This window comes from Roseofilum sp. Guam (assembly GCF_017746735.1).
GTDB classification, from domain to species: domain Bacteria; phylum Cyanobacteriota; class Cyanobacteriia; order Cyanobacteriales; family Desertifilaceae; genus Roseofilum; species Roseofilum reptotaenium.
Genome location: NZ_JAGHZN010000060.1, coordinates 1 through 57,411 on the forward strand (window position 1 = coordinate 1; position 57,411 = coordinate 57,411).

Consider the following 57,411-nt stretch of genomic DNA (forward strand, 5'->3'; position numbering starts at 1 on the left):
ATGCCCAATTTGGCAAATGGTTGATGCCTAAATATTCCCCATCTACCCTCAAGACTTGGGTGAGCGAGCATGAAAAATCACTTTTAGAACGGTTATAGCACTACGCAGTAGAGAATAGGGTTCAGTATTGAACTCTGTCTAATCGACGCTTTCTCTGCCATATAAGAAATATGGAGCAAGTGAGGGGTTTATGGTTCGCACTTGTAGCTTACTCACGTTGCTCCTTCTTTCATACTCAGCAACTCAGGCTCTTTGAAAAAACAACTTTATCATCTCCAGACTTGTAGAAATCCATAATTCTACCTTCCTCTGTAAACCCACACTTTTGATAGAAGTCTCTAGCTCTTTGAAATTCACTGAGGCTCGATGTTTCTACAATAAGCAACCTTTGCCCTTTCTCTTTGAGTGCGTCTATAACTGCATTCATCAAAGCTTGACCGTGACCTTGCCCATGGGAGTCTGGACTGACTAACAACATTTTTACATTCCAAGTGCCTTGGGTCATTGGCTCCGGTATACAATAAATAACTCCCTCGAATTCTGTACCCTCTGAAACTAACCATAACTGGTTGCTTTCCCCTTGGAAATGTGTAGATAGGGTCTGATCAATCAGATCCAAACCCTCAGCATCAAACATCCCCAATTCCCTGGCAAGGTAGACGACTCGTTCTCTATCATCTCTTGCAAGATCTCGTATCATTAACACTATTCCTTAGAGCATCCTGAGAAATGGTATCAGATCACAGGAAATGACCTGAAAACTCACATGGATTTTCCTCACTCTGTCACTGGCAGATCGGAGGAGATTAGCGAAGATAGAACCATAGATAAATAAAGTCTTTTGCCCTATACGATCATGTTTACTCCCACTACCACCCTCCAACCCCTTATCCAATTCTTGCAACGCGACCTAGAACTGCCAGCAACCTCAATTCGCTTGGCGTTGCGCCATCATGATAGTAGCCCCAGCTTATTGCCAATGACCCTATGGCAATATGGATTGATTACCTTAGAGCAACTCGATAAAATCTATGATTGGCTCTTTTCACAAGCCTAAGGGAGAGCGATCGCCTTACATTTGCCGTAAAATTAGCTAATCAGCCAATTCGACCACTAATATAGTCTGCTGTCTGCTTATTCTTGGGTTGAGAAAAAATTTCCTCAGTTTTGCCAAACTCCATCATTTCTCCCAAATACATGAACGCCGTATAATCTGAAAACCGTGCCGCTTGCTGCATACTGTGAGTCACAATCAAAATCGTTACTTGAGTTTTCAATTGGCTCATCAGCGCTTCTACACTATCTGTGGCGATCGGATCTAACGCCGAAGTCGGTTCATCAAACAAAATAATCTCCGGATTAGTGACCAATGCACGAGCAATACACAATCGTTGTTGTTGTCCTCCTGAAAGATTATAAGCAGAATCATGAAGACGATCTTTCACTTCATCTAAAAGAGCTGCCCCTTGCAGAGCCTCTTCAACCTTTTCATCCAAAGTACTCCGCTTGCGAATACCGCGTACTCGCAGCCCATACGCCACATTCTCATAAACAGATTTCGGGAATGGATTCGGTTTTTGAAATACCATACCCACCCGCATTCTGACTTCAATGGGATCGATATTGCGTCCTAAAATATTCACGCTATCTAGCTTAATCACTCCCTCATAACGATTGCCTGGATACAAATCGTGCATTCGATTGAAACAACGTAACAAGGTTGTTTTCCCACATCCAGAGGGGCCGATAATTGCAGTGACTTTCTTTTCAGGAATGTGTAAACTAATCCCTTTAAGAGCATGGACAGAGCCATAATAAAAATTGAGGTTTTCTACTTCTGCTTTGAAGCTCACTTGATTCGCTTCTGGCTCTCCAGAAGCAGAGGAGTTGGATTTACGAAACTTTTCTGGTGTGTAATCTACCATTTGATTCCTCTACGAAAACGATACCGCAAATAAATTGCCAGACTATTCATGGCTAAAGTCATAAATGTTAGAACGGTTCCTGCGGCGGCTGCATTCACTTGAAATTCAGGATTAGGACGCGATACCCAGTTAAACATTTGAATAGGCATCACGGTAAACGGTGCTTGTAACCAAGCCAATGAAATAAATGGGAATTCACTTTTAACAGGAGAATCGGGTAAAAACGCAATAAACGTTAAAGCACCAATGGTAATCAATGGAGCAGTTTGTCCAATCGCTCGCGATAGCCCGATAATAATTCCGGTGAGAATACTACCAAAGGAATAGGGTAAAATGTGATCCCAAATAACTTGCCATTTGCTTGCCCCGAGTCCATAGGCTGCTTCTCTTAAACTATTGGGGATAGCGCGGATGGATTCGCGAGTGGTGACAATAACTACTGGTAAAATTAACAAAGAAAGGGTTAATCCACCCGTGAGAACCGTTTGTCCCAATTGCAGTTGATAAACAAATAATCCTAGCGCTAATAATCCATAGATAATAGAAGGAACTCCAGCTAGGTTGGTAACATTAATTTCAATAATGTCGGAAATCCAGTTTTTGGCGGCATATTCTTCTAGATAAATTCCGGAAGCGACTCCTAGAGGAACAGCCGCACAGGCAGTTACCAACATCACTAAGCTCGTTCCGACCCAAGCGGATAAAATCCCAGCTTGTTCGGGTTTCCGACTGGGAAATGAGATAAAGAAGTCTGGGGTGATGCGGGCAGCGCCATCCATGGCCATGGCAATGGTCAAGGATAAGAGAACGATTACGGCAATAAAAATTACCAGTAATCCGAGAACACCGAAGAGGCTATTAATCAGTTGACGCTGCTGAATATTAGCCCTAATACTTTGTAAATTTTCGCTTTGTAGAGTGTCCTGAGCCATACGATTGTACTAAGTTACTAAGCTTAATAGATTTCTCGATAATATTTGGACAAAAAGTGTCCAATAATATTCAAGGTTAAAGTCATGAGAACAAGGGTTAATCCAGCAGCAAAGATGGTTTGATATTCTAGGGTTCCGTGGGGTAGATCTCCCATGCTGACACTAGCAATATAGGCGGTGATGGTTGCACCTTCTTCTAAGGGATTTAGAGTTAAGGTGGGTTGAATTCCGGCGGCGATCGCCACAATCATGGTTTCGCCGACTGCCCGCGATACTCCAAGGATATAGGAGGAGCTAATGCCAGAAATTGCTGCCGGAAAGACGACTCTCAGAGCAGTTTGCAGGCGGGTGGTTCCCATGGCATAAGACCCTTCTCGTAAACCGATGGGAACGGCACGCATGGCATCTTCACTAATGGAGCTAATAAAGGGGGTAATCATGATTCCCATGACTAAGCCCGCACTGAGCATATTAAAGATGGGAAGGGTGGGGATGATTTTTTGCAGTAGTGGGGTAACAAACAGGAGCGCAAAATATCCATAGACCACAGTGGGAATGGCGGCTAAAAGCTCTAAGCACGGTTTAACGATTTCTCTCAGACGAGGGTGGGCAAATTCACTGAGGTAAATCGCAGCAACGGTTCCTAATGGAACAGCAACCATCATGGCAATCCCTGCGGTGACTAAGGTTCCTGATAGGAGCGATAAAATACCATAACGGGCCTGTTCTCCAAACAGAGGAGTCCATTCTGGTGCAGTGAGGAATTCAACTAGGGAAACTTCTTCAAAAAAAGATAAGGATTCTTTGGTCAGGAGAAAGAGAATTGAGATAGTGGTCGCAACCGTCGAGCAAGCTGCCAGAAATAAGATAAACTCAATGGCTTTCTCTCGCAAGAGACGAGTTTTTCGGGTAGAGTATTGGATGCTGTTAGATAGGGGAATGGGGCGATCGCTCATTATGTGATAGTGCTTCGCGCTGGTAATGGGTAATAGCTAATGGGCCGTTGCGAAAAAACACACAACGGTAGGAGTAATGATAAAATCACTCCTACCCATCATGAATCGAACAGAATTATAATCCAGCTCTTAAGGGAACTCGACCCGTTTGACGATTAGTAAAACGACGTTGTGCGCTGCTGTAATCATTATTTGGAAGGGCAACATAGCCGACTTCAGCAGAAAACTTAGAGGCAGTTTGTAGATAATATTCTACAAAAGCTTTGACTTCAGGTTTATCAGCAGCAGCCTTATTCACATAGATGTAAATGGGTCGAGAGAGTGGACTATAACTCCCGTTATTAACCGTAGTTGTGGTAGGAGCTACTCCATTAATTTTCAGGGACTTGAGTTTGTCGGTGTTTTCTTTATAGTAGGCTAAACCAAAATAGCCGATCGCATTGGGATTATTTTGAATCCCACGGACTAAAACATTATCATCTTCACTACCCGAGAAGTCCGAACGAATGTCCTTGTCATCTAAAATCGCTTCTTTGAAATAGTCATATGTCCCGGAATCTAACCCAGGGCCGTAGAGCTTGAATTCGCTGTTAGGCCAGCTCGAACGAATTTGATTCCACTTCTTGATTCCCTGTCGTTGGGATTGGGACAGCCACATTTTTTGCAGTTCATCAACTTTAATATCACTGACAGCGGTGTTCTGTTTCGACACAACTATAGTAATGGCATCGTAAGCAACGGGTAATTCGATATACTCAACTCCGGCTTGTTTACAGGCTTGTTGTTCCGATGGCTTAATTGGACGAGACGCATTAGAAATATGAGTCTGTACTGAGGGGTTCGTGGAGCAAAACTTTTTGAAACCGCCACCCGTTCCAGAAACACCGACAGTAACTCTAGCATTATTGGGATTACTGGAATTATTTGACTTTTGGAAGTCTTCTGCCACAGCTTCAGTGATCGGGAATACCGTACTGGAGCCATCAATTTTGATGGTTGGCCGGCTTTGAGATTGCACGACTGATCCACTTAGGCTGATTGTGACTGCTATAAGTGAAAAAATACTGAACAATGAAATGGGACTGCGTAGTAATTTCATAGAACTCCGAGACTCAATAGAGTGAGTGGTTATCGCTTTTTGCAATCTACTGGAATTTTGAAACTTTCATGTAAATTAATCAATAACATTAATTTAAGAAAAAGTTAATCTTATCGAAGTTATAGGTAGAGATATGGATAACCGAGTGGGTGGGAAAGCCTAAAATATAAGGGAATAATTTGTCATTCGTGAAGTTATACAAATGTTAATCTTGCTTAAAATCTTAAGGTTTGTATAAGGTTTGTTGTTCTCGCTAGAGTAACAGAAGAGAGATTATGTACCACAAGACTATTCACTACTCCCTAGCGTGAAAGACTGTGTTAACGCCAGTTTTAGATGAGCTGAAACCCTTATTCTCTCATTGACTGTAATCCCGACTCCTTCGTCAAATCAGTCGCAAAACGCCCTTAACCAAAACTGACGTTGTATTAGCGTTGTATTAGCGTTGACGCAATTGATTCGGAGAATGAGAAGCTACATTACTACAATTTAAATACTCTGCACTGCAAGGATCGATCGGCTGCCCATACACCCCAGGGGGATAGACTTCAAAATGCAGATGGGGGCCGGTCGATTGTCCAGTATTTCCCACTAAACCGATGGTGTCGCCCTGACGCACTTGCATTCCTTCACGAACTAAAATTTTTGATAGATGGGCGTAAAGAGTGCGTGTACCATCGGCATGTAATAGGGTAATGGTTAACCCTCCGTTTCCAGCCGATTCTTTGGCAAACGTTACTTCACCATCTGCGGTAGCCCTGACTGGAGTACCGATGGGAGCCACAAAATCAACACCTACATGGAGTTCTCTGCCCCATCTACCAGTGGTACGCCATCCATAACCGGAAGAAATTCGAGCATTTTCTAGGGGATAAAGCCAGGTTGTTTGGCTAGGAGCCTGATTTTGGGGTTCTTCCAGGGAGGAGGGAGGAGAAACCCAAGCCCGATCGCCATTTTCTGTTGGATTTTCGGTTCGATTTTCCCATGGATTCCGGGGTTCTAGAGAGGGTTGTGGAAATCGACGCTCTGGTACTCGAGCGGTCGATAAGCCTCCTGTGGTGGGGATTACACCATCAGCACCAATGGCAAAATGGGAAAAGACTTGATACCCTCGATCTCTTAAGGGAAGAACAATAGAAGCCATACTTTGCCCATCGGTCAGGGCTTGTAGACCCTCGACTGGTTCTTGTTGGCTTCCTGATTGTTGAAATAAATGACACGCTTGCATCCGATGCTTGGGAATTCCTGTGAGGCGGCTAATTTCAGGAATATCTCGATCTTGGGTATTTTGAATAAAGATAAATCGGTTCTTTAAGGTACAGGTGTCGGTGGCAGATGACGACAAACCCCAGCTTTGGGCCATGGATTTTTGTTGAGGAATGAATACACGGGTTAAGGGTAAGAGGGCGACCGCTAACCCCAATATAGCCAAGTGCATACTTATTTTCATTATTATTCCTCCCAAGACCCAAAGATCCAAACGATTGCGTTAATCTTAGATTGAAGACTTATCTTATCGGCTCTTTCTATACTAAGGGTGAGTATTCCGGATAGTTTAAATCATTAACCATTAATAATTGTTAATGGTTAATGATTAATGGTTAAAGGTTAACTATCAACAACCACAGTACCTTTATGAGTGGTTTTGACCCATTTTAAGGTTTTGGGACGTACCGCAATCCGGGCAGATGTACTAGCCACAATTAAGAGCCAATGGAGCATATAGATAGTTCCTCTCAAGGTTTGCCAGAGCAGCGTGGGCAAACTCGATACCGCGCCCTTGACTCGATTAACCCGGCGAATCCCTTGAATCATAGCAATTACAGACATGCCGACCATCAGAGTTGTCATGGGACTATAAACGGGCAGGCGATTTTTAGCGATCGCCATCAAACAATCGGGAATTGCTGCATTGGGGATAAAGTATTGTATAATCCAAAACATAAACATATCCCAGATTTTTATCCAGGGCATCCGCTTACTAAAAATCAACCGCCAATAATCCATATATCGTTGATATCCGCCCTCTGCCCAACGATTGCGCTGATGCCATAGGGCTAAAGCGCTGGTGACCCCTTCTTCCTGGACGGGAGGATCGAGGATAAAGTCTACATCCCACTGTTCCAAATGCAGGCGTAGGGTTAAATCCAAATCATCGGTAATCGTCTCTTCATTCCATCCCCCACATTGTTCGAGTGCCGTGCGTCGGACAAATTGACCATTTCCTCGTAACTCTCCAATCCCTCCTAGGGCAATTCGTTGTTGCTGGAAATAGGAATCGAGGGCCATTTCCGAGGCTTGACTGTGAGTCCAAACATTCACTGGAGCATTGGCGATCGCTTTTTGCAGTTGGATTGCGCCAACCTGCTGGCGATCGAACCCGGGTAAAACTCGTCGTAATAAATCTGGCGCAACTTGGGCATCTGCATCAAAAACTGCTAGTACCTCACCTCGAGTTAAGGGTAATACTTGATTGAGCGCTCCAGATTTACCCCCAGTTGCTTCGGCCGAGCGTCGCATCACCCGCAGATGGGGATACTCTTGGCAAAGACTTTCCAACACTTGGGGGGTGCGATCGCTGCTATTGTCATCAATCACCCAGACTTCATAGTGGTCTAAGGGATAGTCCTGAGTACAGAGCATCTTGACCAAAGGCGCAATCACCCGTTCCTCATTTTTGGCCGCTACTAACAAAGAGACTAAAGGCACATCAGAAGGAGAGTCCAGAGCCAACGGTTCTAAAGGTTTGCTGGGTTTAGCGGTTAAAACTCGAATGGCATGAATTCCCATAAGGGCAACCATTCCCCAAATCAGCCACAAACCCCAAGAGAGCAAATGTAGGGCGATCGTCCCACTCCAAATCACAATTAATAACACCGCTGCTTTCCGCCTGCGGCCTTCATAGACAATCCGATCAAAACAGGACGGGCTTATGTCCTGCTGCACGAAATCTCTGGAGGTGGGTTGAACGACTTGAGGATCGCTATCAGGGCTGTTCTGGCGATCGCCGATAGAATTGGACTTCTCCGACATAAGGTTATGGAGGCTCTTATCCTGACTGAATATTTGTATTGATCCCCTCTGAGACCAGAGAGGATGTGCTTTATTTTGACATACTCTCCAGCCTCCGCTTCGCTAAAGGCTGGAGATTCTCATTTATTCCAGGTTTCTGACGAGATCACTTACTTGATTGGGTTTCCTTGCAACAAGCATTGGTGAGACAGGAACCCTGGCGTTCCTTCTGAATTAGAAGCGGTTTCTGCTTGCCCAACAGTACCGTATTGAGTCCAATTTTCACCCAATTTCTTCATGCCTTTGTGCAAAATGTTCATCGCCGCCACTGTATCTTGGCATACTTCCAATTTGCAAGTTGGGAACGAATGAGTTCTCGTGCTTAACGATGTCTTTGGATTTTCAAATGAAGCTTACCTAGTCGTTTCCTGGCATCAAAGCCGTCCTTCCAGGACGGAGCTTTAAACCCAAATTCTTTGGTAGGATAAACTGTAGAACCCTTATTGTTAAGACCGGGCGTGTAAGTACAACTTTTATGACTACTGATCTCAGTGCCATTGAACCTGCCCAAGGCGGAGTTATCGGCGTTTATCAGCCTTACTACCAAGGTGGTAAGCGTGCTGCCTTACCCTATGCCATAGGTTTGTATGAAAAAACTTCGTTGGAAGGGGAACGCCGGATTGAAAGAGGAGAGAGTATCCCTTTTCTAGCTACTTGGTTTATTGTCTCGAAACTCCCCGCAGATGAGACGGTCTGTCGGATGCAGTTTGATGGTCAGTCAGAGCTGACGTATGAGGTGAAACTGCCCAATCATGAATTTATTGAGTTTTTGATTGAGTTGTATGTGACTTGGCGAAGAACGAAAACGGTTGATTTTTCGCAAACGTTCTACCGAAAACTATTACGATTAGATGACTAAGGATTAATGATGATTAAACAGTTGGGAGTGCGTGCGTGACCGGTATTAGTCAATATCTGCTGATAGGTTCCCTAGAATCTTACAGTGGTAAGTCAGCAAGTTTATTAGGCATTGGGGCACAACTGAAAAAGCGAGGTTGGGATATCGCCTATGGTAAGCCCTTATCTACTGGACATAGAAAGCTGATGGGTAAAGGGATGGATGAAGATGGCTCTTTTATTGCTCAGATTCTAGAGTTACCGAGCGATCGCCTCTATCCAACGTTAGTCTCAATGGATTGCCAGACCATTGAAGAGCGATTAACTCAGACTAATTCAGATAATCCTCAGGGCAGTTTTGCACAACATTATCCGACTGCACCCGATCAGTTGGTGCTGTTGGAAGGACCGGGAACTCTTGATGAGGGGAGATTATTTGGTTTGTCTTTAGCGCAGATGGCCGATCAACTCTCAGCCGGAATTCTGTTAGTGATTTCCTTTGAGGCACAACAGATTATCGATCAGGCCCTTTCAGCGAAAGAGCGTTTGGGCGATCGCCTCCTCGGTATTATTGTCAACGATATTACGGAAGACTTTATCGAGCGGTTTCCCCAAGACTATGTGCCCTATTTGGAATCTCAGGGTATTCCCGTTCTTGGCCAACTGCCTCGGAGTAATTTATTGCGAAGTATTAGCGTGCGAGAATTGGTGGATCGTCTAAACGCAACCGTACTCTGTCGAAGCGATCGCCTAGATTTGATGGTCGAAAGTCTACGCATTGGAGCGATGAATGTCAATTCAGCCCTGAAATATTTCCGTAAAGGACAAAATATGGCAGTGGTCACGGGGGGCGATCGCACGGATATTCAATTGGCCGCCCTAGAAACCTCAACCCAATGTTTAATCCTCACGGGTCATCTCTCTCCCTCAGAATTAATTATTAGTCGAGCTGACGAGTTGGAAATTCCCATTCTTACGGTAGACCTCGACACGTTGACCACTGTGGAAATCATTGATAATGCCTTCGGCACAGTTCCCCTTCACGAGCCAGTCAAAGTCAAGTGTATTTCTGAGTTAATCGCTGCCCACTTTGACCTAGACCGACTTTTAGGTTGCCTCGCCTAGGTAGGAGATGGGGAAGAGGGGGAGCATGGGGAGGATGGGGGGACAGGGAGATATGGAGACACTCCAGACACGGAGATAAGGTCCGATGGCTAAAGTGCATATTGCCCCCAAATTCACCTCAAATTCAAATTATCTGCTAGAATAACTCCGTTGTAGCGCCTAGTTGTTATTGGCATTGAGTCAATCCTTAGAAATTCCTAAACTTGATACCCTAGAGCAAGAACTGGCAACAATCCAGCAAACCGGATCGAAGCGGCTGGCCATCCTCGGTTCTCGCCATGTTCCCATAACTCATCAACATCTGATTGAAACGATGAGTTACTCCTTGGTTCTATCGGGAAACCATATCATTACCTCCGGAGCAACAGGGACCAATTTTGCTTCAGTCCGAGGAGCAATGCGAGCCGATCCCAACTTGCTGACGGTGATTCTACCTCAAAGCTTAGACCGTCAACCCAGAGAATCTCGGCAACTCCTGGAACAAGTCATTCACTTGGTAGAAAAACCAGAAAACAATGAATTATCTCTGGCTGAAGCCAGTTCCCTGTGTAATGCAGAAATTATTACCCGATGTCAGCAACTGATTTGTTTTGCCTTCCATGATAGTACGACCTTACTGCAAACTTGCCGTGATGCGGAAGAGCAACGTAAAGTGGTAACCTTGTTTTATTTTGATTGATGCTCGTGAGGTGATGGATTTGTCCGTTTCTGTCTCTGCTCTGTTACTCTATGCGATCGCTGGAGCAGCTTTTTTAATCTATTTTCCCTTTTTTTGGGTCGCCTATGCTCGGTTTCAAGGGGGGATGCAGTATTTAGAAACTCCCAGAGCGCTGAGCGATCAATTGCCCGATTATGCCAAACGTGCCAATTGGGCCCACCAGAATTCCATTGAAGCGTTTATGATTTTTGCCGCTGCTGCGGGTATGGCCTATGCGACTGGGGTAGACTCCATGGTGGCAGCTTATGCGGCTGGAGTATTCTTGATCGTTCGTGGATTGTATAGTATCTTTTATATTCTCAATATTCCCTTGGGGCGATCGCTTATGTTTGGCATTGGGTCGTTATGTAGTCTGACTCTGTTTGCCTTAAGCTTGCTTCAAGTGAGTCTCTAAATTTTGGCTTTCCCCGGAATGGGGGATAGGCTAATTGTGTCCGCTAGTGTTTGATTATTCCTATGGCTTCTTCCTATTCTTTTGATGTAGTTAGTGACTTTGATGAACAAGAGTTAGTTAATGCTCTAGACCAAACGCAAAGGGAAATTAAATCGCGTTATGACTTAAAAGACTCAAAGACGATCGTAGAATTGGTGGACAAAACTACAATTACCATCAATACGGATAGTAATTTAACATTAGAGTCAGTCTCTACCATTTTGCGGACTAAAGCCGCCAAGCGTAACCTATCCTTGAAAATTTTCCAATTTGGGGATATCGAGGCTGCTGGAGGCAACCGAGTCCGTCAGGAAATTAAGCTTCAGCGTGGTATCGATCAGGATTTGGGGAAAAAGATCAATAAGCGCATTCGCGATCAATTTAAGAAGGTGCAAGCATCGATTCAAGGGGATTCTTTGCGAGTTTCATCAAAATCTAAGGATGAATTGCAACAGGTGATGCAAATGTTGAAACAGGAAGATTTACCCGTAGCTTTGCAGTTTACCAATTATCGTTAGTTTGGGTAATGGGTAATATTCGTGTCTCCCTATCCCTCATTCCCCCTATTCAATGATAATTTCCACGCGACGATTGCGTTGTCGTGTAGAGTCAGAGTCATTGGGGACTAAAAACTGAGTTTCTCCATAACCAACTCGGAGAAAATGGTAGCCATCTCCTAATCCAATATAGAGATATTCATAGACGGATTCTGCTTGTTGTAAGGAGAGTTCTAGGTTCTCTTGGGCATCTCCTAAATTATCGGTATAGGCGTTAATTTGAATGGTAGAGTCGGGGAAATTGCGTAATTCAGCGATAATGCTATTGAGTAAGTCTGATTGTTTAGGATTTAGGGTAGTGCGATCGCCTTCAAAGAGCAAGTCACTCGGTAGCGTCACCATGAAACTCTTGCGGGAAGCGTAACCCGATTGACCGGATAATTGCTGCTCTAGTAAGCTCAGACGAGTCTGAATCGGTTTTTGGGCTAAGGGTTGATTGAGTTGAAGTTCCAACTCGGTGAGACGCTCCTCCAAGGTGGTTAAGTCTTCTTGCAGTTGGTTTAAATCTTCTAGAGCTTGCTGACGCTGCTCTGGACTAACCGAAAGTAAGGTGGCTGAGGAACGAAATTGCCACCATTGAGCATTGAGGGGATTAAACGGTTGCTCAAACACCCGTTCAATCAAGGGCATTTGTGGATAGGGATCGGGGTAAAAGAAAGCAATGATAATACCCACTAGAAAGGCAATAGAGCTGCTCACCCCTAGCAACAACAGACGAAATATCGTCACTAAGAGAAACGTAACAACCGTTCTCTGGGGAGTAGGAGTAGGATTGGGAGAATCAGATGCTTCAGTCACAGATAGGTTATCCACAATCAACTGAATGTGTTATTAGGGACTCAGATCGAAAGACCACAAAAATCGTACCGTAAGGAAGGCGATCGCGGCCAGAACACAAAGAAATTTTAAATCTCTTGAAGATCCCTTCCTTTTAAAGCCTAATTCCTTGTACTCTAGTAGAGACAGGAAGGACTTATACTCCTCACTGGGGCTTTGCTTCTCACACATCCCCCATTCGCGAGCTTGAAGTTCAATGCCTAAATTCCCATGGAGCCTAAAATCGCTCTTACCTAAACCCTCCGTGCTGCTGTTAGCACTTTTACTGCTGCTGCTGCCTAAATCTGCAATGGCTGGGACCATTTCAGATTCGGCCTCTGGTAATTCTACCCCTGAAGCTGCTGCAAACCCCATGAATCCAAGTTCAGAATATAGCGATCCCCTCGATAGTCCCTATCCCATCCCCTGGAGTTGGGTCATGAATACCCACGCAGAAGTTTCTTCAACCCAAGGTTCAGGACTTCGCTATTATCGCACTCCTTCCTTGGTCTCTCCAGATGGTCAATATGCAGCCTATAGTCGGATTCAGTTTCAGATCCGATCGCAACTGCATTCGAGTCGAGTCACGAGTGTGATGTTTTTGGAGAATTTGCAAACCGGTAATCTAGAGGTGGTGACGGCTAGTTCTCCTTTGGCCAATAATCCGTTTGATGGGAACCCAGAAGTTCAATTGCCCGGGGTGATTACCATGTTAGTACCCGTGTCTTGGTCGGAATTGGGCGATCGCCTCTTGGCGCGGCAGTTTGAAGGAGTGTTTAGTTCTTCTACGGTATCGGATTATGCAGTTATTTGGAACCGTCATCTCAATCAAACGAAAACAGTAGCCCCAGCCCAAGTGAATTATAGCCATGCTGTATTGCTCGGTTGGTCAGCCAATAATGCCAATCATGTGCTATTTAGAGCCGGTATTCTCGGAGATGAAAATTGGCCGATGTGGGCAGTGAATCCAGAGGGTAAAACGCTACTGGCAACCGATGATCGGCCTCAGACCTTTGGTCGTTCGGTCGCTGAAGCTTGGGCCGGCCCACAAGCCCACTATCATCGTTAGCTTACTACGAGAATTTCCTAATAATTTAATAGTTGTTAAAGAGTAATTATGATTCCTCTTCTGTCATTTTCCGAGATTCTGAGGAATTTGCCTCATTATAACCAGCGATTGCTGACGAAAGAATCGAGGGTTGACTCTCCTTTTTCGGAGACGGATAGAAGAAGGATCGTATCATTTTCCTTTTGAAGCAACTATATTTTTGGTTGATAAATAGGTTCTTATATCAAATCCTTAAATGTTTGCTACGCTGTAGGGGCGAGCGGCCGCTCGCTAGGGTTCTCGATTGATATGTAGAATTCTCTTTTGGATTTGATATTACAGCGCTTTGCTGGCGTTATGAGAGAGAGTATTGAATCCTCAAAGCTATGTACCAAAAGTCTATTCCCTATTCCCTAGCGCAAAGCACAAAGCACTATAACTCTCAACCAACCAATAGGTCTTCATTTCTCCTTTCCCCTTTACCGAAATGATGCCCCGTTCTTCAAACTGAAAACGGTCTTTTAACACCTCATAAACCTGATGGCTGACATGAATTCTACCGGCAGTTCCTGAAGATTCCATGCGCGAGGCTGTATTCACGGTATCGCCCCATAAATCATAACTAAACTTGCGGACTCCAATGACTCCAGCCACCACCGGTCCGGTGTGGATACCAATGCGAATTTGTAGAGCTTCCCCATTTTCTAGGGTAAAGTCTTGCATCACTTTCTGCATGTCTAATGCCATGGCTGCCATAGCTGCGGTATGATCGGGTTGAGGGATAGGCAGTCCGCCAACCATCATATAGGCATCCCCAATGGTTTTGATCTTTTCTAATCCATGTTTTTCGGCTAAATGGTCAAAACTGGAAAACATTTCATTCAGGCAATTAACCAAATCAATGGGAGCTAGGCGAGCGGATAAGGTGGTAAAGCCGACGATATCGGAAAATAGGATAGTGACCGATTCAAAGTATTCGGCGATCGCCTGAGTTTCTTGCTTTAGTTTCTCTGCGATCGCCTCTGGTAAAATGTTCAGTAATAATTCTTCTGATTTCTCTCGCTCTCGACGCAAATCTGCGGTTCTCTTTTCTACCCGTAACTCTAATTCTTGATTACTTCTTTCCAGGGCAGCAAAAGACTCTTGAAGTTGGGAAGCCATTTGATTAAAAGAGTGGGCTAAGATTTTTACCTCTTGCACCCCTCTGACTTGCACATTCTGGGCTAAGGTATCATTATTACAACGACTTAATGCCGCTTTCGCTAACTTCTGAGAGCCGTCGATAAGCTGCATAATGGGTTCGCTAATCCAATGGGCACTCATCCATCCAAACCCAGTCGCAATGAGCAGAGCCAGGGAACACAGTTGAATCGTGCGCCAGGTATTGGCATAAATTTGACCCATAAAATCAGACTCTGGAACCACCACCACAATCAACCAATCTAAGCCCAAATTATCTTGATAGGGCGAAACTTGCACAAAGGAGCGATCGCTAGACTGGCCAAAATTCAATTGTTTTACCTCTTCGATGCTCTCTAACTGTCTCTCCTGCATCAAAAACTCAGCCGTTTCTCGAATTAAGCGATCGGAACTTTCACGAGCCATTAATCGTTGTGGATTTTTGCCCCCTGCACCTAAGAGAAAAGGCGGAACAGTGCTTGAACTCGCGACTAAAAGACCGGATCGCTCGATAATAAAAATTTTGCCAGAGGGACTGACTTCAATAGTGGATAAAAACTCACTCATGCCACTGAGAACCAAATCCACCGCCATCACGCCACCCATACTGCCATCAGCATTCAAAAATAACTCAGAGGCGGTAATGCCGAGAGCGCCATAACGAAACAAATAAATATCACTCCACGTCCCGGTTCTGGATTCGAGTGCGGCTTGATACCAGGGTCTTTGGCGAGGATCGTAGGGAGCCGTTTCGCGAATGAGATTCTGGCGATCGCCGTTTTCTGAGAGTGCATAGAAGCGCCCGATCTGATCGTCTTCTCCCAGTACTTCCTTAACAATTAAGCTTTGATCCGCCTCTCGACTAATGGCAAAATAACCGCCATTGGGTTTGCCAATATAGAGTTCTCGCAACCTCGGGAAAAGCTGAATTTGTTGCCAAAAATGGTTTTGTAGTTGCTGAACATTATCCTCATCCAGTTTGCCCGCTTCTACTGCCTGACGATTGACCTGATTAATCTGAGGCGGTTCTTGTAGATAATCGGTGAGATGTTGTTGCGTTCGTTTGGTCACTTCATCCCGTAACTGACCGGCGAGCTGATTCACTGCTTGTTGTCCATTACGCCAAGATAGATACCCAGTAATTCCCACAGCGGCGGAAATTTGCACAATAAAAGGCACAATCAAAACGGCACGCAGGGAAAGCTGATTAGATAAAGAAGATCTGGGTATCATAGTTGAGGGAATAGGCAATAGGCAATGGGCAATTGGGAATAGGTAACAGGCAACAGGCAATGGAGAATAGAGAATCGGCAATAGGTAATAAGCAATGGGGACTCTGGATGTCTCCCCATTTTTCAGAGGAGAATCAAACCACTTCTAGACCCCTTGTTGTTCGGTTTCAGTCTCTGGATCGAGAGAGGTAGCTTTTTGACTAAAGAATTGAAAATATAAGGAATTGCACCATTCTTTAATCGGAAACGCTAAAAACGTGATCGGGTTAATTGTCACAATAATATTGCGACTATCGGCTTTCGCTTGATGAATAATTTGCTCGGCGACCCAATCAGCAGATAACACTCCAATGGGATTCAGATTACTCTTAAACGGCCCTAAAATCAGTTTACGAACAATACAAGGGGCATCCAAACGACGCAGGGTAACCAGATCGCCGATGGTGCGTTTAGAGAGTTCATACAAGGGACTGAAAGCGGGTGAAACTTCGGCTTCAGACGTATTGACCCAAACTTCTTTACAAGCCATATCTCGGTTAGTGTGAATGGTTTTTAGGAATTGCTCCATCAACCGCCATGTGGAAAAAGCATTCACCTGATAGGACTGTTCGATCGCCTCTGGAGTGCGATCGCCATGCACATTAATGCCATGGTTGAGAATCAGAATATCAATCTTTTGCAGGTGAGCCTCTAGTTCCGCCTCTTTCCCCACTTGCCAAGAAATGGTCGGAATAGCTACAGCTTCAGAGTCAATGGTAATCTCAATATCACCCTCTCCAGAAGTGAGAGCGATGGGTTTTGCACCCTGTAAGTGTAGATGATAAAGCAGCGATCGCCCTAACGATCCAGAAGCACCCGTTACCGCTACCGTTTTGCCCTTTAAAGATAAAGCCGTTCCCATAATCCGATCCACCAATGTAAACGTGCCACAAAAATAAGCATTCTGATTATCAAAATGATGTCGCCAATGATAACTACGATTGACCATTCCCTGGCTAGGAATAGCATCAAATGCCCCTGGACGGTGAGTTGAGTCTGTCCACTCCTCCATTCCCGGAACTCCCGATCCTCGACCGATGGCCGTTAATAAAAACGTAGCAGAATAAAGAATGGCCGCCCCGATGCCCCACAGTTGATCGTTGAAATACACAGCTATAGCCAACCCTAAACTGGCAGAGAGTACCATCACCAGACTTTCCGGCACATCATTGTACCAATGGGCTTTTTGATAAATCTCTGTGCTAACGGGAGTCAAATCGGGGCGAAACACCCGATGATGCCAAACATGCAAGCGATAGAGGGGCTTCCAAACATGGGCTAAAGCATGATAACCATCACGTACACACTCCACAGCGGCGATCGCCAGTAAGCCCCAACCTAAACTCAGCCAGCTCAACCGATCCAGAGTATTCATCCACTCTGCCCATAATAGACCATCTAACGCAAACAAGAGTAGAACGAACCAACTGAACATACAGACTCCTACAGACCACCATCTTTATATCGCCCTATTTCTAGCGCCCAGCACTATAAGGGTTTCATCTCAGTTTACAATTGCTTTTCACGAATCACCATTCAGCTTACAGAATATGCGGTAAACTGTCGCTTAAATGCGGAAAGGTTCAAACAATCCTAAAATGGGATGTTGACTGTTACTCAAAACTCCAGGTGAGGTTGTGAAACTTTTTGTTTACCATACGCCCGAATTAACCCCGACTGACCATTTACCCGAATGTGCGATCGCTGTAGATGTTCTTAGGGCTACGACGACTATTGCCACAGCCCTTGACTCTGGCGCAGAAGCGGTACAAGTGTTTAGTGATATACAGAAACTGATGGATGTCAGTACGGAATGGCCAGAAGATCAACGTCTACGCTTTGGAGAGAGAGGAGGAGCAAAAGTTGAAGGATGCGATCTTGGCAATTCTCCCTTAAGTTGTACGCCAGAGGTGGTCAAAGGCAAGCGTATTTTTATGAGTACAACCAATGGAACTCGCGCTCTACAGCGGGTAGAAGCAGCAAAAAGCGTCATTACTGGAGCCTTAATTAATCGTCAATCAGTCGTCAATTATATTACCAGCCACGAACCAGAGAGTATCTGGATTGTTGGATCGGGATGGGAAGGGCAATTCTCCTTAGAGGATACCGTTTGTGCGGGGGCGATCGCCCATAGTCTGTTAACGGAATTTCCCCTGTCTTCTGCGGTTTCGGAAGTGAACGATGAAGTCATTGCTGCCATTGCCCTCTATCGCCAATGGCAAGAAGAATTAGTCGAATTGCTCCAACAGGCCAGTCATGGTAAGCGACTACTGGGTTTAAATGGTATAGAAGATATTGAGTATTGCGCCCAACTCGATAGTGTACATGTTTTACCGATTCAGAAAGAACCTGGAGTTTTAGTCTCCCATCATTAACCATTTGGAGGTTGATCAACGTAACTTATGAAAGCGATTGTAATGAGCGCTCCTGGGAGGCCAGATGTACTACAACTCCAGGATGTCCCGGAACCTAAACTCGAAAGGGAGCGCCAACTGCTGGTGCGCCTGAAAGCGGCTGGAGTTAACCCCATTGACACCAAACTGCGAAAACGAGGAACCTTTTACCCCGATCGAATGCCTGCCATTCTCGGTTGCGATGGGGCAGGAGTCGTAGAGGCGATCGGGTCAGGGGTGCAAAACTTTAAGGTCGGTGATGCAGTCTATTTTTGCAATGCTGGACTCGGCAGCCATCCGGGAAACTACGCCCAATTTGCCACTGTGGATGAACGGTTTGTAGCCCACAAACCCACCTCCCTCAGCTTTGCAGAAGCCGCCGCCGCGCCCTTAGTGCTAATTACTGCCTGGGAAGCTCTCTATGATCGCACTCACCTGCAACCGGGCCAAACCACCCTCATCCATGCTGGTGCGGGTGGAGTCGGTCATGTGGCCGTGCAGCTCGCTAAATTGCAAGGTGCATCGGTTTGCACCACTATCGGCTCCGTAGAAAAAGCTGACTTTGTGCAAAGCCTAGGTGCAGACCGAGCGATCTTTTATAAAGAAACCGACTTTGTTCAAGAAACTCTCAACTGGACATCGGGAGAAGGAGTTGACGTAGCCTTCGATACCGTGGGTGGGGCAACCTTTGCCCAAAGTTTTCCCGCAGTTCGCGTCTATGGCGATCTCGTCACTATTCTGTCTCCCGCCGCTGATACTAACTGGAAAATTGCCAGAGACCGGAATCTGAGCATTAGTTTAGAATTAATGCTCACGCCCATGGTGCAAGGTCTGGTGTCTGCTCAACAAGATCAAGCCAAAATTCTCCAGCAGTGCGCTCGTTTAATTGATCGGGGAGACCTGAAAATCCATTTGGGAACTACTTTTGCCCTCAAAGATGCCGCAGCCGCCCATGAACTCCTAGAGAACGGCTCAATGATGGGCAAAATTGCCCTGTTGATTGAAGAATAGGGAATAGGAAAAACCTAATTTTTCCCTATTCCCTTCCAACGACATGAGGAGATAAAAGCCATGGTCATGACTGTAGGGCAAGTATATACCCAAGACCTCATCGGGGAACATCGGGTCACCTTACCGGGTTTGAACTGGCAAAGCTATCAACAAATCCTTCAGGCGCTACCTGAACGTCGAGGGGCACGTTTAACCTATGATTGTGGAGTTTTAGAAATTACACTGCCCTCCGAATACCATGAATTCTGCCTACGACTGATTGAACGCTTTATTCTGATTTTGATCTACGAAATGGGGATGAAAATTAAAACTATGGGATCGACGACCATAAACCGCGAATCCCTAGACCGTAGCTCTGAACCTGATTGTGCTTACTATATTCAACATCAGTCTCAAGTGGCTGGTCGTCCGGTCAATTTTGAGGTCGATCCTCCCCCCGATTTGGTGGTCGAAGTAGACATTACCCACACGGATATTGATAAAAATCAGTTCTATGCCAGCTTAGGAGTGTTGGAGTTGTGGCGCTATAACGGGAAAGAGTGGCGGATTTATCAACTGCAAGGGGAAGTTTATGAAGAGTGCGATCGCAGCCCCCTATTTCCTTGGGTAAAAAAAGCATATCTCTATAATTTCTTAGCCGAAGCCCAAAAGGACGAGATGGAAGCAGAGAAAACCCTTCGCGACTTTGTGTGCCAGAATATTAAAAGGGATAATGGTTAAAGCCGAACAGAGGAGAACCATAAAATGACTGTTTCTGATACCGATAAAGGTCAAAATTTAACAAAAAAACCCTTGCCTCCACCTAGCCACCCAGCCCAAATCTCAAAACCCTTTCAACCCGGAAATTTAATTAAAAAAATTGTTAAACACGCCCACGCCAATAAAGCCTCAGATGTTCATATTCGGGTTGGGCAGGTGACTCGATTTCGAGTGCGGGGCAAAATGATAAAGTTAAAAGAGCAAAATGCGGTTACGCCAGAACTCTTTGAACAGTATTTGGCTGATATTCTTACCCCAGAGCAACGGCAACAATTCGCCCAAGATAAGGAATTAGATACCGCCATATTTTATGAAGGATTGGTGCGCTGTCGAGTCAATTGTTTTGATTCCCTAACTGGGGGAGCGATGGTGTTACGGTTGATTAGTCTGGAGATTCCCACCATCGAGCAATTGGGTTTACCGGAAGTGCTACAAAATATCATTTGTAGTCAACAAGGTCTAATTTTAGTCACTGGGCCAACGGGGTCAGGAAAATCAACTACATTGGCAGCAATGATTGATTTTCTTAATAAGAGCGAACATAAGCATATTGTCACCATTGAAGATCCCATTGAGTATGTGCATCCATCCCATAAGTGTTTACTCAGTCAACGGGAAGTGGGTTTGCATACCCATGATTTTCACCAAGCCTTGCGATCGGTTTTGCGGGAAGACCCGGATGTGATTTTAATTGGGGAAATGCGCGATCGCGTAACTGTAAATACGGCTTTGCAAGCCGCTCAAACCGGGCATTTGGTGTTAGGAACCCTCCATACTCGCAATGCGATTAATGCTATCAATCGTCTTTTAAACCTTTATAATGCTGAAGAACAGCCATCAGTTCGCATTCAGGTAGCAGATTGTCTGGTGGGGGTTGTAGCTCAATTACTACTTCCGACCACGGATGGAAGAAGAACAGCCGCCCATGAAATCTTGGTGAATACTCCAGCGATGCAAGATTATTTATTGAAAGGCGCTGAAGAGGAAGCGTTCCAATTAATGCAAACGGGCGAGATGGAGGGCATGTGTGTGATGAATCAATCCCTGTATAAACTGATTTTAGATGGCCGGATTACGATTGAGGAAGCACAAAAGATTTCTGCTGATGCGGGTGAGTTGGATCGGTTAATGAGGACTGGAGGTTATGATACTCATCAATCTCCACGGGATTGGCAATAGTTAGAAAATTTTCAGTTTTGGAGCTGAATCAATACAGTACAATTATTCTCAGTAAGATTCTCAAGAGTTACGACTGGTCTACAAAATTAAGGAGGAGACAATTTCTATGTCTAAAGAGGAAGTAATACGGTTTTTGCACGAGGTGATGGACAATGAAAAGCCGGAACATCAAGATTTACGCGAAGCGTTGGAAGAAGCAACTAACCCGGAGGCATTTATCCAAATCGTAAATAAAGAGGGATACGACTTTGAAATAGTGGAACTCGAAGAAGTAGCCCATGAACAGGGTGAAGCTAAAGGGATTACCATTCGTCGGCCAACGGGCGTGTGGCATTGGTTACGCAATGTCAATTGGCTCGATCGCACGAAAACGACATCGCCTTGATCGATGGCTAGTTTTCGAAGATAGAGAGTCAACCAGCGATCAAGAAAGACGGATTGGATGGCTTATTACTCTTGGTACTGTTTTCCTGAGCATGTAAAACAGTATTCACTCTAGAGGGATCTGTCCACTGAATTGAAAAAGGATGATTTTTTTTGCAGGGTGTCATCATTCCTATAGACAATATACAAAAACTTTAGCCACAATCTGATAGCGTTGCTTGGATAAAGTTTAATCCGATCACTTCAACCCATTCTCTTTGAAAAATGATAGCAACCCTGAAGTCTACAACTCCTCAATTAGAAGAACTAAAAACGCGGGTCACCGAGATCTACGATATTAATGCGGCTGTTTCCGTACTCTATTGGGATCAATCGACCTATATGCCCTCTGGAGGGGCTGGGGCGAGGGGACGACAGATGGCCCTCTTGCGCCAAATTGCTCATCAGAAGTTGACCGATCCTAGCTTAGGACAGTTGTTAGCGGATTTACAGACTCAGGAGAAAACCTGGGATTATAGTTCCCCAGAAGCAAGTTTGATTCGCCTCACTTATCGGAATTATCAAAGAGCGATCCAAGTACCTGGGGATTTTGTAGCTCGCTTTTCAGCCCATCGCAGTCGATGTTATGAAGCGTGGGCTAAAGCTAAGGAAGAAGATAATTTTGCTCTAGTGCAAGCGGAGTTAGAAAAAAACCTAGATTTCACTCGCCAGTATGCGAATTTTTTTTCTGGCTATGATCATATTGCCGATCCATTAATTGAAGAGGTTGATTATGGGATGACGACGGCAACGCTGAGGCCGTTGTTTGCCCAGTTGCGTAAGGAGTTAGTACCTTTGGTAGAGGCGATCTCCTCTTGTCCTCCACTCGATGTCTCCTGTGTACAACAAGGGTTCGATCGCCAAAAACAATTGCAGTTTACCCTGAATCTCCTGCGGCAGGTGGGGTATGATTTTTATCGCGGTCGTCAGGATGAAAGCTTGCATCCGTTTACTACCAGTTTTTCCATCGACGATGTGCGGATTACGACTCGTGTACGGGAGAATGATCTGACGGAGGCTTTGTTTAGTACGATCCATGAGATGGGCCATGCTTTCTACGAGCAAGGGTTAGATCGAACTTTAGAAGGGACACCTTTAGCAGAAGGGACATCCGCTGGAGTCCATGAAAGTCAGTCTCGACTGTGGGAAAATTTGGTCGGGCGATCGCCAGAATTTTGGCAGTATTTTTATCCCCAATTGCAAGAAATGTTCCCCGAGCAACTGAAACCGGTGTCCTTAGATACGTTTTATCGAGCGATCAACCGGGTGGAGCGATCGCTCATTCGTACGGATGCGGATGAGGTTACTTATAATCTTCATGTGATGATTCGTTTTGATCTCGAACTAGAGTTATTAGAAGGAGCGTTAGAAGTACGCGATCTTCCTGATGCTTGGAATGCTCGCTATCAGTCCGATCTGGGCGTGTGTCCGCCGAGCGATCGCCTGGGTGTACTTCAGGATGTTCATTGGTATACCTCGACTCTAGGAGCCATGTTCCAATGCTACACTTTGGGAAACATCATGAGCGCTCAAATTTATCAAGCCGCTCTCCAGGATCTTCCTCACCTTAAAGACAACATTGCCCAAGGTGATTTTGCCCCTTTACAGAACTGGTTAATCACTCATATCTATCAATTTGGCAGTGTCTATACTCCACTAGAATTAATGCAAAACGTCACAGGTAGCGATTTGAAAATTACCCCATTTTTGGATTACATTCAGCAGAAATATCGGCAGTTGTATGATTTCTAAAGGGTAAACTCTAATTACCACAAGTAGGGGCGAAAAAACTTCCGCCCCTACAACTATGTCTCACTGTTAATCGAATCAACGATATTGTTTTCACCAACGACTTCTTGAGGGCCAACAATCGACAGACAGCCAGAAGTAAGATAAGTTTTAGAAATAGCTTGGGCTTGGTCAAGGGTCACTTGAGCAATCGTTTCTTGAAAGTGGTCATCAAATTCAATTCCTAACCCAATGGTTTCATACCATCCCAAAATTTGGGCAATCTGGGAATTGGTTTGTTTGCCTAATGCATATTGCCCCAGCAGTTTATTTTTACTCGTACTCAAGTCATCTAGGGTTAGGGACGTTTCGCTTAAGCGCTCGACTTCTTCTTGTAGGGAAGTAATGGCAATTTCCGTATTACTCGGAGCAGTCCCCATATATACGACAAACTGGGACAAATCTTGACGAGTGGGATAAAAGGCGGAAACATCATAGGCTAATCCCCGTTTTTCCCGCAATTCCACAAACAAACGGCTCGATAAGCCATTACCTAAATAAGTATTGAGCAATTTCAACACGGCATAATCTGGACTCTTGACCGGTGCTCCTGGATAGCCGACCATGACAATGGATTGTTGGGTGTCTTGGGGTTGAATGACAGGAGATATCCCAGACATCCGATCGAGATTGAAGGGTGGAAAAGGCGCTTGAGGGATGGGTTTTTCTGGTGCTTCCCAATCGCCTAAGATATCCTCAACTAAGGAAACAGCTTCTGATACATTAATCCGTCCACAGATGCTAATGACTAAGTTATCGGGACGAAAATGGGCTTTATGGAAGGCTTGTAAATCGTTCTGGGTAATGCGCTCAACACTTTCTAGGGTTCCCAGAGTCGATTTTCCGTAGGGATGATCCCCATACATGGCTTCGCGCAAGCCTTTGAACGCTAAGGAAAACGGTTGTTCTTGGGATTGGCGAATACTTTGTAAAACTAGGCGCTTTTCTAATTGTATTTGCTCTAGGGGAAAAGTGGGCGATCGCATCAATTGGGCGACTAACTTAAATAAAGGCACAAAATCCCCAGAAACGGTTTTCAGACTCATGAGAAAATAATCTGCCGCTGCATCTGCACCACAGCTTGCTCCCACCGACTCAATTTGTTCGGCAATATCTGACCAAGAAAAGTCCGGGGTTCCTTTGGTGAGCAAGGAGGCGACTAAGTTAGCGATACCTGCTTTTTCCGGAGGATCGCAACTGCATCCAGAGCGCAAAAACCAACGACTCGAAACAATATCAGCGATCGCATTTTCCACCACTAACAGCACAATACCATTGCTCAGTTGCAAGCGAGAGGCTCGATTGGATTGAAGTGAAGAGAGAAGACTAACTGTCATGTCAATTAAAAATTAAAAATCATGGGTAATGGGCGATCTTCGAGTCCCCCTATCCCCCCATTCCCTCACTCCCCGATCACCACAACGGTTTCAACTGGGTGACAACATAGCGATCGGGGTGTAAATATTCTCTAGCTACACGCTGGATTTCTTCGGGAGTGAGAGAGCGCACTCGATGGGGATAACTCACCGCTTGCCTGGCTTGAGCGACGGTATTGTAATATCCATATAATCCTGCCAATTGACTAGGGGTTTCCGTAGAGAAGGCATAATCATTACACAGTTGACGCTGGCACGATCGCAATTCAGTCTCCAAGATGGGGGTTGTGCGGAGGGTATCCAGGCGATCGCGAATCAAAAACTCTACATCGTTCAGATACTTCGGCTCTAGCCAAGCTGTAATTGTAAACAAGCTAGAATCCTGTTGCAGAGAAAAGTCACTGCCAACCCCATAAGCTAAACCCTGTTCTTGTTGTAATTCTCTCACGAGACGGGAAGTCCGTCCACTGGCTAAAAGTACGGAAATTAAATCCAGAGCATAAGCGTCACTGAGGCGATCGACTCCTGGCCCTAGCCATGCCATCATTAATCTGGCTTCTTCTAAGCGAGGGTACTTGAATTCCTTTCTACGAATGGTTTCTAGAGGAAAAATCGAAGGTGCTTTTCGGGGTTTGTAGCTATGGTCTGGGGTGAGGTGGTGCGGCGATAATGGAACCCATTGCTTGGGGGATCTTCCTTTTTTCTCACTGCTCCTTTCTTTTTTAAATCCCACAAAACTTTTACTGACTAAATGAATCGCTTCAGTTTCAGTAATATCTCCGACTAACACCACAGTCATATTCTCCGGTTGGTAATACTGCTGATGAAATACCTGCATTTGTTGCGGAGTATGGGTTAAGACTTGTGCTTGCGTTCCCAGTACGGAGCGTCCATAAGGATGATTGGGATATAAATTTTCCAGTAGAGAAGAAAAACCTAGCCAGTCTGGATCATCCTGAACTTGTCTTATTTCTGACATTACTACTTCTCGTTCTTGCAAAAATTCCTCTTCCGGAATCGCCGGATGGAGTAAAATTTGGGCTAAATAGGGTAGGGTATCAGCCAGATGATGAACAGCAGTATTAATGTAGAAATGAGCATAATCATAGCTGGTGGCCGCATTACTGACACCACCTCGATTTTCGATGACTTGGTCAAATATCCCAGGCCCAATGCGAGATGTTCCTTTGAACACCATATGTTCCAGGAAGTGGGCGAGTCCGGGTGCGTCTTCTGGTTCTTGCATTGCCCCTGCTTTTACCCACACATCCGCAACCACTGCGGGGGTGGCTGACATTTGCTGATGGATCAGGGTTAAGCCACTGTCTAGTTTTAGGGTGCGAGCCGGAAAATGGGGGAGCGACAATAATTGTGCCAAGGGTTTGACAGGTTATATTATTTGATCACGAGATGTTACACGCTTTTTTTTGATTTTTTTGTAGTTTAGGATACAAAATAGTGGCGAGTTGAGTCGGGGTGACAGATTAATTAAAAATGATATAAATAATTCAAAACTAATAAAAAACCATGATTATCATACATCATAACCCAGACTGTGGCACGTCCCGCAATGTTCTCAAAGCGATTGAAACGGCTGGCTATCAACCCATCATCATCGAATATTTGAAAGAAGGCTGGACAAGACCTCAGTTGTTAGCTTTATTTGCTGCTGCTAACTTAACCCCATCAACCGCTTTACGCAAAACTAAATCTCCAGCAGACGAACTCGGTCTTTTAGCACCCAATGTAACCGATGAAGAGATTCTCAATGCTATGCTAGAGTACCCAATTCTGGTTAATCGTCCCATTGTCTGTACTGAAAAAGGGGTTAAACTCTGTCGTCCTAGCGAAGTCGTCCTCGATCTTCTGGAAAAATGGCCCCCCGGTCCCTTTGCTAAAGAAGATGGAGAACTCATCATCGATAGTAAGGGTCAACGAGTTAGTTAATTCGATTCTATTCCTCTATCTAGGATTTAACAGTTTACGCTCACCTCTATGTATTCAAATTCGGAAACAGAAATTAATAGAGGTGTCTTTATATTCTTTCTTGATGATGATAATATGAGTGCGAATCGTAATTTGAGTTTAGTTGAAATTTTGGAAAAAATCCTCAATTATACTTCTATCGATGATAGAGTAAGAGCCAAGTTAAGACCGGGACTTTCAAGACAAGAAATTCAAGCAAAAGTGTGCCATTTTAATTTTCCGTTCTCCCTTCCTCAAGAAGTTGAAGAACTCTATCAGTGGCATGATGGATTCAATCTTGATTACTATGACTGTCAATTATTTGATTATCACACTTTTGTCACCCTTGATGAGGCCTTAGAGACATGGAAAAGCTTTCAGGACGATGGCTTTATTCAAAAGGATTTACTTCCACTCTTTACTTTTGAGGGAGAGTGGTACTGTATACAAGTAGAGAAGACCAAACAAGAAAGTGGGCAAATTTGGTTTGTTTATCACGATGATGGTATTGTTTATGACAGTCTCAAGGCTATGTTATTCTCAATTTTAGAGTGTTATGAAGTTGGAGCCTATCAACCCATCCTAAAAAATGGTCGGGTGTATACAGAAGTCGATCGGGAAAAAGTGGCTGAGGTTAAGCTCAAATATAATCGAGTACGCCAACAAACACTTAACCAATATGAAAAACATTTTTCAGGAGATTTTTACGATCATCCTTAAGATGGTTATGAACTACCACATCATCATTATGATACAATAAAGGTCTATACTACCCCGAATTCGATCTATAGCGCTTCGCGCTAGGCTCTCTAGCAATAGGCTTGCTTTGCAATAGCTTGTATGGCTTAGGTTCTAAGGCTTCAAGCTGTACCTCATAGAAGAGAGAAACGCATTCTAAAAATAGTAAAGATGAGCAAGGGATCTAGAATTGCGATCGCGATCGTTTCATTAATCTCAGCAGTGGGATTCTTCATGACTGCCCTCGATCCGAGTGGATTGCCTGCTGGTGCTTCAGTATTTTATGGTCTAGCCATACTGTGTATCGTCATCGCCATTGCTTGCCTGTTTCCACAGACTCATCCAGTAACCTTACGCATTATCGGTACAGTCATTTTTTGCGCCTATATTGCCTATGTTATGGACAGTTTCCAGACTGATAATTTAGGTCGTGCCATTGTCGGCTTTATGGTTTGGGGTATTCCTTCGGGTTATTTAGCAGTCATGGGTAGATATCCATCCTGGGGAGCAGCATCAGAAGGATTGAATCCTAAAGACGACCAGAGCAAAATTGAGTAAATGCTTGATTATACCAATTGCCCAAAGTCCTATGCATAAAAATATCGGTACAGCCTGATAGTCTCTAGGCTGTACCGATTGACGAATAGAATTATCCATTACCAGCGCGTAGCGCTCAACCTAGTTGAGAGCTTCGGCTCCACCGACAACTTCTAGGAGTTCTTGGGTAATGGCGGCTTGCCGAGCCTTGTTATAGGACAGGGTAAGCGTGTTAATCATTTGACTGGCGTTATCCGAAGCACTACTCATCGCTGTCATCCGAGCAGCTAATTCACTAGCGGCTGATTCTTGCAGGGCGCGTAGGAATTGATTTTTAATGAATAGGGGTAAGAGAGCTTCGAGGATTTGTACAGGATCTTGCTCAAAAATCATATCTCTGGGAAAAGCCCCTTCAGAGGAAGACGTAACTTTTTCCCTGGCAACATTGAAGCTACCATTGGCTGTCGTTAAGCGGAAGACTTCATCATCAACGACTTCCAACCCTTGGGGAGTTAAGGGAAGTAGGGTTTGAATAACGGGTCTGGAGCTAATTAAGGAAACGAATTTGGTATAGATGAGTTCTACCCGGTCTACCTTACCAGAGATGAACCATCCAAGAATGTTATCGACAATTTCGTCTGCTTCTTCAGCACTGGGGATTTGTCCTAGGTCTGTGCGTGTAGTAGCAATGGGGACATCCCGACGCTGGAAGTATTGAACAGATTTACGGCCTAAGAGGGCATATTCGTAGTTTAGGCCTTCTTGTTCAAGTTCTTTAGCTCGCATTTCGGCGCGACGGATGACGTTACCATTATATGCGCCACAGAGGCCGCGATCGCCGGAAAAGACAATTAACCCAACGGTTTTTACATCCCGATTTTTGAGTAGTTCCAGGTCAACATCTTCAAACTGAAGACGACTTTGCAGACGATACAGGACTTGAGCCAAACGGTCAGCAAAAGGACGGGTGGCTAACACTTGTTCTTGGGCGCGACGCACTTTTGCTGCGGCCACCAAACGCATAGCTTCCGTAATTTTGCGAGTATTTTTAACGGATTTGATGCGATCGCGGATCGCTTTAAGATTTGGCATAGGAAAGACAAGGAGATAGGGACAGGGAATAGTGGATAGGGATCAACTATCCACTATCTGAAGACTAGGCAGACACCAAGAAGGTTTGCTTATATTCAGCGATCGCTTCTTTTAACAAGCCTTCTGCTTCATCGGTGAGTTTCTTCTCACTCTGAATCACTTCGCCAAACTTGGGTTTGCTGGATTTCAAATAATCCCGCAATCCTTGGGCAAACGTTGCGACTTTTTCTACCGCAATATCATCAAGATATCCATTTAATCCTGCATATACACTAGCCACCTGTTCCGGTACACTCAACGGTGAATTTTGGGGCTGTTTGAGTAACTCTTGCAGGCGCTGTCCCCGTGCCAATTGGTCTTGGGTTGCCTTATCTAAGTCAGACGCAAACTGGGCAAAAGCTCGCAGGTCATCATACTGAGCCAATTCCAGTTTCAGCTTCCCAGCCACTTTTTTCATGGCTTTGGTTTGAGCCGCCGATCCCACACGGGATACGGAGATACCCGCGTTAATCGCTGGACGTAAGCCAGAGTTGAACAGGTCAGCCGATAAGAAGATTTGACCGTCGGTAATCGAAATTACGTTGGTCGGAATGTAAGCCGAAACGTCCCCAGCTTGGGTTTCAATAATCGGTAGAGCCGTCATACTACCGCTACCCAGCTCGCTATTGAGTTTAGCCGCCCGCTCGAGCAGACGGGAGTGGAGATAGAAGACATCCCCAGGATAGGCTTCACGACCGGGAGGACGACGCAAGAGCAGGGACATTTGACGGTAGGCTTGGGCTTGCTTACTCAAGTCATCGTAGATTACGAGAGTATGTTTGCCTTTGTACATGAAGTATTCCGCCATACTGGCTCCAGTATAGGGAGCAATATATTGTAGGGTGGCGGGGTCACTGGCGTTAGCGGCAACCACGATCGTGTAGTCCATGGCTCCCTTTTCTTCCAGGGTAGCAACGACTTGAGCTACCGTAGAAGCTTTTTGACCGATCGCCACATAAACACAGACTACATCCTCGGACTTCTGATTGATAATCGTATCAATCGCAACGGTTGTTTTTCCGGTTTGGCGATCGCCAATAATCAACTCCCGTTGGCCGCGACCGACGGGAATCATCGCATCAATTGCGGTAATCCCGGTTTGCAGGGGTTCGCAAACCGATTGACGGGCAATAATTCCAGGAGCGGGAGATTCAATCAACCGACTTTCGCTAGTATTGATGTCGCCTTTCCCATCGATAGCTTCACCCAGGGGATTCACCACCCGGCCAATCATGGCATCACCGACGGGGACTTGGGCGATCCGGCCGGTAGCACGAACGGAACTACCTTCTTGGATATTGGTTCCATCACCCATCAATACCGCCCCTACATTGTCCTCTTCCAGGTTGAGGACAATACCAACGGTTCCGTCTTCAAATTCTACAAGTTCTGCGGCCATGGCGTTGTCTAAGCCATAAATCCGCGCAATACCATCACCCACTTGAAGAACTGTACCGACTTCAGAGACTTTTACATCTTGGTCGTACTGTTCAATTTGTTGTTGGATAATACTGCTAATTTCGTCTGGTCTGATAGCTACCATATGCGTCTATTTTGGGATATAAGAGGTGCTGTGTGTACTTCAGATTTTGAGCTTTAGGACGCTCAAGTCTCCAGGGAGGAGACCCTAGGCCAGAGCTAAACCAATGCGCCGCAGTTGGCCTCGCAGACTGGCATCAATCACTTGAGATCCCACTTGGATGATTACGCCACCAATGAGGTCTGGATCGATACGAGTTTCGATTTCTACATGCCTAGCGTTGGTCATCGCTTGAGTGCGTTCGGCGATCGCTGTGCGTTCTTCGTCCCTCAGTTCTACGGCTGAGGTCACCTGGGCCAACACGGTTTGATTCAGTTTCCGCAATAGGGCCAGGTAGGTTTGGCAAACGCCATCTAAAAATTGGATGCGTCCGCGATCGACCAGTAGGAAGAGGAACCGTTGAACATAAGCATCCGTTCCCTCTTGTGTAATTTGTCTGAGAACCCCTTTTTTCGCATCGGGGTTCACTAAAGGATTACCTAAAAACGAGCGGAGCTGTTCGCTGCTCTCCCACATTTCTAAGATTAGACGCACATCATCACCAAACTTATCAGTCCGGTCATGATTTTGGGCGATGGACATTAGCGCTTGGGCATAGGGTTCTACAATCGAACCTATCATGGAACTATTTGCCATTAGTTTCCTCCTACCCTAGCAATGCTGCGATCGATCAGTTGATGCTGAAGATCGTCATTTAATTCATCTCTAATTTGGGATTCCACCCGTTGCATCGCTAAAGCAACCACCCGTTTCCTAAGTTCAGCAATCACTCGACTTTGTTCAGCTTCTAGATCTTGGGCGGCTGTTTCTTGTAATCTTTGGATGTCTTCATCCGATTTAGCCAAGATGGTGGCTTTTACCGATGCGGCTCGCTCTACCGCCTGTTGACGGATTTTTTCCGCTTGAGCTTGAGCCTGAGCGAGATTTTGTTCTTGTTCTTTGAGCGCAGATGCCGCTTTTTGTTGCCGCTCTTCGGCATCTTTAATGGCGTTTTCAATGGCTTCGCGCCGGTCGGCTAGGGTCTTACCCACTGCCGAGCGACCGAAGTACACCAGCACTCCGATAATAATACCGAGGTTAATGAGGTTCGTCTCAAGTACATCAAAATTGAGTCCGAATCCACCTTTTGTTGCTTCTGTTGCCAGCAACCACAAATTACCCATGCTAGGAAAGTCCATTTGAGCGCAGTTTTTCTACAGGTTTTCCTCGTTTCCGACCCAGGATTGGGACACAAACGAAGTCCGAAATGTTATGTGGGTATCGAAGGTTAAGCAGCAAGATCCTCCCAATCAGGAGGAGATCAACAGGTTTTGAGCAGTTTATCGAGGATTTGGCGACTGAGTTGGTCTACCTGTCCTTCTAAAACGCCTAGGGTTTCCTGTTTTTGTCGATCAATTTCTTGCGTGGCTCGTTCGCGTTTGGCTTGAGCTTCTCGCTGGGCCTGAGCCATGTTCTGAGCTGCAATTTTATCGGCTTCAGCTTGAGCTTGAGCAATCACAGATTGTGAGTGTTTACGAGCGCCTGCGAGTTCTTCTTCATACTGATTCGCGAGCTGTTCAGCTTTGGCTAAACGTTCGCGAGCTTCGGTTAAATTAGAACGGATATAGTCGCTCCGTTCATCTATAGCACTGCCGAGAGGCTTATAAAAAATCTGATTCAGTAGAGCTGCTAAGATAAGGAATTGGATAGCCATTACAGGTAAAGTGGCATCTAGGTCAAAAAGACCTCCTGCTTCCTCAGCCGCTGCTTCTACTGCAAGAAGTATTGTCCCATCGATCATTGGCGATCGTCCCCAGTTTTTAACGATTTGCTCTGGTTTTACAATTATCCTGTTCTTGGTTAACAGAGCAGGGTTTCCCTAGAGTTTCTAGGGAGTTTGGCCTAATCTGTAACGGAACTGACAATCTCGGCGATTGGCTTTCGTTAGATTAGGGTAGAGATAGAAAGCGTTCCTATCTCTACTGTTCGTCAGCGCGATCGCTTACGAGAAGGGGTTAGCAAACAAGAGTACGAGGGCAACAACCAGACCGTAGATGGTTAGCGCTTCCATGAATGCCAAACTCAGCAGGAGAGTGCCTCGGATTTTTCCTTCAGCTTCGGGTTGACGGGCAATACCTTCTACGGCTTGACCAGCAGCGTTTCCTTGTCCAATTCCAGGGCCGATAGCAGCTAAACCAACAGCAAGGGCAGCAGCAATAACGGAAGCAGCAGCAATTAGTGAATCCATGATGGGTTCAATCTCCTTTTTTAAATTGAGTACACTTGATAGGATTTTTTCTTTCGGCTTGAGACCGAAGACCGGCAGAGTGAGCTTCTCTCTCTGTTGGGATGGGGATGAGCCTTGTCCCTTGACGGCTAACTATGTTCTTCTTCGCCATGATGGGGATCTTCTAGAGCTTCCCCAATGTAGGTGGCTGCCAAGGTAGCAAAGATGAGGGCTTGAATGGCACTTAAGAATATTCCCAATGCCATCACAGGTAAGGGAATAAACAAGGGAACCAGTAATACTAACACCCCAACCACCAGTTCATCAGCCAGAATGTTACCAAATAGACGGAAGCTCAGGGATAGAGGCTTAGTGAAGTCTTCAATTACCTTGAAGGGGAGCATGAAGGGCACTGGCTCAACGTAGTGAGCAAAGTATCCTAAGCCCAGCTTTTTGAGACCGGCGTAAAAATACGCTAGGGAGGTCAAAAGAGCTAGGGCGACCGTGGTATTGATATCGCTGGTTGGTGCAGCTAGTTCACCTTCTGGCAAATGGATGATTTTCCAGGGAACTAAGGCCCCTGACCAATTTGACACAAAGATGAACAAAAATAAAGTACCGACGAAGGGAACCCAGGGTCGATATTCTTTTTCACCCATGGCATTTTTGGCCAGGTCTCGAATAAATTCCAAAGCGTACTCCATGAAGTTTTGCATTCCGCTGGGTACTCTTTGGACGTTTCGAGTGGCGGCGATTGAGGCAATCACAAGCAGTCCAATCACAAACCAGGAGGTGATCATGACTTGCCCATGAATTTTGAGATTACCGATTTCCCAATAGAGATGCTTACCGACTTCAAGCTCGGCGAACGGGAGGCTATGATAAGCGTCCAGGAAGTTAAGCATATCCATTATTAAAGAGGGTTCAGAGTTAGGGTACCGATCGAAGTGGCTTGCCTTTTTACAGGATTTTACCGATTATCCATGGGGCGATCGCTCGCTGATTATGGAGTTAAGGTGGTCCTGAGAACATAAGCGATGATCGCAGCTTTGTAGGTTAAAAATCCCAAAAAAATGGGCACGATTTCTAGCTGTTTCCATTGGAAGGCGACAATCATCACGCCAATGAAAACGGCTAAACCGGTATTGCCAAGACGTTGCTTTGCTCGTCCGAGTCCTTCTACGTTTTTAGCCAACAGTCTGAGGTAAACTATCCCCGCACAGGAGCCGATCAGATAACTGAGGGCGGTCCCCAGGGAATAAAAGAACCAGACAGACACAAAGGCAACTCCTGTCATTCCCAATGTCCAACCATACAATTGAGTTTGCAGTTGATAATACTCTTCCATTGCGCCCGGTGAGGCACTGGGGAGAGGGGTTTGGGGCAGGTCTTCTGCTGTTAGCGTTTCCGTGTTTGGAGATTCGTCGGAGGTGTTCACTTCGACTGGTTAACCTGAGTTGTTGGTCTGCGTTTTCCCATCACCGCGTAAAAAGGGATATTCCTTTGCGGGAAAAGGATTCTGTGGAGTTTTCTCCGTCAGGAGAGCCACAGAGGATCTAGCCAAACGTTCTTTCAGGTGACCCTGAGAGGTCTGTTCGTAGACTCCCTGGAAATCATATCACGGAGAGGGATCAGTTTCTGAAGAAAGTGTTAATCCTTTGAGGGCATGAGGAAATAGGGAATTATCCTCAAAGATTTGTGGGGTTATCTCCCGAGATTGGGGGCGTTAAAAGAATCAAGTTTTGCTCTAGGAGAAATCGCATCTGCTCTAGGTTGTGTGAGGTTTCGCCCAGAATCTGCGCAACGGTTTGTTGACCATTACAGGCTTGAAGCAATTGGAATTGTTCTTCGGATAGGGTAACGGGTTGATAGTCCTGGTTGAGAAGGCTTCGGGAGGGCCATCCATGGAGACAAGGATTGGGTTCAGGAATCGCTGCGGCCAGACTTTGATCGGCAGACCAGTCGGTGCGATCTAGGGGAGGACGAGCAAGGAAGAATTCGTAGTGGGTCAGTTCTGGGTCAAGCAGTTCAATCAAGCGATAGCGTTGGCGTTCGCTTAGATTTTCTACCCGTTTCATCAGCTCGGGTGCTTGCCCAAGCAGGCGTTCAATCGTCCAATACTGGGGATTGGAAAAGCCGACAAAGGCTAATCCGGAAGCATCGATTAATTCAAACAGAGTATCGATGGTGTAATCAATTTCTTGGGGATGAACGTACATATCGGCAAAACATTCATCTTGATGATTTTCCAGTGCCCAGCGCCGTTTGTCTTCCCGCACGATGCGGTTATCTTCCGGTAATACGGAAAATAGATCGCGGCCAATTTTTACGCCATCCTGGTAATCTCCACGATGTTCTCCTTGCAGCAGAGCGATCGCCTGTTGCATCAGTTGAATTTCAAATCGTCCCAAGTGGGCGTAAACAAAAATATGGAGAATTCCCCCAGGCGCTAACTTACAAGCTAGGGATTGAATGCCACGAATGGGATCGGGCAGGTGGTGTAAGACTCCCACACAGTTGATGAGCTGAAACTGTCCCGGTAATTGGGCCACATCGTACAAACTGAAGTGATGAAATTCTACTCGGTCAGCCCCCGATCGCTGGCAACGCTCCTGAGCCACGGCGATCGCTCCTGAACTCAAGTCAATGCCCACTACAGAGGCTTGGGGATTAAGATGAACCAAATATTCTGTCCCCACACCTGTGCCACATCCAGCATCGAGAATACGGATATCTTGGCGAGGGGGTTTTCGTCCCGTACAGAACTGGTAAGCCGTCAGCCAATTCCAGCGCCAGTTGTATCCTGGAGGAGGTTCATCAAGGAAGGGTTCTGGAGGAAAGGGATAGGTATCGTACAGTTTCGCGACGGCGTTACTAATAGCTTGAGCTTCGGACATAGTGAGGAGCGTGTGATTTCTGCCAGATCTGATTATCCAATATTTGGGCCACAGGGATAATCAGAATTTTTGCTCATCAGGGGGGGGATAAGAGCGGCTAGAGCGGGGTGAGAGAGGATTAGATGACTCCTAGAGCTGTTAGAAGTTGTTGATAACGTAACAAAACTTATCTTTTTTCTCAGTCAGGGGACTGGGATCGCCTATGATGTAGAATCGTTACGCTTTTTAATAAACAAGGGGAGTCAACCCAGACTACTCTTAAGATCAAACACCAATAGCTATTCAAGGATCGGTCCGATGGACTGGCCATGGATAGCCAAAAGCTGTTTAACGCATTAATGCAATTGCTGTAAACATCCAAAGGGAGCGAAGAAGAGCGCATGACTATCAAGGCAAGTGGTGGAAGCTCCGTTGCTCGTCCGCAACTGTATCAAACGGTAGCTGTTTCAACAATTTCTGTTGCTGAACAGCAAGACCGTTTCTTAGGACGGACTGAACTCGGTGAACTTTCAACCTATTTCGAGTCGGGTCTCAAACGGTTGGCGATCGCCGAAGTCCTCACCAAAAATTCTGAACTGATTGTTTCACGAGCAGCCAATCGGATCTTTACCGGTGGCTCTCCCATGGCTTTCCTGGAAAAGCCTGCCGATCCCGAACCCATGCTCGTTGGAGCAGGTCAACGCACGCAAGGCACAGAAACCTTTGTAGAAAGCAAATCCGGTGGTGGACTCTTTTCTGGATTTGGGTCTTTATTTAGCGGTGCCAGCGCCGGCCCCGTCCCTCCAGGATTCCGTCCCATTAACGTTTCCCGTTATGGGCCGGCAAATATGACCAAATCCCTACGGGATTTAAGTTGGTTCCTGCGTTATATCACTTATGCGATCGTTGCTGGAGACCCCAATATTCTCTCCGTCAATGTCCGAGGACTCAGAGAAATTATTGAAGGCGCTTGTTCTACGGCTGCAACCCTCGTAGCCCTACAGGAAATGCGAGCTGGCGCTTTAGCATATGTTAAAAATGACGCAGAAGCCAGTGATATCGTTGGACAATACTTTGACGTAGTGATTGCGGAATTCAAAGCTTCCACACCGTCAAACAAAATCCGTCAACGCCAGACCTTAGATCAACAAGGACTCACACTCCCTCAAATCTATTTCAATGCGTCTGAGAATCGGCAAAAATTTGTCATGAAGCCCGGCTTGTCCTCTTCCGAAAAACAGGAAGTGGTCAAGGCAGCCTATCGGCAAATCTTTGAACGAGATATTACTCGTGCCTATTCCCAATCCATTTCTTATCTAGAATCTCAGGTGAAAAATGGCGATATCTCCATGAAGGAGTTTGTACGTCGTTTATGTCTGAGTCCCCTCTATCGCCAGCAGTTCTATGAACCGTTTGTCAATAGTCGGGTTGTAGAACTAGCCTTCCGTCATATTCTCGGTCGAGGTCTGTCGAGTCGCGAAGAGTTCCAAAAGTATTTCTCCATTGTTTCTGATGGGGGACTCCCCGCTTTAGTGGGTGCTTTAGTCGATTCCCAAGAATACGCTGATTACTTCGCAGAAGAGACGGTTCCTTACTTGCGCGGTTTAGGACAAGAAGCCCAAGAGTGCCGCAACTGGGGGCCCCAACAGGATCTGTTTAAGTACAGTGCCCCCTTCCGCAAAGTACCCCAATTTATTACCACCTTTGCGGCCTACAACGGTCCCTTACCGGATCAGCATGTGTATGGTTCTGGGAATGATCCTCTGGAAATTCAGTTTGGAGCGATTTTCCCGAAAGAAACCCGCAATCCCAGTAATAGTCCTGCACCCTTTGGTAAGGATACGCGCCGTTTGTTGATTCATCGAGGCGCAGGGATTGAGAGTCAGATTTCAGCTCCAGGAGCACGGGGTAAAGCACCCGGTAGTTTAGGGGCGAAGGTCTTTAAGTTGGATCAAGTCCCGGCAACGGTGAGTAAAAAAGCGGGAACTAATATCAAGTTCTCGGAAACTTCCACTCAAGCGGTAATTCGCGCCTGTTATTTACAGGTCTTTGGCCGGGATGTTTATGACGGTCAACGCCTGAAGGCGATGGAGACTCGCCTGGAAAATGGAGAGATTACAGTTCGGGAATTTATAAAAGCGCTGGCTAAGTCAGATGTTTTCCGTAATCTGTACTGGAGTTCTCTGTATGTGGTGAAGGCGATTGAGTATATCCACCGTCGGTTGTTGGGTCGTCCGACCTATGGCCGTCCGGAAATGAATCAGTATTTTGATTTGTGTTCTAAGAAAGGTTTTTATGCTCTGGTAGATGCAATTATTGATTCCGTTGAGTATGCTGAGTCCTTCGGAGAAGATACCGTTCCTTATGAGCGGTATTTGACTCCAGCAGGGTTGTCCTTACGCTCGATGCGGGTAGGTACCCTGCGTGAAGATATGGGTCAACTGGTTAAACCAGAAGAGACTCCACGCTTTATTGAACTAGGCGCGGTCACTTCACCACGAGGTGAAATCGAAGTACAAGAGCGGATTATTCAAGGGGTTCGCAAACAACGGGAACAACGTAAGGTCTTTAAGTTAACCAATTTGACAGATGTTCCAGCCGTGAAGATCTTGATTGGTGCCGCTTATCGTCAAGTCTTTGAGCGCGATGTAGCACCGTTTGTGGTCAGCAATGAGTTCTCTAGTTTAGAGAGTCGTTTGGGTAATGGTGAGATCACGGTCAAGGAGTTTATTGAAGGGTTAGGTTGTTCTGATCTGTATATCAAGGAGTTCTATACGCCTTTCCCGAATACGAAGGTGATTGAGCTGGGAACCAAACATTTCTTGGGTCGTGCGCCTTTAGATCAAGCGGAGATTCGTAAGTATAACCAGATTTTGTCTAGTGAGGGTATTCGTGCCTTTATTGGGGCAATGGTTAATAGTATGGAATATCTACAAGCCTTTGGTGAAGATGTGGTTCCCTATTGTCGGTACAATACGCTTCCTGCGGCTAACTTCCCGAATACGGAGAAACTTTATAACCAGTTGACGAAGCAAAGTAAGGAGATTGTGATTCCTAGCTTTGAACCGGTCTAACGACAATCAAGGTTGAAATTTGAACTCCATCCCTTAGAGGGTGAGAGGGGTGTCCATTGGGGAAGAGTTAAGGCTCAATCCCTGATGGACTTATGGTTTATGGGAAAAATCGTGAAGCTTTGTAACAACCGATCGAAGCATAGTTGAATGGTCTTAAATACCTATGCTAACCGGATTAGAGCAGGGGTCAAAATGAGGGTAAATGTTAAAAAATATTAAGAAGTGATTTAGGATGTGAACTCCATGCCTGACAATGAGTTCGGACGGATATAAAACCAATGAGCTATATCAGAGGTTAATGTCCGGCGATCGCTGAGTCAAACTCTGTGTTTTTAAGCTAATTTCCTTGAGCTATGCCAAGGTCTCTTAAAAAAAGCAAGTTCATAACCGAAGTTGCAACACAATTAGACTCAGACCCTTTGGCGCAAGCCATCTATATAAGACCCAATTGGTGACAATTTCTATTTTGGAGGACTCCACAACATGAGTATCGTCACGAAGTCCATCGTGAATGCTGATGCTGAAGCTCGTTATCTCAGCCCAGGCGAACTGGATCGGATCAAAGCTTTTGTAACATCTGGTGAGCAACGTTTACGGATTGCCCAAATCCTCACTGACTCCCGCGAGCGCATTGTTAAGGAAGCTGGTGACCAACTCTTCCAAAAACGCCCGGATGTGGTTTCTCCTGGTGGAAATGCTTATGGCGATGAAATGACCGCAACCTGCCTGCGGGACATGGACTACTACCTGCGTCTAATTACCTATGGAATCGTGGCTGGTGATGTCACCCCCATCGAAGAAATCGGTTTGGTTGGTGCAAAAGAGATGTACAAATCTCTGGGCACTTCCATAGATGCAGTGGCTGAAAGTGTTAGTTGCATGAAAGCTGTCGCAACTTCCCTGATGTCAGGTGAAGATGCAAATGAAGCCGGTTCTTACTTCGATTATGTCAAAGGTGGTCTGACCTAGACTTCACCCAAGTTTTAGCCAAGGCTCAGGTTTTGAGCATTAACTACAACTGACCATTTTAAGTAACTTCATCAAGAACACAACCATGCAAGACGCAATTACTGCTGTTATCAATTCTTCTGACGTTCAAGGTAAGTACCTTGATACTTCCGCTCTAGACAAGCTCAAAGGCTACTTCCAAACAGGTGAGCTGCGGGTTCGTGCAGCTACGGCAATTAGTGCTAATGCTTCTACCATTGTGAAAGAAGCAGTCGCTAAGTCTCTGCTGTACTCTGATACCACTCGTCCTGGTGGTAATATGTACACCACCCGTCGCTACGCTGCTTGTATCCGTGATTTGGATTACTACCTGCGTTATGCCACCTATGCAATGTTGGCTGGAGATCCTTCTATCTTAGATGAGCGGGTTCTCAATGGTTTGAAAGAAACCTACAACTCCTTGGGTGTTCCCATTGGTTCCACAGTTCAAGCTATCCAATCTATGAAAGATGTTACGGCTAGCTTAGTTGGTGTTGACGCTGGTAAAGAAATGGGCGTTTACTTCGATTACATCTGCTCTGGCTTAAGCTAGGCTAAGTGCTTCAACTGAAGGTGGTACTTTATCAACTCCCTTCAGACGTGGAGTCTGGGAAGTCTAGGGTAAGTCCTAGACCGTTACAAGCCTAATCTATGGAAAGGGTTTGTCTCGGTGATTATATAGCCAGCCGATCGCAATGGTCTAGAATTGGCTCTTGACTCCCAGACTTTGGAGGGTAAAGTAAAAAGGTTTTAATACCATTTTTTCTGCATTTTTGAATCACAATTAGGAGAGATTAGCCCATGCGGATGTTTAAGGTAACGGCTTGTGTGCCCAGTTTAAGCAGAATTCGGACGCAACGAGAACTCCAAAATACCTACTTCACGAAGTTGGTTCCTTATGATAATTGGTTTCGTGAACAACAGCGAATTATGAAAATGGGTGGCAAAATCCTCAAAGTGGAGTTAGCTACGGGTAAAGTGGGAACCAACGCTGGTTTGATCTAAATTCTGTATCAGTTGCGCTCCGGATGAGGGTTTTCCCTGTTGACAAAACCTGCACAAGAGTTTTCTAACAAAGCAAAAGTAAGGGTTAAAGCTTTACTTTTGCTTTGTTGTTTGTTAGAGTCCAGGGAGAATTGGGTGGATACAGTAGCTTCCTCTACCTGTGGAGTCGGGTCTAATTTTCATTTGTGCCTGTACTCCCAAGCTATTCCCTCTTCCCGGTTCTCTGTTCCCCAACACGAAGCACTATAACAACAGTCCTTGAAGTTCCAACAGTTAATTCTTTTGATTGACCCCTCGGTGAAGGAATGGGCAATAGAAGCCAGACTATTGCGGTGGTTAACATTCCTTTGGTTATCGGTTGGGTTGGTGATTCTGTTTTCTGCATCCTATCCTCTGGCGAATAGCTACTATGGGGATGGGTTTTATTATGTAAAGCGGCAGATGGCTTGGGCGATTTTGGGCTGTGTGGGGTTTAATTTCATGGTTCATACGCCGTTGAAATCGTTGATGAGAGTTGCCCAATGGTTTCTACTGCTGTTTCTGGGATTGATTGGGGTGACGGTTATTCCTGGATTGGGAACAACGATTAATGGGGCAACTCGTTGGTTGTCTTTGGGGGCGTTTCCGATACAACCTTCGGAGTTAATTAAGCCATTTTTGGTTCTGCAAGGGGCGCAAGTGTTTGGTTTATGGCCGTCGTTGAAACCGGCGATTCGCTGGCGATGGTTGGCAATTTTTGGGGCTGTGTTGGTGGGGATTTTACTGCAACCGAATCTGAGTACGGCGACGTTTTGTGGGATGACGTTGTTTGCGATCGCCGTGGCTTCGGGTTTACCCTATCGCTCCTTGCTGACAACTGGGGGAGTAGGATTGGGTTTGGGGATGTTGAGCTTGAGCATGAATGAGTATCAACGGCAGCGGATCATGACGTTTTTAGATCCTTGGGCCGATCCGATGGAGAATGGTTATCAATTAACTCAAAGTTTGATGGCGATCGGCTCAGGAGGGTTTTGGGGAAGTGGGTTAGGACTCTCTCAACAAAAATGGTTCCATTTACCCATTCAGTACACGGATTTTATTTTTGCAGTCTATGCTGAGGAATTTGGCTTTGTCGGCAGTCTGCTGTTGTTACTGATGCTAGGGGTGTATGCCACCCTGGGGTTGGTGGTGGCGCTCAAATGTACGGATAAGTTTCATCGTTTAATTGCGATCGGTGCGACTTTTCTGCTAGTGGGACAATCCTTGATTAATATTGGAGTGGCGACTGGAGCCTTACCCACCACTGGTTTACCCTTACCGATGTTTAGTTATGGGGGAAATTCGATGATTGCCAGTCTGTTATCTGCGGGGTTATTGGTACGAGTGGCTAGAGAGAGTCGTCAAGCGCAGGTGGTGTCTCTGGACGATCGCCGTAAGAAACAGACCCAGCCATAGCAGAGAAAGAGTTGATTAGGACAGTGAGGTTATGTTTGAGGTAATAGGCAAGAGGCAATAGGCAATAGAAAATGTCCTAACTCTCCCTTTCTCTACTATAAAATAAGATTAATTTTGGCGAAGGTATTAGACCTCTTGCATAATTGTGCAGAAAATAAATGGCAATGGAGTAATCCTGCATTCTTACCCCTATTCCCTATTCCCTCTGCAAGAAGTCTATTATTTAGAGGTGAGAAAGGGAGCGATCGCCTCACAAATCCGTTCAAACTCAAAGTTATTGACCCGTGTCATTAACCACTGGGAAATTTGTACATCTTGAATTTCACTAGTGAGATCGAGAATAGATTCATGATCGGCTTCAATCGCATGTTGATGAAGGGCCCATAAGCTCTCCGATGATAAGGTTGGCCACGGTAAATCCCCAATTGAGGCGATCGTCGGTGGAGTCGGTTTGGTGTCCATGGGTTCAACCGTTGACTCTAGGGAACAGGTTTCATACAGATACCGAACGCCTAAATGATGAGCAATTTTCTCTAATAGCATATCTCCTTGAAAGGGTTTGCTGATAAAATCATCACATCCAGCCGCTAAAACCTGTTCTCGATCGTCCTGAAAGGCATGAGCGGTAAGTGCCATCACCACCGTGGCTTGACCTTGGATAGTCGCCTTAATCTGATGAGTCGCATCTAAGCCATTGAGGACAGGCATCCGCATATCCATGAGGATCAGATGGGGTTGCCAACTTTGCCAAATGGCGATCGCTTCTTTACCATTTTGGGCAGTCTGAACTTCAAAGCCCACATGACTTAATAAATGCAACATCAATAAGCACTGATCCCGTTCATCATCAACAACTAAGATGCGATGAACCGGTTGATCTGGAGCTAACCCAATGATCGCTTGTAGAGGACGAATAGAAATAATAGATTCAGCTTGTCCTAGCTGCAAGGGAATCTCAAAAAAGAAGGTACTCCCTATCCCCACAGTTGAGTTTACCTTTAATTGACCTCCCATTAATTCAACAAAGTGTTGACTGATCGCTAATCCTAACCCTGTTCCTTCTTGATCGTTATGCCCAGAATCAGAAATCAGAGTTAATCCCTTACTTTGGACAAACGGTTTAAACAAAACTTCGATATTTTCAGGAGCAATACCGATCCCCGTATCAGCCACACTAAACCGGAGATTATGTTGATTGGGATCGCTGGCTAATGTATCCGATAGCATGACTTCTAGGGTAACTGAACCTTGAGGGGTGAATTTAATGCCATTATCCACCAAATTCAGGAGAATTTGTCCTAATTTTTTTTCGTCTCCATAAATATATTGAGAGACTCTATTTTCAACTTTTATGTTCAGTTCTAACCCTTTAAGACGAGCTTTAAGCTGCAATATGTTTTTGAGCTTCTCTACACTTTTGAGTAAATCAAAATGAGTATAATTCAAGGAAATTTTCCCAGACTCTATTTTAGACATTTGTAGGACATCATTGATTAAGTTAAGGAGATGTTCCCCACTTTGATTAATTATTTTGAGTTGTTCTTGCTGAATAGAAGATAACGATCCATCACGTCCCATAACTTGTGCAAATCCTAAAATTGCATTGAGAGGAGTCCGGAATTCATGACTCATTTTTGCTAAGAAGGAGCTTTTCGCTCGATTAGAAGCATCAGCATGATCTTTAGCAATTTTTAGTTCTTCAGATTTGGTCTGAATTTGATCGACTAATTGCAACTGTTGAATTCCCAGACTAATCTGGTGGGCAATATACATGGCCACTTGAATTTCATCTTCTTGCCATTGACGAGGATGTTTATTTTGATAAATCCCTAATAATCCCCAAAGTTTTTGAGAGGAAAACAAGGGAATAATTAGATAAGATCTAGCTTGTATTTTTTCGATAAACTTCAGATACTCAACTTGAAATCCTGCTTGATAAATATCGGTTATGCATAAGTATTGATAGTGAGGATAAGGCGGGATGTCTAACCCAATCAGTCTCAAAGGATGAGGGTATTGACTTGGAGTATCGACCCAGAATTTAATGGCACAACTTTCATCATTGATTAATTCGGAAGAACCAGAAATCCGATCTCTCATATCAATGAGAGAATTCCATTGTGAATCCACAGAATCAGCAATAAATTGACCGCTCCAATCTGGATTTAATTGATAAATGGCAACTCGATCGCTATTAAATAAATTTCGGATTTCATGGGTAGTTGATTTTAAAATTTTATCGAGATCTAATAGAGGTTGCATCTGTGCTAATATTTTAGCGATAGACCGTTCTTTTTTGGCTATTTTCTCTAATTTTTCTTCAGAAATCTTGCGTTCTAATTCTGCTTCTGCTCGGGCTGAAAATATATCAAGAATGACTTGCTTTTGGGAGTCTATCTCCAATGGTCTTGTATCTAATATCGCCAGATAACCAATAATTTCTTGATGGGTGTTTCTTAAGGGTAAACCCCAATAGCTTTTGGCTTTAAGTCTGGAAATTAGTGGATGATTTCCAAATTTTTCTTGTAATTCATCTCGATAGTAAACTGATTCTCCGGATAAAATTTGATCGCAAGGGGCATCTAGAGTTTCAAATTCATCAATTTTCTCTACTTCTGTAGAATTCCAAAATGCTAAAATATTGACTTTGCGAAGTTTGGGATCGGAGACTTTGGCCAGTAAAGCGTATTTGACTTGTAAAAGATTGGCTAAATATTGAGTACAACTATTAAAAAATTCATTTCCAGTAGCAGAAGCAATACCTTCGGCAATCAACTTTAACCCTAACTCCCGTTGCTTTTGTGCGGTGATATCAACACCAAAGGCTTGAATATCAACTAAAGTTCCCCAATGATCGACAATGGGTTGATTGGTCCACCTTAACCATCGATGTTCTCCTGTCCCTGAGCAATACTTATATTCCCAACTTTTTGGATTTAGAGTAGTTAAGAGTTCGAGAATATTCTCGTCAACTTCTTCGACTGACTGGGTATCAACTAACCATGAGTTAAGCTTTTGTCCGATTAAGTCTTCAGCATTATGATTGAAAAAATGACAAAAGTATTGATTGACAAAAGTAAGTTCTGTGTTGGGTTTCCAGCGACAAATCAAAACATCTTTTTGGACTTCAATCAGTTCTCGATATCGCCGTTCACTCTCTTTGAGTGCCCATTCTATTTTATGGGTTTCTGTGATATCTTCTACCATGCCAAAAACAAATTGGATTTCATCTTTATCTTGAATCGATGAAACCGTCAGTCTTCCCCATCTGATCTCCCCATTTTGGTGAATATAGCGTTTTTCGACTTGATAAGATTGAATCCTACCGAGTAATAAATTTTGAAAGTGGGGGTCATTTTGATAGTCATCGGGATGAATAATATCTTTAATCTGAAGGTGTTGAAGGTCTTGTGAGGTATAGTTGAGGAATGATTCAAAGGCGGCATTGGTTTGTAAAATCTGACCCTCTAAAGTGGTGATATATATGCCAATACCCGCTTGTTCAAAAATGGCTTGAAACCGGGCTTCACTGTGTTGAAGGGCGGTGGTTATGGTTTCTAGAGGGGTAATATCTCGAACAACTAATAGGACGGTTTGGTGAGATAAGGGGGAAATTTTAGCGGACAACCAAATCCGTCGATCGCCAATCATGAGGTGATATTGAAGGGTTTGGGTTTCTCGGGTGGCGATCGCCTGTCGGATAGCCGTTAAGTGGGCATCTGCTTGGGCTTCGGGTAAACAGTCATACAAGCTTTTATATAATTTACTTTCTGGCGGTTTCTGGAGAAATAAGGGATTATTGGTCATGAATTTCAGACAAATCCCTTCCTGGTTATACACCATGACTACATCATCCATAGCCATGAGCATAGCTCTTTGCTCGGCTTCAATCTGTTTTTGGCGGATTACAGTTCCAAGTTGGGAGGCGATCGCCGAAGCAAAGGCCAATAATTGATGGGATTGATGGTGAAAATCTAAGGTGGAGATTCCCGACAGAAATAGCACCAACACCGCAACGACCTTTTCTTGCTGTTGCTCTGCTGAGACGGAGAAAATGGGAATCCACAACCCTTGCTGGATATGACACAGAGCAGCTAAATTCTCGTGTTGACAAATTTCCGGCGATTTCTCTGGCACATCCGGCACATATTGTGCCTTTCCCGTTACCCAAACTTTCCCCAGCAAACCGGTTCCACTCCTCCAAGTTTGGCCTTGACACACTAAGCGAAACCGTTCTAAATGACCCAATACTTCTGGCGGTTCCTGTTTATGACAGTACCAGGCTGGACTGAGGGTTAAACTGCGACCATCATCACTCGGTAGCCAAGCTTCACCGTAGCTCCAACCGCTGGCTTCACAGAGATGTTCTAGGGCAGATTGAAGGGCACTCTCAAAATCCGGAGATCGGCTAATCGCTTGAGTCACCTTAAGTAATAATTGAGTCTCCTCTTCTGCCTGTTGCCGTTTCAGAGCCGTTTGTCGAATCCCAATCCACTTGCCTAACCCTTGAGCCATCAGCTCTAGAATTTCTTGAGCTTGAGTATCTAATGTATTTAGGGCATCATGAGTTGACCCAAACACCAAAACACCATAAAGTTCATCCTGTACCCAAATGGGTGTACCAATAAACGATTCCAACGTGTAGTGCCCCAAATGGAGGGGCTTTTGTTGTCTAGACCCCTGATGGGGTTGTTCATGGGTTATGGTTTGTTGCCTGCGAATTACCCAATCTAAATAAGTATCTTGAAAGTCGAGTTTCGAGCATCGACTGATACCGTCCAGGGTGGATTCCACAGCATCAATCACATACAGATCCTCTTCTATGTGACCAATCAAGCCAACCGAACATCCTAAAATAGAGCATCCCGTTTGCAGATAATCCCGAAACAAAGCTTCAATCGTGCGATAATGGGATGTATCTAAACGGTGTATCTGTTTCAGATGAAAGCTAAAGCGCTCCAGTTTGGCTTCCATCAAATGACGATATTCAATTTCTTCTTGTAGACGTAAATTCTGAGTGAGCAGTTTTTGTTGGGTTTGAGAGGCTCTGACATGATAGTCAATCCGGGCAAGCACCTCAGACTTTAGAAAGGGTTTAGTCACATAATCAACCGCTCCGACTTCAAAGGCCCTCACCTTATCGATTTCTTCTCCTAGGGCACTAATAAAAATAATCGGGATATCTTGGGTTAAGGGATCGGCTTTCAGCAAGGAGCAAACTTGATAACCATTAAGTTCTGGCATTAGAATGTCAAGTAAAATCAAGTCAGGAGGCATTGCTTTAGCACCCGATATTGCCAATGCACCTGTGACTGCCGATCGCACCTTATAGCCCTCTTGAGAGAGCATCTTAGCAAACAAATGCAAGTTGGCTGGGATATCATCAACCACAAGGATATTGGGTTTAACTGAGATGGGTTCCTGCTTAATCATCAGCGATCGATCAGACAATGAATGCAAAATGGGAACTTGGCTTGAGAGACAGAAACAGAACGATTGTGAATCTAAAGTTATTTTTGATTCATAACATATCTGTGATTGCCCTCTATTGTAAGTCTCTATGGATATTTTTGCCATAAATTCAGTTGATCTTAGAAGACAAAATAAGAATCCCCCTATAGACGTTCAGAAGTTTTGTTGTTTTTAAAAATCCATCGAGTGCTAAATTTATGACTTCTAATCGAGTTATCCTCTGTGTCGATGATAACCCCATTATTTTAGATAGCTTAAAGCGACAGCTGAAAGCATGGTTGACCTACGGTTATTTTATCGAGCAAGCTGAAAGCGGAATGGAAGCTCTAGAAATTGCTGAAGATTGTTTGTTGGATCAAATGGATATTGCTTTAATTATTTCCGATCATATGATGCCGGAAATGTCGGGCGATGAGCTATTAATTAGAATCCATTATTTATCTCCAAAAACATTGAAAATCTTATTAACTGGTCAAGCCAGTGCCGATGTTGTGGGACGAGTGGTTAACTATGCTAAGTTATATCGATATATTGCCAAACCTTGGGATGAGGAAGATCTGAAGTTGACGGTCATTGAGGCATTACGCAGTTATGACCAAGATCAAAAATTAGCCCAGCAAAATCAAACCTTACAACTGATCAATACAGAACTCAGGGAACTGAATCAGGACTTGGAGAAAAAAGTTTATCAAAGAACCCAAGAATTGGAACTGGCAAAACAAGCCGCAGAATTGGCAAATCGGGCTAAAAGTGAGTTTTTAGCTAATATGAGTCATGAGCTGAGATCCCCTTTGAATGTGATTTTGGGCTTTTGCCAATTAATGGGTCGTTCTCCTATTTTACCAGCGGAACATCAAGAGAATGTTCGGATTATGAATCGGAGCGGTCAACATTTATTAACTTTGATTAATAATGTTTTGGATTTGTCTAAAATCGAATCGGGAAGAGTCACTCTAGACGAAGGCTGTTTTGATTTTAGGAGTCTAATTGATGATCTAGAGGATATGTTTAAGCTCAAAGCAGAGCAAAAAAATATAGAATTAATTTTTGTTATTGGTCGAGAAGTTCCAAACTACATTTGTGCAGACCAAGTCAAATTGCGTCAGGTTTTGATTAATTTACTCAATAATGGAATTAAATTCACTCAAAAAGGGCAAGTTTTCCTTCGTGTTTTAGCCATCGAAAATGAAGAATTGAGTGCCTCAAAAAAAGTGGCTCTGCAAGTGGAAGTAGAAGATACTGGCCCTGGAATAGCTCCAGAAGATCGGCAAAAGCTATTTGAGGCATTTGTGCAAAGTGAAACAGGGAAAGTGTCTCAAGAAGGAACGGGTTTAGGCTTGACGATTGCCCAAAAATTTGTTCGGTTAATGAACGGTACAATCACCCTTAAAAGTCAAGTGGGTTATGGGAGTAAATTTCAGTTTACGATTGAAGTCTGTACGGTTGATGCAAATGAAGTCGTCCCGAGCAGTCGAAGTCGTCGAGTAGTGGGTTTAGCACCAGAACAGTCTGTGTACCGAATTTTGATTGTGGACGATCAGTGGGAAAATCGGCAACTTTTGTTACAAATTTTAGAACCGATCGGTTTTGAAGTAAAAATGGCAGAAAATGGACGAGAGGCGATCGCCATTTGGGAAAGTTGGAAACCTCACTTAATTTGGATGGACATCCGGATGCCAGTGATGAATGGAGATCAAGTAACTGAGCATATTAGAGCGAATACACCAGCAACCGATCAATCCCCTATCATTATTGCCTTAACTGCAAGTATTTTAGAAGACGAACTTGATCGGGTAGTCAGGGTAGGGTGTAATGATTGTGTACGGAAACCCTTCACAGAAGCTCTAATCTTTGAAAAGATTGCCCAATATCTAGATGTAGGTTATATTTATGATTATCATTTAGAACAGCCAAGGGAAAAATTAATCACTACTTCTCTATCCCCATTTATTCTCACAGCCCATAGCCTCAAGGTTATGCCCAATCAGTGGCTAAAGACATTATATCAGGCAGCAGATGCCATTGATGATGATCGGCTTTTACAGTTGATTGAGCAAATTCCTGAGCAGCATTTTGCTTTAGCTAACGCCCTAACTGATTTAGTAAAAACCTTTCGCTGCGATCAAATCCTAAGTTTGATTGAAGAGAGCGATATTGATATTCTTGATTAAGATGAGGAGCTAGTTTGTAAAAACTGTGGATACTTACAAAGGGAATATTTTAATTGTTGACGATCAACTGGAAAATCTCCAGGTATTATCTAAAACTTTATCTGAGGCTGGATATAAAGTTAAGGGAGCTGTGAAAGGAGAAATGGCTCTCAGAGCTTCGCGAGCGGGAAATCTGGATTTAATCCTTTTAGATATTAAATTACCGGATATGAATGGTTATGAAATTTGTCAGGAGCTAAAAAAAGACGAACAGACTCAGAATATTCCCATTGTCTTCCTCAGTGCGTTAGATGAAGTTTTAGATAAAGTCAGGGCGTTCCAAGTTGGAGGGGTAGATTATATTACTAAACCGTTTCAGGTGGAAGAGGTTTTAGCCCGTATTGAACACCAATTAACGATTCGACGATTGCAAAACCAGCTAGAAGCGCAAAATAAAACTCTGCAACAGGAAATTCAAGAACGTAAGAAAGCTGAAGAAGAGGCCGCAGCAGCGTCTAAGGCGAAAAGTCAATTTTTAGCGAATATGAGCCATGAACTCAGAACGCCTTTAAACTCTATTTTAGGGTTTACTCAAGTGATGCTTCGGGATTACCAAACTAATGATGAACAGCGAGAATATTTAGAAATTATTAATCGAAGCGGCGAACATTTATTAGATTTGATTGATGATATCCTTGATTTATCCAAAATTGAAGCAGGAATTATTCATTTAAATGAAAAAGACTTGGATATCTACTATTTACTAGATGGCTTAGAGGATTTGTTTGAAATCAAAGCAGAATCTAAAAACATCCATCTAGAATTTAATGTTGATCCCCAAGTTCCACAATACATCAAATCAGATGAGCAAAAGCTACGGAGTTGCTTGATTAATTTGATCGGCAATGCCATTAAATTCACAGAATTTGGTCAGGTGAAACTAAGTGTAACGCTACAACAGAACAGGGGTCATCATGGGAATATTGAATTCAAAGTGAGTGATACAGGCCCAGGGATAATACAGGAAGAACAACAGGATTTATTTAAGGCTTTTGTCCAAACGTCAACCGGGATAAGTTCTGCTCAAGGAACTGGTTTGGGTTTGTCGATTACTGATAAATTTGTCCGTTTAATGGGAGGAGAAATTTCCGTTAGCAGTGAAGTAGGAAAAGGAACAGTATTTGTGTTTGATATTCCCCTGAAATTAGGCCATCAATCTTTACCTAATTTCAGGGAAAGGGATACTCGCCAAGTCGTAGAGTTAACTCCCGATCAAAAGATGTACCGTGTTTTAGTTGTTGATGATACCCCAGAAAATCGCAAGCTGCTGGTTAAGTTACTTTCCCCTGTGGGTTTTGAAGTGATTGAAGGGACGAATGGTCAAGAAGCGATCGCTCTTTGGGAGAGTTGTAAACCTGACTTGATTTTCATGGATACTCGGATGCCTGTAGTCGATGGCTTAGAAGCGACTCGTATTATTCGGGAGCAAGAACAGCAGCAGGGTCTAAAATCAACAGTGATTATTGCCTTAACTGCTAGTGCTTTTGAAGAAAGACGTACAGAAATTATACAGGCTGGTTCCGATAATTTTATTTGTAAACCCTTTAAAAGTCAGGTGATTTTTAATAGTTTATCTCGTTATTTAGAGGCTTCTTACATTTATGAAGCGATGCCAAAATCTAGAAGGAAGCTTAAAAAACATCGGTTACGCAGCGATCGCTTCTGGGGAGAACAGTTTACTCAAATGTCACCAACCTGGGTACAGACTCTCTATTCTACTGCAAGAGAAGTGAATGAAGAAAAAGTTGAATTTTTGATCAAATCAATTGCCCCGACTCACCCAGCCCTATCTGAAGCCCTGACTGCTTTATTTGATAACTTTCGCTTAGATATTATTATGCAAGTAACCCACGATTATTTGCAGCGATCGCCCTAACCTAGTGACGATCGATAATGCCTCGTCTCGGAAGTGGTGACGAAAGAATAATAGAAGTCGAAGTTTGTCCAAACTCACTCAGTTGATTGATTATCTCCTCTAAGTGTCCCATTGAAGAGACCGTCACTTCCATAAAGAAAGAGAAGTTACCCGTGACATGGTGACACGATCGCACTTCTGGCAACGTTTCAATCAAGGTTAAGATCTGCGGATACTTCTGAGGAGTCGTGGTGAGGGCAATAATAGCAGCAATAGCATAGCCCACTTTTTCCGGGTTGACCTGGGCTTGATATCCTGTAATGATACCCGCTTCTTCCATTCGTTTTACCCGTTCGGCGATCGCTGGAGCAGACAACCCCACCTTTCTCCCTAGCTCCGCCAATGATATTCTTGCCTCCTCTTGCAAGATCTCCAGAATCCGCCATCCTGTTCGATCGAGCAGCTTTTCAGAATCAAAAGCCATTAGTCTATTTTACCTCATAATTCTCCAAAAATTTCTTCATTTTCGTTCAAATTCCTATTCAATTATGCTTTATACTTAGCTATTCTAAAACAGAGTAGGAGAAACCCATTCCCTATTCCCCATTCCCTATTTCCTAGCACTATAATTCCCCATGGAACTTTCAGTCATTCTCAAGGGATTAATCATCGGTTTATCCATAGCCGCACCCGTTGGCCCCATTGGCATTTTATGCATCCGTCGCACCTTAAGCCAAGGCAGAATCGCCGGATTAGTCTCCGGTTTAGGCGCAGCCACTGCCGATGGTTTCTACGGCTGTATTGCCGGATTTGGATTAACTTTCATCTCCAATCTTTTCATCGAACATCAAATCACATTACGCCTCATTGGTGGATTTTTTCTCTGTTATTTAGGCATCCAAACCTTTCGCTCATCTCCCAGTAAAGAAGAAGCTAAAATTGACGGCAAAAACCTATGGCGGGCCTATATTTCCACCCTCTTTCTAACCTTAACCAATCCCTTAACTATTCTCTCCTTTGCTGCTATCTTTGCCGGATTCGGAGCTGGAAATACTAACGGACACTATGGGTTAGCTCTTATCCTCGTCCTAAGTGTATTTTCTGGGTCAGCCCTATGGTGGTTCGTCCTCGTTACCGGCATTGGCTTCATGAACAATAAAATTACCCCTCATCGCTTGCGCTGGATTAACCGTATTTCTGGAGTCATTTTATCCGGATTTGGCTTAATTGCCCTCTGGAGTATCAGATTCTCATCAGGGGGATAATTTCGCCTTTTTTAACCGATTTTTCTCGTACCATTCAGTAATTTCAGGCATCCAACTTTGGAAATGGGGAAAAATATGTTCGCAGAGTTTTTGGCATTCGAGTTGAGCATCTAGCTTATATCTTAAGTCTAACAAATGCATCAGCGATCGTCCATTCAAAGAAACCACAAAATGCTGACGCACATCAAACGGAATAATCCCCCGTGCGTGTTCTTCCGATATGCCGCTCTCCACCATCTGCTGATACCGTTTTGCCGCTTGCAAACACCACTCTAAATCCGATTGTCGCTGTTCTTCGGTATAAGTATAATGCTTGCCTTGACGATTACTATATTCTCCCACTGGACGCAGGTAAAACACCTCTTCAATCGGTTTTAATCCTTCAGCCGCTTGTACAATCCGAGACCCTGTATAGCGGTTAGAGTTATGAACCACGAGACCATTAGCCACAAAGTTATGCCAGTTTCCCGCGACTTCTAAATCATAGGTCATTTGCTCGCCTAAATACTCCACTTTGACAATCTTGATGGGATGAGCTTTGAGTTTATAGCGCTCCGCGCTAGGGAATAGGGAATAGGGAATAGGGAATAGGGTTGTGGTACATGGTTTTGATGATTCAACACTATATTTACTCATAGCACTTTGCGCTGTATTCCCAGAAGAATTCGTTTGATAATTCGTAGAAAAACCGGCGGTAACTTTCTCTTCCATCCCAGCTTTTTCCCGATACAAGCCATTCCCAGTGACCGGAATTCCATTACACATAACCGCAGCGTCTTTAGTCATGTTAATCACATGACCATCCTTTCCAGTCACTAATCCCACTGCTTCACCCATGGTTTGCCAACCTCCTGAAGTGAATAGACGATGATTGATGGTACAATCGAGTGTTTTTCCAGTTTCTAAAGTTATCCGATAAACGGGTTGAATCCCTTGACAGATAACTTGTTCAATATGTCCAACTTCAAACAAACCAGTGTCCTCGTTTAAGACTCGTAACCGCATCTTCTGGAGTCTCTTTTTACAATCACGGCGATATTCTCCAGGGGGTTCACCTTTTCGACCCCTAATTTGTCTTGAACGAATTGCTTTTTCACCATTGTGCCAGAGGTCATATAATTCTCCGATGGTTTTTCTCAGCTTTTTGCTGCTTTCACCATTACAATTGACAAAGGTGACTTCTGTATTGGCAGCTAGACATTGTACATCGAACGAAATTCCTACCCGATGAGTCCGTACCTGTTGCATAACACTGTGGGGAAAATAACCACAGTTTAAAATGATTTGAGGATGCTCTAAGGGGCCATAATGTCCGCGACCGCCTGATAATAAATGTTTGACAATCAGTTTCCCGGCTTTCAATTCGTTTGGCCACTTTTCTCGCTCATCGTAGACTAGATTTTCACTATAATCTTGATGCATCGCCGCATAGATGACTTGCTGGGGATTGGGGGTTTTAGCAATGACTTCAACTCTAAATTTATCCATGATTGAAAAGGTTAGATTAAGCCCTTTTTTCTTTGATATTGCAACTCATCAATCCTTGATAGGCAAGGGGATGGTGCCCTTTGTTAAGGGCAGCTTCATAAAGAAAGGGTACAGGCCAGATTGAATCCTAAAAAATGACGACCTTAGAATATCATAGTTTCTAACTGTTTAACCTCGTTTCCAGGAGAGCCACCAATTAAGAATTGTTTTCGACCAATAAGATTGATGGAATTGCTGAATTTGCCAGCGATCGCCCACTCTTGTCAGCAGTTGTGATACACTGCCGAATACCCCCGGGCTATCTTGGAGCGCTTGCAACTTCAGTCGATGACGAATAGCTAGACTCAGGGGTTGGATCAACTCTTCTGCTCTGGTTCCCAACACTGTAGCACCTAGAATTGTGCCATCCGGTTGTATCATCACTTTAATAAACCCGGTAATCTCCCCAGATAAAACTGCCGCTGGATTGGTCTTTAAATCTTCTTGAATCACCTGCACCTTATCTCCATATCGCCCCCTTGCGCTGGCTTCAGTTAATCCCACTCTAGCTAAAGTGGGCTGGCTGTAGACCGTATAGGGTAACTGTTGATAATCAATCGTAAAGAATGGTAAAAATAAGGCGTTTTTAGTGGCGATTTTTGCCTCATATAGGCTAAGATGAAGTAATGAATATCCACCCAAACTGTCCCCACAAGCATAAATTTTGGGATTTGTAGTTTGTAGTTTGTAGTTTACTCTTAAACCCCGATCGCCCCATTCCACGCCGAGAAACTCCAACGTTGGAGTAGGAAATGGCAAAGCAGGAGGAGTAACTAATAACACGTTATCGACGGCGATCGCCCGATTTCCCACTTGCAACCAAGTTTGTCCCTCAATCGGTCGTGCTTGAGTCACCTGGGTTTCCAGTAAAATCTCCACACCCAACGCCTTCAGTTGAGCTTGAATCAGGTTAGACGCTTCCGGTTCTTCCTGGGGCAAAATACAGGAATTTTCGGTAATCAGCGTTACTTGAGACCCCAACTCTTGAAAGACTTGCGCCCACTCAATCCCACGGGGATCTGATCCAATAATCGCCAAAGACGAAGGAGGTGACTTCAAGCTCACCAGTTGCTTTGGGGTTAGATAACCCGTACTCGCTAACCCCTCAATCTCAACCCTGGGCTGGGTTTCCGGAGCCAGCAAATAGGCAGAAGAGAGCAAACGACGGTTGCTTAAGGCGATCGCAATTTGTCCCTGTTTTTCCTGAAACTCCGCCCATTCCTGCACCAAATCAATTCCCAACTGCTCTAGAGCTGGCGGAGAGTCCATCAGCGCTAAGGTCTCCACTCCAGTTTGTACCCATTGACACAACCCTTGATAGGATAGATCCTCAGCATCCCTCATCAGATCGAGCCGATTTTGCCCCTGTCGCAACGGTAGGGGCAACGTTAAACCATCCTCGAAACCATAGCTAAGAGAAGTCTCTGGTGGCACAATCAGGGCAACCCTAGCCTTTCGTTGCGCCGCCATAACCGCCGCATAGGTTCCCGCTGGAGAACCCCCCCAAACAATCAGATCGTAGTCAACAGACACAATAAGCAGTTATACGAGAGTGGACACAAGCAACAAAGTTAACTCTTGAGCGTCTATATTTCCTGACTAATCTACCCCATCCATTGACAAGCAACCTTGCCAAACTTCTACAATAGAGCCATCCTCAATCCGAACTGTCCCGAACTTCAATTCCCTTGTGGGAAAAAGAACGTGACCCGGGGAATTGACGGATTTAGCAGAAGTAGACAGAAGAGGGAACTTATAGATAACATCTTTAGAGCCTATTGTATTCTAGCGGTACACTAAAACAACGTCTTCACGATCAAGAGGTGCTTGCCTCTCCCTTGCTTCAACTTCGTCCTAACCTATGACTCGTGTGAATAAACCCAACTCTGACCAGAATACCAACCCGACTCCCGAAAATCCTTGGATTGAAGGACTCAAAACCATTGGACTGGCAGCCCTTCTTGCCATTGGGATTCGTCATTTTGTCGCCGAAGCCCGTTATATTCCCTCCGGGTCAATGCTACCCACCTTACAGTATGAACCCACCCACGATCGCCTCATTATTGATAAACTCGGCTATCGGTTTGGCGATCCTAAACGGGGGGATATCATTGTGTTTTCTCCCACGGACAAGATGAAGGAAAAGGACCCCAATTTCAAAGATGCCTTAATTAAGCGAGTCGTTGGTTTACCGGGCGATAAAATTGAGATTGTAAATGGGCAAGTTTATATTAACGATCAACCCTTAGATGAAAATTATGTAGCTTCCGAGATTAACCCCTCCGCCCAGATCAACGATACATCCGATCATCAATTTACAACTGTAGATGTTTGTCCTCCCGATCAACGATTTTTGGATCAACCCCAAATTGTGCCTCAAAATTCCTATGTGGTTTTAGGTGATAATCGCAATAGCAGTTATGATAGTCGCTGCTGGGGGGCAGTACCGCGCAAAAATATTATTGGTCGTGCCGTGCTTCGCTTTTGGCCGTTGGGACGTTTTGGAACCTTGGATGGAGTCCCCATTTATCCAGAAGGAGAAGGGTAATTAATGCTGTAGGGGCGAAAAAAAATTTGCCCCTACATAAGATTTTCTACAAAGTTTCTAACAGGGATTTTTCATGCTCGCTCACCCAAGTCTTGAGGGTAGATGGGGAATATTTAGGCATCAACCATTTGCCAAATTGGGCAT

At 44.6% G+C, this 57,411-nt stretch carries 52 protein-coding genes; 25 read left to right on the forward strand and 27 right to left on the reverse strand.

The window, feature by feature from the left end:
- Positions 1 to 235: 235 nt before the first annotated feature.
- Positions 236 to 700, reverse strand: a complete 465-nt coding sequence (locus J7529_RS20345; RefSeq protein ID WP_318730476.1) for a GNAT family N-acetyltransferase — start codon at positions 698 to 700, stop codon at positions 236 to 238.
- Positions 701 to 856: 156 nt separating this feature from the next.
- Between J7529_RS20345 and J7529_RS20350 the strand changes: the two genes are divergently transcribed.
- Positions 857 to 1,057, forward strand: a complete 201-nt coding sequence (locus J7529_RS20350) for a DUF2949 domain-containing protein (protein ID WP_271936349.1) — start codon at positions 857 to 859, stop codon at positions 1,055 to 1,057.
- A 40-nt stretch (positions 1,058 to 1,097) separates the two neighbouring features.
- On the opposite strand, the gene pstB is transcribed toward J7529_RS20350, so the two are convergent.
- The 7 genes from pstB to J7529_RS20385 all read right to left on the reverse strand — a co-directional run bounded on the left by pstB (position 1,098) and on the right by J7529_RS20385 (position 8,274).
- Positions 1,098 to 1,925 (reverse strand): phosphate ABC transporter ATP-binding protein PstB, encoded by an 828-nt coding sequence (pstB, locus tag J7529_RS20355; protein ID WP_318730477.1) that lies wholly within the window; start codon positions 1,923 to 1,925, stop codon positions 1,098 to 1,100.
- On the reverse strand, positions 1,919 to 2,857 hold the full coding sequence (pstA, locus tag J7529_RS20360) for a phosphate ABC transporter permease PstA (RefSeq protein WP_271936353.1): 939 nt from the start codon (positions 2,855 to 2,857) through the stop codon (positions 1,919 to 1,921). The genes pstB and pstA overlap by 7 nt, the downstream gene beginning before the upstream one ends.
- A 23-nt stretch (positions 2,858 to 2,880) precedes the next feature.
- Complete coding sequence (gene pstC / locus J7529_RS20365) at positions 2,881 to 3,813, reverse strand: phosphate ABC transporter permease subunit PstC (RefSeq protein ID WP_271936355.1); 933 nt, start codon at positions 3,811 to 3,813, stop codon at positions 2,881 to 2,883.
- A 115-nt stretch (positions 3,814 to 3,928) separates the two neighbouring features.
- Entirely contained in the window at positions 3,929 to 4,831 is a 903-nt protein-coding gene (locus tag J7529_RS20370) for a PstS family phosphate ABC transporter substrate-binding protein (RefSeq protein ID WP_271936357.1), read from the reverse strand.
- A gap of 520 nt (positions 4,832 to 5,351) precedes the next feature.
- Positions 5,352 to 6,362 (reverse strand): M23 family metallopeptidase, encoded by a 1,011-nt coding sequence (locus tag J7529_RS20375; protein WP_318730478.1) that lies wholly within the window; start codon positions 6,360 to 6,362, stop codon positions 5,352 to 5,354.
- Positions 6,363 to 6,520: 158 nt separating this feature from the next.
- Positions 6,521 to 7,945, reverse strand: a complete 1,425-nt coding sequence (locus J7529_RS20380) for a glycosyltransferase family 2 protein (RefSeq protein WP_318730479.1) — start codon at positions 7,943 to 7,945, stop codon at positions 6,521 to 6,523.
- Between the two features lie 149 nt (positions 7,946 to 8,094).
- Complete coding sequence (locus J7529_RS20385) at positions 8,095 to 8,274, reverse strand: hypothetical protein (RefSeq protein WP_318730480.1); 180 nt, start codon at positions 8,272 to 8,274, stop codon at positions 8,095 to 8,097.
- Positions 8,275 to 8,459: 185 nt separating this feature from the next.
- On the opposite strand from J7529_RS20385, the gene ebsA reads away from it, so the two are divergent.
- The 5 genes from ebsA (at position 8,460) to J7529_RS20410 (ending at position 11,615) form a co-directional block, all read left to right on the forward strand.
- On the forward strand, positions 8,460 to 8,843 hold the full coding sequence (ebsA, locus tag J7529_RS20390; RefSeq protein WP_271936364.1) for a type IV pilus biogenesis protein EbsA: 384 nt from the start codon (positions 8,460 to 8,462) through the stop codon (positions 8,841 to 8,843).
- Between the two features lie 35 nt (positions 8,844 to 8,878).
- Positions 8,879 to 9,946, forward strand: a complete 1,068-nt coding sequence (locus tag J7529_RS20395) for a phosphotransacetylase family protein (protein WP_271936365.1) — start codon at positions 8,879 to 8,881, stop codon at positions 9,944 to 9,946.
- Positions 9,947 to 10,121: 175 nt separating this feature from the next.
- Entirely contained in the window at positions 10,122 to 10,625 is a 504-nt protein-coding gene (locus J7529_RS20400) for a DNA-processing protein DprA (protein WP_271936367.1), read from the forward strand.
- A gap of 19 nt (positions 10,626 to 10,644) precedes the next feature.
- Complete coding sequence (locus J7529_RS20405; RefSeq protein ID WP_413038945.1) at positions 10,645 to 11,058, forward strand: MAPEG family protein; 414 nt, start codon at positions 10,645 to 10,647, stop codon at positions 11,056 to 11,058.
- A 62-nt stretch (positions 11,059 to 11,120) separates the two neighbouring features.
- Positions 11,121 to 11,615, forward strand: a complete 495-nt coding sequence (locus tag J7529_RS20410) for a YajQ family cyclic di-GMP-binding protein (protein WP_271936370.1) — start codon at positions 11,121 to 11,123, stop codon at positions 11,613 to 11,615.
- A gap of 45 nt (positions 11,616 to 11,660) precedes the next feature.
- Here the strand turns inward: J7529_RS20410 and J7529_RS20415 are convergent, their stop codons facing one another.
- Together J7529_RS20415 and J7529_RS20420 are read right to left on the reverse strand one after the other, a co-directional pair.
- The gene (locus J7529_RS20415; protein WP_271936372.1) at positions 11,661 to 12,452 is read right to left on the reverse strand and encodes an OmpA family protein; all 792 of its coding nucleotides are present in this window, start codon (positions 12,450 to 12,452) and stop codon (positions 11,661 to 11,663) included.
- A gap of 33 nt (positions 12,453 to 12,485) precedes the next feature.
- The gene (locus J7529_RS20420; protein ID WP_271936374.1) at positions 12,486 to 12,794 is read right to left on the reverse strand and encodes a hypothetical protein; all 309 of its coding nucleotides are present in this window, start codon (positions 12,792 to 12,794) and stop codon (positions 12,486 to 12,488) included.
- On the opposite strand from J7529_RS20420, the gene J7529_RS20425 reads away from it, so the two are divergent.
- Complete coding sequence (locus tag J7529_RS20425; RefSeq protein WP_271936376.1) at positions 12,781 to 13,539, forward strand: hypothetical protein; 759 nt, start codon at positions 12,781 to 12,783, stop codon at positions 13,537 to 13,539. The two genes, J7529_RS20420 and J7529_RS20425, sit on opposite strands and share 14 nt — an antisense overlap.
- A gap of 378 nt (positions 13,540 to 13,917) precedes the next feature.
- Here the strand turns inward: J7529_RS20425 and J7529_RS20430 are convergent, their stop codons facing one another.
- A complete protein-coding gene (locus J7529_RS20430; protein WP_318730482.1) occupies positions 13,918 to 15,930 on the reverse strand; it encodes an adenylate/guanylate cyclase domain-containing protein in 2,013 nt (670 codons plus the stop codon).
- Between the two features lie 144 nt (positions 15,931 to 16,074).
- A complete protein-coding gene (locus J7529_RS20435; protein ID WP_413038946.1) occupies positions 16,075 to 17,325 on the reverse strand; it encodes a bifunctional sterol desaturase/short chain dehydrogenase in 1,251 nt (416 codons plus the stop codon).
- Positions 17,326 to 17,605: 280 nt separating this feature from the next.
- Between J7529_RS20435 and J7529_RS20440 the strand changes: the two genes are divergently transcribed.
- The 6 genes from J7529_RS20440 (at position 17,606) to J7529_RS20465 (ending at position 23,485) form a co-directional block, all read left to right on the forward strand.
- Positions 17,606 to 18,343, forward strand: coding sequence for a 2-phosphosulfolactate phosphatase family protein (locus J7529_RS20440; RefSeq protein ID WP_318699295.1), 738 nt, complete (start codon positions 17,606 to 17,608; stop codon positions 18,341 to 18,343).
- 27 nt (positions 18,344 to 18,370) lie between these two features.
- Positions 18,371 to 19,372 carry a zinc-dependent alcohol dehydrogenase family protein gene (locus J7529_RS20445; protein ID WP_318730484.1) on the forward strand — a complete coding sequence of 334 codons (1,002 nt, stop codon included), beginning with the start codon at positions 18,371 to 18,373 and terminating at the stop codon, positions 19,370 to 19,372.
- A 60-nt stretch (positions 19,373 to 19,432) separates the two neighbouring features.
- Complete coding sequence (locus J7529_RS20450; protein WP_318730485.1) at positions 19,433 to 20,092, forward strand: Uma2 family endonuclease; 660 nt, start codon at positions 19,433 to 19,435, stop codon at positions 20,090 to 20,092.
- A 24-nt stretch (positions 20,093 to 20,116) separates the two neighbouring features.
- The gene (locus tag J7529_RS20455) at positions 20,117 to 21,310 is read left to right on the forward strand and encodes a type IV pilus twitching motility protein PilT (protein WP_271936387.1); all 1,194 of its coding nucleotides are present in this window, start codon (positions 20,117 to 20,119) and stop codon (positions 21,308 to 21,310) included.
- 106 nt (positions 21,311 to 21,416) lie between these two features.
- Positions 21,417 to 21,695, forward strand: coding sequence for a Nif11-like leader peptide family natural product precursor (locus J7529_RS20460; protein WP_318730486.1), 279 nt, complete (start codon positions 21,417 to 21,419; stop codon positions 21,693 to 21,695).
- A gap of 266 nt (positions 21,696 to 21,961) precedes the next feature.
- Positions 21,962 to 23,485, forward strand: a complete 1,524-nt coding sequence (locus tag J7529_RS20465; RefSeq protein ID WP_413038947.1) for a carboxypeptidase M32 — start codon at positions 21,962 to 21,964, stop codon at positions 23,483 to 23,485.
- A 53-nt stretch (positions 23,486 to 23,538) separates the two neighbouring features.
- Here the strand turns inward: J7529_RS20465 and J7529_RS20470 are convergent, their stop codons facing one another.
- Together J7529_RS20470 and J7529_RS20475 are read right to left on the reverse strand one after the other, a co-directional pair.
- Positions 23,539 to 24,858, reverse strand: a complete 1,320-nt coding sequence (locus J7529_RS20470) for a pitrilysin family protein (RefSeq protein WP_318730488.1) — start codon at positions 24,856 to 24,858, stop codon at positions 23,539 to 23,541.
- Between the two features lie 76 nt (positions 24,859 to 24,934).
- Complete coding sequence (locus J7529_RS20475) at positions 24,935 to 26,275, reverse strand: pitrilysin family protein (protein WP_318730489.1); 1,341 nt, start codon at positions 26,273 to 26,275, stop codon at positions 24,935 to 24,937.
- A gap of 149 nt (positions 26,276 to 26,424) precedes the next feature.
- Between J7529_RS20475 and arsC the strand changes: the two genes are divergently transcribed.
- From arsC to J7529_RS20490, 3 genes are all read left to right on the forward strand, one after another.
- Positions 26,425 to 26,844: an arsenate reductase (glutaredoxin) gene (arsC, locus tag J7529_RS20480; RefSeq protein ID WP_318730490.1), complete on the forward strand. Its 420-nt coding sequence runs from the start codon at positions 26,425 to 26,427 to the stop codon at positions 26,842 to 26,844.
- 48 nt (positions 26,845 to 26,892) lie between these two features.
- Entirely contained in the window at positions 26,893 to 27,582 is a 690-nt protein-coding gene (locus J7529_RS20485) for an SMI1/KNR4 family protein (RefSeq protein WP_318730491.1), read from the forward strand.
- Positions 27,583 to 27,771: 189 nt separating this feature from the next.
- Entirely contained in the window at positions 27,772 to 28,158 is a 387-nt protein-coding gene (locus J7529_RS20490) for a hypothetical protein (protein WP_318730492.1), read from the forward strand.
- A gap of 120 nt (positions 28,159 to 28,278) precedes the next feature.
- Here J7529_RS20490 and J7529_RS20495 read toward each other — a convergent pair whose 3' ends face one another.
- The 9 genes from J7529_RS20495 to J7529_RS20535 all read right to left on the reverse strand — a co-directional run bounded on the left by J7529_RS20495 (position 28,279) and on the right by J7529_RS20535 (position 35,911).
- Positions 28,279 to 29,229, reverse strand: coding sequence for a F0F1 ATP synthase subunit gamma (locus J7529_RS20495; protein WP_318730493.1), 951 nt, complete (start codon positions 29,227 to 29,229; stop codon positions 28,279 to 28,281).
- A gap of 64 nt (positions 29,230 to 29,293) precedes the next feature.
- Entirely contained in the window at positions 29,294 to 30,811 is a 1,518-nt protein-coding gene (atpA, locus tag J7529_RS20500; protein WP_271936098.1) for a F0F1 ATP synthase subunit alpha, read from the reverse strand.
- Positions 30,812 to 30,895: 84 nt separating this feature from the next.
- The gene (atpH, locus tag J7529_RS20505; RefSeq protein ID WP_318730494.1) at positions 30,896 to 31,444 is read right to left on the reverse strand and encodes an ATP synthase F1 subunit delta; all 549 of its coding nucleotides are present in this window, start codon (positions 31,442 to 31,444) and stop codon (positions 30,896 to 30,898) included.
- Positions 31,444 to 31,986, reverse strand: coding sequence for a F0F1 ATP synthase subunit B (locus J7529_RS20510; RefSeq protein WP_318730495.1), 543 nt, complete (start codon positions 31,984 to 31,986; stop codon positions 31,444 to 31,446). The genes atpH and J7529_RS20510 overlap by 1 nt, the downstream gene beginning before the upstream one ends.
- Before the next feature lie 122 nt (positions 31,987 to 32,108).
- The gene (locus J7529_RS20515; protein WP_271936095.1) at positions 32,109 to 32,588 is read right to left on the reverse strand and encodes a F0F1 ATP synthase subunit B'; all 480 of its coding nucleotides are present in this window, start codon (positions 32,586 to 32,588) and stop codon (positions 32,109 to 32,111) included.
- Between the two features lie 201 nt (positions 32,589 to 32,789).
- Positions 32,790 to 33,035, reverse strand: a complete 246-nt coding sequence (gene atpE, locus J7529_RS20520; RefSeq protein WP_271936094.1) for an ATP synthase F0 subunit C — start codon at positions 33,033 to 33,035, stop codon at positions 32,790 to 32,792.
- 128 nt (positions 33,036 to 33,163) lie between these two features.
- On the reverse strand, positions 33,164 to 33,919 hold the full coding sequence (gene atpB / locus J7529_RS20525) for a F0F1 ATP synthase subunit A (protein WP_278002930.1): 756 nt from the start codon (positions 33,917 to 33,919) through the stop codon (positions 33,164 to 33,166).
- Positions 33,920 to 34,017: 98 nt separating this feature from the next.
- Positions 34,018 to 34,452 carry an ATP synthase subunit I gene (locus J7529_RS20530; RefSeq protein WP_318730496.1) on the reverse strand — a complete coding sequence of 145 codons (435 nt, stop codon included), beginning with the start codon at positions 34,450 to 34,452 and terminating at the stop codon, positions 34,018 to 34,020.
- A gap of 250 nt (positions 34,453 to 34,702) precedes the next feature.
- Positions 34,703 to 35,911: a class I SAM-dependent methyltransferase gene (locus tag J7529_RS20535; protein WP_318730497.1), complete on the reverse strand. Its 1,209-nt coding sequence runs from the start codon at positions 35,909 to 35,911 to the stop codon at positions 34,703 to 34,705.
- Positions 35,912 to 36,291: 380 nt separating this feature from the next.
- On the opposite strand from J7529_RS20535, the gene J7529_RS20540 reads away from it, so the two are divergent.
- From J7529_RS20540 to J7529_RS20560, 5 genes are all read left to right on the forward strand, one after another.
- Positions 36,292 to 38,964, forward strand: a complete 2,673-nt coding sequence (locus J7529_RS20540) for a phycobilisome rod-core linker polypeptide (RefSeq protein ID WP_318730498.1) — start codon at positions 36,292 to 36,294, stop codon at positions 38,962 to 38,964.
- A gap of 483 nt (positions 38,965 to 39,447) precedes the next feature.
- Positions 39,448 to 39,933, forward strand: a complete 486-nt coding sequence (gene apcA, locus J7529_RS20545; RefSeq protein WP_271936087.1) for an allophycocyanin subunit alpha — start codon at positions 39,448 to 39,450, stop codon at positions 39,931 to 39,933.
- 85 nt (positions 39,934 to 40,018) lie between these two features.
- Entirely contained in the window at positions 40,019 to 40,504 is a 486-nt protein-coding gene (gene apcB / locus J7529_RS20550) for an allophycocyanin subunit beta (RefSeq protein WP_271936085.1), read from the forward strand.
- 248 nt (positions 40,505 to 40,752) lie between these two features.
- Positions 40,753 to 40,956, forward strand: coding sequence for a phycobilisome linker polypeptide (locus J7529_RS20555; protein WP_271936083.1), 204 nt, complete (start codon positions 40,753 to 40,755; stop codon positions 40,954 to 40,956).
- A gap of 258 nt (positions 40,957 to 41,214) precedes the next feature.
- Positions 41,215 to 42,390, forward strand: coding sequence for an FtsW/RodA/SpoVE family cell cycle protein (locus J7529_RS20560; RefSeq protein ID WP_413038944.1), 1,176 nt, complete (start codon positions 41,215 to 41,217; stop codon positions 42,388 to 42,390).
- Between the two features lie 219 nt (positions 42,391 to 42,609).
- Here the strand turns inward: J7529_RS20560 and J7529_RS20565 are convergent, their stop codons facing one another.
- Positions 42,610 to 47,823, reverse strand: a complete 5,214-nt coding sequence (locus J7529_RS20565; RefSeq protein ID WP_318730500.1) for a response regulator — start codon at positions 47,821 to 47,823, stop codon at positions 42,610 to 42,612.
- 236 nt (positions 47,824 to 48,059) lie between these two features.
- On the opposite strand from J7529_RS20565, the gene J7529_RS20570 reads away from it, so the two are divergent.
- Both J7529_RS20570 and J7529_RS20575 read left to right on the forward strand, forming a co-directional pair.
- Complete coding sequence (locus tag J7529_RS20570) at positions 48,060 to 50,033, forward strand: response regulator (RefSeq protein WP_318730501.1); 1,974 nt, start codon at positions 48,060 to 48,062, stop codon at positions 50,031 to 50,033.
- Between the two features lie 25 nt (positions 50,034 to 50,058).
- Positions 50,059 to 51,948 carry a response regulator gene (locus tag J7529_RS20575; protein ID WP_318730502.1) on the forward strand — a complete coding sequence of 630 codons (1,890 nt, stop codon included), beginning with the start codon at positions 50,059 to 50,061 and terminating at the stop codon, positions 51,946 to 51,948.
- 1 nt (position 51,949) lies between these two features.
- Here the strand turns inward: J7529_RS20575 and J7529_RS20580 are convergent, their stop codons facing one another.
- Complete coding sequence (locus J7529_RS20580; RefSeq protein WP_318730503.1) at positions 51,950 to 52,411, reverse strand: Lrp/AsnC family transcriptional regulator; 462 nt, start codon at positions 52,409 to 52,411, stop codon at positions 51,950 to 51,952.
- Between the two features lie 151 nt (positions 52,412 to 52,562).
- On the opposite strand from J7529_RS20580, the gene J7529_RS20585 reads away from it, so the two are divergent.
- A complete protein-coding gene (locus J7529_RS20585) occupies positions 52,563 to 53,192 on the forward strand; it encodes a LysE family translocator (protein ID WP_271936074.1) in 630 nt (209 codons plus the stop codon).
- On the opposite strand, the gene thyX is transcribed toward J7529_RS20585, so the two are convergent.
- Together thyX and J7529_RS20595 are read right to left on the reverse strand one after the other, a co-directional pair.
- A complete protein-coding gene (gene thyX / locus J7529_RS20590; RefSeq protein ID WP_318730504.1) occupies positions 53,181 to 54,680 on the reverse strand; it encodes an FAD-dependent thymidylate synthase in 1,500 nt (499 codons plus the stop codon). The genes J7529_RS20585 and thyX overlap by 12 nt on opposite strands.
- 168 nt (positions 54,681 to 54,848) lie before the next feature.
- Positions 54,849 to 56,252: an NAD(P)/FAD-dependent oxidoreductase gene (locus tag J7529_RS20595; RefSeq protein ID WP_318730505.1), complete on the reverse strand. Its 1,404-nt coding sequence runs from the start codon at positions 56,250 to 56,252 to the stop codon at positions 54,849 to 54,851.
- Positions 56,253 to 56,580: 328 nt separating this feature from the next.
- On the opposite strand from J7529_RS20595, the gene lepB reads away from it, so the two are divergent.
- Complete coding sequence (gene lepB / locus J7529_RS20600; RefSeq protein ID WP_318730506.1) at positions 56,581 to 57,267, forward strand: signal peptidase I; 687 nt, start codon at positions 56,581 to 56,583, stop codon at positions 57,265 to 57,267.
- The last annotated feature ends 144 nt before the right edge of the window (positions 57,268 to 57,411 follow it).

What these genes read in the sequence shown, in the direction of transcription:
- J7529_RS20345 (WP_318730476.1), bottom strand. Translation starts at nt 700, where the DNA reads ATGATACGAGATCTTGCAAGAGATGATAGAGAACGAGTCGTCTACCTT.
- J7529_RS20350 (WP_271936349.1), top strand. Translation starts at nt 857, where the DNA reads ATGTTTACTCCCACTACCACCCTCCAACCCCTTATCCAATTCTTGCAA.
- pstB (WP_318730477.1), bottom strand. Translation starts at nt 1,925, where the DNA reads ATGGTAGATTACACACCAGAAAAGTTTCGTAAATCCAACTCCTCTGCT.
- pstA (WP_271936353.1), bottom strand. Translation starts at nt 2,857, where the DNA reads ATGGCTCAGGACACTCTACAAAGCGAAAATTTACAAAGTATTAGGGCT.
- pstC (WP_271936355.1), bottom strand. Translation starts at nt 3,813, where the DNA reads ATGAGCGATCGCCCCATTCCCCTATCTAACAGCATCCAATACTCTACC.
- J7529_RS20375 (WP_318730478.1), bottom strand. Translation starts at nt 6,362, where the DNA reads ATGAAAATAAGTATGCACTTGGCTATATTGGGGTTAGCGGTCGCCCTC.
- J7529_RS20380 (WP_318730479.1), bottom strand. Translation starts at nt 7,945, where the DNA reads ATGTCGGAGAAGTCCAATTCTATCGGCGATCGCCAGAACAGCCCTGAT.
- ebsA (WP_271936364.1), top strand. Translation starts at nt 8,460, where the DNA reads ATGACTACTGATCTCAGTGCCATTGAACCTGCCCAAGGCGGAGTTATC.
- J7529_RS20410 (WP_271936370.1), top strand. Translation starts at nt 11,121, where the DNA reads ATGGCTTCTTCCTATTCTTTTGATGTAGTTAGTGACTTTGATGAACAA.
- J7529_RS20425 (WP_271936376.1), top strand. Translation starts at nt 12,781, where the DNA reads ATGGCTGGGACCATTTCAGATTCGGCCTCTGGTAATTCTACCCCTGAA.
- J7529_RS20420 (WP_271936374.1), bottom strand. Translation starts at nt 12,794, where the DNA reads ATGGTCCCAGCCATTGCAGATTTAGGCAGCAGCAGCAGTAAAAGTGCT.
- J7529_RS20430 (WP_318730482.1), bottom strand. Translation starts at nt 15,930, where the DNA reads ATGATACCCAGATCTTCTTTATCTAATCAGCTTTCCCTGCGTGCCGTT.
- J7529_RS20445 (WP_318730484.1), top strand. Translation starts at nt 18,371, where the DNA reads ATGAAAGCGATTGTAATGAGCGCTCCTGGGAGGCCAGATGTACTACAA.
- J7529_RS20450 (WP_318730485.1), top strand. Translation starts at nt 19,433, where the DNA reads ATGGTCATGACTGTAGGGCAAGTATATACCCAAGACCTCATCGGGGAA.
- J7529_RS20455 (WP_271936387.1), top strand. Translation starts at nt 20,117, where the DNA reads ATGACTGTTTCTGATACCGATAAAGGTCAAAATTTAACAAAAAAACCC.
- J7529_RS20460 (WP_318730486.1), top strand. Translation starts at nt 21,417, where the DNA reads ATGTCTAAAGAGGAAGTAATACGGTTTTTGCACGAGGTGATGGACAAT.
- J7529_RS20470 (WP_318730488.1), bottom strand. Translation starts at nt 24,858, where the DNA reads ATGACAGTTAGTCTTCTCTCTTCACTTCAATCCAATCGAGCCTCTCGC.
- arsC (WP_318730490.1), top strand. Translation starts at nt 26,425, where the DNA reads ATGATTATCATACATCATAACCCAGACTGTGGCACGTCCCGCAATGTT.
- J7529_RS20485 (WP_318730491.1), top strand. Translation starts at nt 26,893, where the DNA reads ATGTATTCAAATTCGGAAACAGAAATTAATAGAGGTGTCTTTATATTC.
- J7529_RS20490 (WP_318730492.1), top strand. Translation starts at nt 27,772, where the DNA reads ATGAGCAAGGGATCTAGAATTGCGATCGCGATCGTTTCATTAATCTCA.
- J7529_RS20495 (WP_318730493.1), bottom strand. Translation starts at nt 29,229, where the DNA reads ATGCCAAATCTTAAAGCGATCCGCGATCGCATCAAATCCGTTAAAAAT.
- atpA (WP_271936098.1), bottom strand. Translation starts at nt 30,811, where the DNA reads ATGGTAGCTATCAGACCAGACGAAATTAGCAGTATTATCCAACAACAA.
- atpH (WP_318730494.1), bottom strand. Translation starts at nt 31,444, where the DNA reads ATGGCAAATAGTTCCATGATAGGTTCGATTGTAGAACCCTATGCCCAA.
- J7529_RS20510 (WP_318730495.1), bottom strand. Translation starts at nt 31,986, where the DNA reads ATGGACTTTCCTAGCATGGGTAATTTGTGGTTGCTGGCAACAGAAGCA.
- J7529_RS20515 (WP_271936095.1), bottom strand. Translation starts at nt 32,588, where the DNA reads ATGATCGATGGGACAATACTTCTTGCAGTAGAAGCAGCGGCTGAGGAA.
- atpE (WP_271936094.1), bottom strand. Translation starts at nt 33,035, where the DNA reads ATGGATTCACTAATTGCTGCTGCTTCCGTTATTGCTGCTGCCCTTGCT.
- atpB (WP_278002930.1), bottom strand. Translation starts at nt 33,919, where the DNA reads ATGCTTAACTTCCTGGACGCTTATCATAGCCTCCCGTTCGCCGAGCTT.
- J7529_RS20535 (WP_318730497.1), bottom strand. Translation starts at nt 35,911, where the DNA reads ATGTCCGAAGCTCAAGCTATTAGTAACGCCGTCGCGAAACTGTACGAT.
- J7529_RS20540 (WP_318730498.1), top strand. Translation starts at nt 36,292, where the DNA reads ATGACTATCAAGGCAAGTGGTGGAAGCTCCGTTGCTCGTCCGCAACTG.
- apcA (WP_271936087.1), top strand. Translation starts at nt 39,448, where the DNA reads ATGAGTATCGTCACGAAGTCCATCGTGAATGCTGATGCTGAAGCTCGT.
- apcB (WP_271936085.1), top strand. Translation starts at nt 40,019, where the DNA reads ATGCAAGACGCAATTACTGCTGTTATCAATTCTTCTGACGTTCAAGGT.
- J7529_RS20555 (WP_271936083.1), top strand. Translation starts at nt 40,753, where the DNA reads ATGCGGATGTTTAAGGTAACGGCTTGTGTGCCCAGTTTAAGCAGAATT.
- J7529_RS20565 (WP_318730500.1), bottom strand. Translation starts at nt 47,823, where the DNA reads ATGATTAAGCAGGAACCCATCTCAGTTAAACCCAATATCCTTGTGGTT.
- J7529_RS20570 (WP_318730501.1), top strand. Translation starts at nt 48,060, where the DNA reads ATGACTTCTAATCGAGTTATCCTCTGTGTCGATGATAACCCCATTATT.
- J7529_RS20580 (WP_318730503.1), bottom strand. Translation starts at nt 52,411, where the DNA reads ATGGCTTTTGATTCTGAAAAGCTGCTCGATCGAACAGGATGGCGGATT.
- J7529_RS20585 (WP_271936074.1), top strand. Translation starts at nt 52,563, where the DNA reads ATGGAACTTTCAGTCATTCTCAAGGGATTAATCATCGGTTTATCCATA.
- thyX (WP_318730504.1), bottom strand. Translation starts at nt 54,680, where the DNA reads ATGGATAAATTTAGAGTTGAAGTCATTGCTAAAACCCCCAATCCCCAG.
- lepB (WP_318730506.1), top strand. Translation starts at nt 56,581, where the DNA reads ATGACTCGTGTGAATAAACCCAACTCTGACCAGAATACCAACCCGACT.